Here is a 56,002-nt window from a genome sequence, read left to right on the forward strand (position 1 = left end):
ACAGCACTCGAACATGCCGGACGCGCTGCCGGCTGCGGGTCTGGCCAGGACACCTGCTCTGTCCAGCCTCTTCCCTTCTCTTCTTCAATAGTTAGATATCTCTTCTCTCTCTGGACAGCTTTCTTCGAGTAGGTCTACTCAAGAGCACTTCGCGATTTCTTTGAGGGCGCCTTCGAGCCTTCGAGGCACCGAAAGAAATCTCGCGATGCGCGTGTGGTGCTACCCGCTGGACGGCGTCCGCTGTCCAAAACGCACGCAACCTGCCGTCGTAACTGGGGAAACATGCTGGCGGACAGGGCTCGTGGTCAGCCGAGCCGCTGCCATCCCGTCCGGCATTCCGCGCTGTGTCCCAGGTCGTCGTTCGGGGCCGCGTTTGCCCCCCATGAACGACACCACCACCACCGACGATGCCCCCGTCCCGTTCCCCACGAAGGAGGAGCGCGACGCGCTCATCCTCGAGTTCCAGCGCCTCGCTGCGCGGCTCACGCGCGCGGGGCTGCTCTCGCGCGCGTCCTCGTCACGCCTGATGCGCTCGATGAGCCAGGAGCGCAGGAGTGCCGAGGACAAGCGGCACGCCTTCCCTGAGCTGGTGCTGGCCATCCTCTTGGCGATCGAGGACGGCACGCTGAAGGACGGAGCCGACTTCGCCCACGGCGACAACGGCTTCGTGGCGCTGCACCTCGAGTCGATCGCCAAGACGCTGCACCAGGCGAAGCGCCCGACGTGCCCCGCGCGCACGATGCGGAGCCTCTTCCACTTCGGCTGGGTGCACTTCCGAGAGGTCGTCCACGCCCGGTCGGAGCGCATGCGGTTCGGGCCCGAGGAGGACCGGCGCCGCACCGTCATCGTCCACGTCCCCTCTGCGCACAAGTTCGTCGGGAGTCATCCCGCGCCTGTCCCATCTCGCTGAGCGAGCCCGCGTTTCCCACCCACCGGCGCCCCGAACGCGCCGGCCAGGAACGCGATGGCACTCAAGGACCTCATCAGATCGGCACCGCCGCCGCCCACGCCGGCCGACGAGCGCCCGCCCGGCATCACCTGCGAGAAGTACACGCGGGGTGAGGGCAAGCGCTGCCTCCACTTCCAGCAGGGCGGCACGTGCGCGCTGCCGGACGAGTTCGTCTGCACGGAGTGGCAGAAGCACAACGGACCGAACAAGCGCGCTCTCCCCGTCGTCGCCGCCGAGCCGGTCGTCGTCGAGCCGCCGAAGCCTCCCTCGATCGCACGCGACCTGTTCGGCAACCCCGTCGCGCTCCCGGAGGAGCCGCCGAAGCCGAAGCCCGCCGCGTCGGCGATGACCGCTGCGTCCGCGAGGCCCGCGTCCGAGCCGACCATCGATGTCGACCAGCTCCGCGGCTTCACGACGGAGGACATCGAGAGCTTCAAGGCGCTCGGCGTCGAGGTGCAGCTGCACTCGGACACCTACGGCGAGCTGTGGCTGGTGCCCGCCTACACCGGCAAGCCCCGCAAGGAGATCACGCCCGAGCACGCCGCGACGGTGATGCGCGTGCTCTCGGTGTTCCCCGGCTCGCACGTCGTCGCGTTCGAGAAGACCCCCAACCATGAGCGCCCGGAGCGCCCGGAGAAGCGCTCATGACCACGGAACCGTTCCGCAACGCCCATCTCTCGTACTCGCGACTCAGTCGCTTCGAGCAGTGCCCGCTCAGCTACCGGCTGCACTACATCGAGAAGCGCCAGGCCGAGCCCGGCCTCCCGCTCCGCTTCGGCAAGCTGGTGCACGCCGTCCTCGAGCGGCTCATCAAGGAGGTGCTCGACGACGAGCGCACCGGCCCGCTCTCCGAGGAGCGCGCGCTCGAGGTCTACCGCGAGGCCTGGACCGCCGAGGGGCTCACCGGCGTCGACGTCTTCGAGGAGGGCCTGAAGATCCTCCGCGACTTCGTTCGCGAGCAGGGCGTCGTCGACCACCGCGACGTCCTCGCCATCGAGAAGGAGTTCCGGCTCCCGGTCGGGCCCTTCACGGTGCTCGGCTTCATCGATCGCGTCGACTGGGTCGACGACGAGACCGTCGAGGTCATCGACTACAAGACCAACCGCCAGCTCTTCATGCGCGACGAGGTCGACACCTCGCTGCAGCTGAGCCTCTACCACGTCGCCGCGCAGCGCCTCTGGCCGTGGGCGAAGAAGGTGAAGCTCACGTTCTGGATGCTGCGGCACGGCATCCGCCAGCAGACGACGCGCACCGCGGAGCAGCTCGCCGACGCGCTCGCCTACGTCGAGACGCTCGGGCGGCAGACCGAGACCGCGAAGGAGTACCCGGCTCGCCTCAACGCCAACTGCTCCTACTGCGACCACCGCCAGCACTGCCCGGCCTACGCCGACGCGCTCGCCGGCAAGCGCGAGTTCCTCTGCGAGGACCTCGCCGATCTCGAGGCCGTCGCTCGCGAGCGCGAGGAGGTCGCCCGGCTCGCGAAGGCGCTCTACGCGCGCAAGGAGGAGCTGGAGGACATCCTCAAGGCGCACCTCAAGGAGCAGGACCAGCTCGTCCTCGGCGGCGTCCGCTACCGGATGTACGCGACGACGAGCCTCGACTACCCGATCGAGCCGACGCTCACGCTGCTCGGCGACGCGACCGGGCTCACGCGCGACGAGCTGCTCGCGAAGCTCGGGGCCATCGACAAGAAGGCCCTCGACGCGCTCCTCAAGAGCCTCGGCAAGAAGCTCGACAAGCCGCGCGTCTCGCTGCTGAAGGCCGAGCTCGAAGCGCACGCCGACAAGACGCACTCGCCGCGCTTCTGGGCGAAGGAGGTGGCGTGATGCTGCCCGCGCTCAACCTCCCGGAGCGCGACGCTCCCGCGCTCGTTCTTCGCCGCGACGTCCTGCGCTCGGACGTGCCCGTGCCGCTCAAGGCGCTGGCCTTCGTCGACCTCGAGACCACGGGCCTCGATCCCTCCCGACACGACATCGTCGAGGTCGCGGTGCTGCGCGTGGATGCGCGCACCCTCGAGGTGCTCGCCGAGTACCACACGCTCGTCACCCCCGAGCGGCTCGACGACGCGCAGCCCGAGGCGCTCGCCATCTGCGGGTTCTCGAAGGCGGCGTGGACGAACGCGGCGCCCTTGCGGGAGGCGCTGCTCGCCGCCGCACCGCTGCTCGAAGGGGCGCTCGTCGCCGGCCACAACGTCGGCTTCGACTGGGCCTTCCTCGAGGCCGGCTACCGCCGAGCGGGGCTCGCGCTGCCACGCGTCGACTACCACCGCCTCGACACCGCGAGCCTCGCGTGGCCGCTCGTCGCCGGCGGCGAGCTGTCGTCGCTCTCCCTCGACTCGCTCGCGACCTACTTCGGGCTCGACCGCCCGAGACCGCATCGCGCGCTCGCCGATGCGAGGTGCGCGCTCGAGGTCGCACGCAGGCTCTCCGAGCGCATGCGACTCGGCGGTCGCCTCGCGGGCCTCGTCGGCGACGAGCGAGAGCTGTTCGATGCGCTGCTCTCGCGCCTCGAGCAGGGACGCAGGCAGTACGGCCCGTGGCGCGTCGACGACGGGCGCGACTACCCGAGCGAGGCCTACGCCGAGCTGCTCGACGGGCTGCACTACCTCGCCGCCGAGCTGGTGAGGCGCCGTCGCCTCGAACGCAGCCGGCTCCGGCGCGTCTACGTCTGCCACCCGTTCGCCGACGATCCGGCCGGCAACGTCGAGCGCGTCCGCGGCCTCAGCCGCCAGCTCGTCGCGCTCGGGGTGATGCCCGTCGCGCCGCACCTCTACCTGCCGCAGCTCCTCGACGAGGCGACGGAGCGAGAGCAGGCGCTGCGCTTCTGCCTCGAGCTGGTCGACACCTGCGACGAGGTTCGCGTGTTCGGCGGTCGCGTCACGGCCGGCATGAAGCGCGAGGTCGAGTACGCGAAGCGTCGCGGCATCCCGGTTCGCTTCGAGACGGAGGTGCTCGCATGAGCGGCGCACACTCCCGCAGGAAGGGCGCGGCGTTCGAGCGCGAGCTGGTGCACCGCTTCCGCGAGGTGATGCCCGACGCCGGCATCCGTCGCGGGCTCCAGTGCCGCTCGGGCGAGGAGGCCTCGGACGTCGAGGTCCCGTGCTTCTGGGTCGAGGCGAAGCACCACCACCGCACCAACGTGCGCGCGGCGATGAGGCAGGCGCTCGACGCCTGCCCGCCCGGGCGCTGGCCCATCGCCGTCTGCAAGGACGACCACGCGACGCCGCTCGTCACGATGCAGCTCGAGGACTTCCTCGAGCTCGTCCGCGAGTGGTGGGAACGGCGGGACCGATGAGCAGCGCCCTCCGCACCGTCATCGAGCGGCTGCGGCGAGACGCTCTCGCTGCGCCGCGCCGGGTCTTCGACGAGAGCCGGGCCCGACACGCTGCTCTCGCCGGCCATGCCGACGTCGCGTCCGTGCTGGCCGCGCTCGCCGACGATCGCGAGCACACCTACCCCGAGCGGGACGCGCTCACGCGGGCGCTGCTCTCCGAGCACCGGGCGAGCGGCGAGGCGCTCTGGGCCTCGGTGCTCCTCGTCGCGTACTACCCGATGCTGAGCAGGCTACGGCACCGGCTCGTCAGCGACGCCGTGCCCCGCGACGAGCTCGACCAGGTAGTGATCACCGCGTTCCTCGCCGCGCTCGGCGAGCTGCCCGTCGACGAGCACGCCGACCGGATCGCGATGCGGCTGCGGCAGCGGACCGAGCGCCAGGTGTTCGCGTTCCTCCGCAAGGAGCGCGAGCAGCAGCATCCGAGCGCCGACCCCGACGAGCTGGCGATGTTCGGCACCGAGTCCATCAACGCTCGGCGCCTCGAGACCACCGACGAGGAGCTGTTCGACCTCGCGCTCCTGCTCGAGCGGGCCGCGGAGGAAGGCATCCCGCAGAGCAGCCTCGAGGTGGTCGCGGCCACCGTGCTGCGACGAGAGCTGCTCCGCAGCTACGTCGACCGCGTCGCGCCCGACGACGACCTCGAGCGCGAGCGGATGTACCAGCGGCTGAAGCGGCAGCGGACCCGCGTGCTGCGGCGCCTCCGGACGATGCTCGGCCAGTCCCCGCTGCTGCTCGCCAGCGGCTTCTGAGGAACGAGATGGCGAAGCGCGAACCGGAGCAGCGAAAGGGAGGACGCCCGCGTCGCGAGGACGGGCCGAAGATGCCGTACCACGAGGTCGATCGCCTCCTGGTCGAGGGCGAGCTCGTCGCCGGTGCCGATGGCGCGGAGACGCGCGTCTGGCCCTCGCAGCGCGAGGTGGCCAAGAGGTTCAAGGTGGCGCCGAGCCTCGTCGCGGCGTTCGCGAAGCAGAGCCGCTGCGTCGAGCGGAAGGCCGCGTTCCAGGCGGGCACACCGATCGAGCCCATCACGCTCAAGGACCACGAGGCGGCACCCTCCGCAACGACGTCCGAGCCGACTGCCGCGGCGCCCGTCGCGAGCACGTCCACGCCGGAGCAGCCCGAGCCGAAGCGGAGACCGGGACGCCCGCGCAAGGCCGAGGCGCCGCTCATCTCCTACGAGGAGCTGGATCGGCTGCTCGTGTTCGGCGAGGTGAAGGTGCTGGAGAACGGCGCGACGACGACGGTGTACCCGCCGTACCGCCAGCTCGCCGAGCGCTACGGCGTCGCCCCGAGCGTGATCGCCAGCTACGCGAAGAGCCACAACTGCATGAAGCGCCGCGAGCAGACGGCGACGCGCGTCGCGGTCCGCACCGAGGAGAAGCTCATCGAGCTGCGCGCCGAGGCGATCGCGGTCGGCGAGGACCGGCTCGTCCAGATGATCGACGAGTTCCTCCTCAGCTTCGAGAAGGCGCTGAAGGAAGGCCGCGTCCGCTCCGACAACCCGACCGACGTGAACACGCTCGCGAGGCTCAAGGCGTTCATCCTCGGCGGCGCCGACTCGCGCTCCGAGGTGCGCACCATCCTGTCGCTCGAGAGCATCCAGGAGCGCTACGCGCGGATGCTCCGGGACCAGCGCGAAGCGACGCCCGAGATGGCCGGCGTCATCGACGTGACCAGCGTGCCCGCGAACGAAACTGAGCGGGCGAATCCGAACGCGTTTCCGAGCGCGTCGGGGCGCTCAGTTTCGCCCGATGCCCCCCCGCCGCCCCCCAGCGAGGACGCCGCCCGGGAACCGAACGTGTCCCGCGAGGTGCGCGAGGTGGTTCGCCTCGCCCGCGAGCTGGCCGAGCAGATGGACGCGGCCGAGGCCGACGACGAGGCGCTGCTCGAGGTCCGGCTCCTGCGCGCGGTCGAGCGCGTCGAGCCGCGCCTGCTCCCGCGTCAGGGCGCCGACGTTGGCCCACGGCGCGCGGACGCCGAGGAGGACGGACGATGAGCGCTCCCGATGCGGCGGCGCGCGTGCGGGCCAAAGGGCGCGCCCCACGCGGCGACGAGAGAGCCTCGAACAGTCGCGCCCACCAGGCTCACCTCGCGCCCGAAGAACACGCCTCCGATACGGCCCCCTCGGAATCTCGCGGACTTGGCGCGATCGAGGAGGCCGAGTGCTCGAGCACAGCGAGCTCACAGTCTCGCGGCCGCGCGCACGGCGACGAGGCCGCCGCGATCGAGCAGGCCGCGGCCGGCGCCGACAGGCTCGTCGACGGCGCCGAGCGAACCGCCGCTAAGAGAGAAAAGCGGCGGTTCGTCGCGGAGCCCCTGCGTGAAGTCGCGGGCTTGCGGGGCATGTTCGGCGGCTCGGGCGCCGTCCCCAATGGCCGCTTTCCCTGGCTCGTCGGCCTCGTGCTCGTCCTCGCGCCGGCGCCCGCCCACGCCCCCGGGCCGCGGGAGGCCGGCACCTGCCTACAACCTGCCGCAGGTAGGGGGGGAGGGTCCGTTTTTCGCACAGCCGCGCACGCCCGGCGCAGTGCCTGGGGCCGTTTTCGAGTGGGTCAATTCCAGGAAACTGAGCAGCCCTGGATTTGCGAATCGAACGCGCGCGACCGAACTGAGCACGGAGGCTCGTTCGGTTACGTCGTGCGAGTGCCCGCGAAACTGAGCACGGGCCCGCGAGCGGGCGCCTCGGGGACTCCGTCAGCAGATGAGCCCCTGGACCGAGCGGAGCAGCTCCTCGTCCGAGGGGTGCGTGTAGATGCTGGTCGTCAGCACCGACTTGTGGCGGGCGAAGCGCTGCGTGAGCCGGAGGTCGCGGCTGCCGCGGTAGAGGTTCGTGCAGGCCGTGTGACGGAGCGCGTGGAAGTTGAAGTGGCGCTCGAAGCCGGCGCGCTTCTGCCAGACGCCGAAGGCGTGGCGCAGCTGCCGAGCGGAGAGCCGGCGCCCGAGGCGGCTCGCGAACACGGGCGTCGTGGCGGCGAGGGCCTCCCCGGCGCGCTTGCGCCCGGCGAGGAGCTTGTCGAGCTTGGCGCGGACGACGTCGGGCAGCAGCACCTCCTGTGGCGCGGGCTCCTCGCTCGACCGCTTGAAGATCCGAAGCGCCAGCCGACGCTTGGCGTGCCCGCTGTCGTCGAAGACGTCGCCGACGTCGAGCGCGAGGATCTCGTGCTCGCGAAGTCCGGCCCCGAGGGCGAGGCTGTAGATGACGTGGTCACGGAACCCGTCGAGGCGCTGCCCCGTGAACTTGAGCAGCAGGCGTTGCTCGCTCTCGGTGAGCGTGCGCGCGGGGCGCGAGATCGTGTCGGCGTAGGCGGTCATGGCGGCTCTCCCTTCGGTGCTTCGGCGCGGTGGACGAGCCCATACAGGCTTCCGTCGGCGACGAAGGCAAGGTCACGCGCGACCTGCGCGCGGAGGGCGGCATGACGCTCGGGATCGTGAAGCGCACCGAGGAGGAGTTCGCCGACTGGATCGGCACCGAGTGGGGCTTCGCCGAGGGCCTGCTCTCGTACGACGACGAGCCCATCGCGCTCGAGCAGTACCAGCTGAACTTCCTGCAGAACCGCTCCCGGTTCCGCTGGGTCACGAAGAGCCGCCAGGTCGGCTTCTCGTTCCTCTTCGCGCTCGAAGCGCTCGCTCGCTGCCACCTGCGCGAGAAGCACACGGCGGTCTTCGTCAGCTACAACCTCGACGACGCCAAGGAGAAGATCCTCGTCGCGCGCCAGGTCCACGAGGAGCTGCCGCTCGCGTACCAGAAGCGGCTCATCGTCGACTCGAAGACGGAGCTGGCGTTCGAGTCGAACGGCACGAACAAGCGGCTCTCACGCATCCTCTCGCACCCGTCGAAGGCGCCTCGCGGCAAGAAGGGCGACGTCTACCTCGACGAGCTCGCCCACTACGTGAACGACCGCGAGGTCTACCGCGGCTCGACGGCGCTCATCCTGCGCTCGAACGGGCAGCTCACCGGCTGCAGCACTCCGCTCGGCCGGCGCGGCATCTTCTGGGAGATCGCGAACGAGGAGCTGCGCAAGTACCCGCACCACCTCCGGCAGCTGGTGCCGTGGTGGCTCTGCCGCTTCTTCTGCGTCAACGTGCGGGCTGCCGCGAACGACGCGCCGAACCTGCCCACCGAGGAGCGCGTCGCGAAGTTCGGCCGGCCCACGCTCATCGAGCAGTTCGACTCGCTGCCACTCGAGGACTTCCAGCAGGAGTTCGAGGGGCGCTTCGTCGACGAGACGTACAGCTTCTACCCCTACGAGCTGATCCTCCCGTGCACCAGCGACGACCTCGTCCTCTGCGACGAGCCGACCAGCGTGCGCGCACCGGAAGGACGCATCGTCGCTGGCTTCGACGTGGGCCGCACGCGCGACCGCTCGGAGCTGGCGGTCTTCGAGGAGATCGAGGGGCGCTTCACGTGCCGGATGCTCAAGAGCTTCGAGGGGACGCCGTTCGCGGAGCAGGAGGCCGAGCTGCGACGCCTCCTCGGCACGCTGCCCGTCGCCCGGCTCTCGATCGACCGCAGTGGCATCGGCATGAACCTCGCCGAGAACCTCGCGCGCGAGTTCCCCCAGGTCATCGGCGAGAACTTCACCAACGAGGCGAAGGAGCGCTGGGCGACCGACTTCAAGATCCTGCTCCAGCGGCGCGATGTGACGATGCCGCGCGACCGCGACCTCGTCGCGCAGATCCACGCCATCAAGCGCCGCGTGCTGCCCTCGGGGAAGGTCAGCTTCGACGCCTACCGGATAGGCACTTGTCCCCGCCGCCGAGGCCGCGGCGCTTTGCTTCCCCCGGAGGCGAGGCGCGCGGTCCAGCTGCTCGGTGCCCAGGTGGACTGCCTCCTCGCAGGCTGGCCAAGCGCCTCGCCTCCGCTGTTCTGCGGAGTCCACCATGCGGCGCACCCTCAAGATCTTCGTCATCCCAGCAGGCAAGCCCCCGGGCACGCCGCCCGAGCCCGGCCCCGAGGTCGAGCTCGAGGCGCGCACCGAGGACGGGCTGCTCGCCGCCGCGCATGACCACCTCGCGAAGCGTGGCCAGCGGGCGCGCGCCGTGTCGTTCACGCCGACTGGGCTCGTCGCCTACGCGGAGGCGGGCCGGTGACGAGCCCCGACGCGATCCACGAGGCCGATCGCAACCTCCAGACCATCCTAAAGGCCGTGGTGGTCGGCGCCCGGGTGCAGGACCCGGCGAGCCGTCCAGGCGGCGAAGAGGTGTCGACCGCCTTCGTCGCGGCCGGCGCGCTGCAGCCGCCCTACGACCCCGAGGCGCTCTGCCTCCTCGTCGAGCACTCGAACTCGCTCCGTCAGAACGTCGACTCGTACGCGACCAACATCGACGGCTTCGGCTACCGCTTCGAGCCGGCCATCGACTTCGACGCCGAGGACGCGCGGCAGAAGGTGTCCGACGCGCTGATGCTCGAACGCATCGCCGCGCGCGACGCCGGCACGCTGCCCGAGGGGACGCCGCTCACGCCGCCGGCAGAGGAGGTGGCCGCGCGCTTCACAGAGCTGCGCCAGGCCGCCCGGGTCGAGCGGGCGCGGCTCGACTCGTTCTTCGACTTCTGCTGCTTCGACCACTCCTTCGTCGATCTCCGGCGTCGCACGCGCCAGGACCTCGAGGTGACGGGCAACGCGTTCTGGGAGGTGCTGCGCGACGGCAAGGGCGACCTCGCGCGCTTCGTCTACGTGCCGTCGTACACGGTGCGGCTCCTGCCGCTCGATCGAGAGGCCGTCGAGGTCCGCGAGCGCGTCCGCGTCTCCACGATCAGCTTCGACACGGTCAGCGCCCGGCGCCGGCTCCGTCGCTACGTGCAGATCCAGGGCGCCGAGCGGGTGTACTTCAAGTCCTTCGGTGACCCGCGCGTCGTCTCCCGCTCCACGGGCCGCGTCTTCCCGGACATCGCCGCGCTCAAGGCGGCGCAGGCCGACGACGGGCCCGCGACCGAGCTGCTCCACTTCGCGATCCACTCGCCGCGCTCGCCCTATGGAGTGCCGCGCTGGGTGGGCACGCTCCTGTCGGTGCTGGGCTCGCGCCAGATGGAGGAGGTCAACTACCTCTACTTCGAGAACAAGAGCGTGCCGCCGCTCGCGCTGCTTGTCTCCGGCGGCCGGCTCTCGGACGCCTCGGTGCCACGCATCGAGCGGTTCATCGACGAGAACCTCAAGGGCAAGGCGAACTTCCACAAGATCCTGATCCTCGAGGCGGACGGCGGCGGCACCGGCGATGGGGGCCGCGCGAAGATCGAACTGCGCCCGCTGACGGACGCCCAGCAGCACGACGCGCTCTTTCAGCTCTACGACGAGCGGAACATCGACAAGGTCGGCAGCTCGTTCCGCCTCCCGCGCCTCTTGCGCGGCGAGAGCAAGGACTTCAACCGCGCGACGGCCGAGAGCGCGCTGCGCTTCGCCGAGGACCAGGTCTTTCAGCCCGAGCGCGACGAGTTCGACTTCCTGATGAACCGCAAGGTGCTCGCCGACATGGGCCTGCGCTTCTGGCGGTTCCGCTCGCAGACCCCGGTCACGCGCGACCCCGAGCGCATGACGGAGATGGTCGAGCGGCTCGTGCGCGTTGGTGTGCTCACGCCCGAGGAAGGGCGCCTGCTCGCCGGCGACATCTTCAACCGGGAGTTCCGCAAGATCGGCGACGACTGGACCAAGCGGCCGATCACGCTGACGCTCGCCGGCATCCAGACGGGCGTCGAGGACCTCAAGCCGAAGGCCTCGGGGCCCGACGCGCTGCTCCCGAGCGCGAAGCAGCTGCTCGCGCTCCGCGAAGACCTCCGCGCAGAGGAGGAGCGCCTCGCCCACGGTCGCCTCGACCTTGCGCGGCGGTACCTCGACGTCGAGCACGTGAAGGTTCCCCGCGAGGAGTTCGACGCCTGGTTCGGCGAGGCGCGCGATGCGACCTGAGCTGCAGCGGGCGTGGGTGCAGCAAGCGCAGCTCGACGCCGAGCGCGGCGTCATCGAGTGCCGCATGTGCCGGAGGCACGCCGCTCTCGACGAGACGACCACGCTCTGGCGGAACGGCCTCCTCGTCTTCGCGCTCTGCGACCGCTGCGCGTCGAGCCACGAGGTCGTGTTCTCGCCGAGCGAGGCCGGGGTCGAGGTGCGCGCTCGCCGACGAGGCCCGCTGGTGGTCGGAGGCGGGCTGTGAGGATCGTGCCCTCCACCAAGCGCCCATGCCGGCTCGAGCGCGGCGAGGTGCGGCGCGTGCCGCAGGACCGCGGCGGTCTGCTTGTCGGCTACCACGTGTGTTGTCCCCGCTGCGGCTTCGTCACCCCGGCGCTCAACGGTGACGCGGGGCTCGACATCGACGAGGAGCCGGACCCGGGCGACCTCACGTTCTCGCGGGCGGTGCGCTGCACCTTCTGCCGGGTGCTCCTGCACCTGAGCCACGGCGAGCTGCGGCTCGAGGAGGACGCCGATGTGCGGAACGTCCGCTACCGCTGACCGCCTCCTGGTCGTGCATGAGGCCCGGATCGCCGCCGACGAGCTGCTCGGCGACTACCTGCGGCTGCCGCTCGGGAAGGCGATCAACCTCGGAACACCGGGCGGGTTCGATCGCGCCGTCGCGCTCCTCGCCGCCCGCCTGCGGCGGGCCACCGGGCGCGCCGATGTGGACGCGGTTCGCGACGCGATGGCTGTCCTCGACATCGACTGGCCGCGCACGACCGCAGCCGAGAGGCGCCGGCTGGTCTCCGAGGCGATGGCAGCCGCGGGCCGGGCGACGGCCATCATCCCCGCGCGCATCCAGGTGCCGCTCGGCGACGCGGCCGAGTCGGTGGTGGCGGCGACTCGAACGCAGGCCCGGCGACAGCAAGGGCTCGCCATCGCCGCCGACTTCAACGCCCTCGACCGGCGCGTCGTGACCCACGTCGTCAGCTCTCAGGGGAACTTCGTGCGCGACGAGTACGGTCGCCGCGTCGAGGGACTCGGCGAGGAGGCTCGCAGGATCGTCGCGGCCGGGCTCGAGCAGGGTCTCGGACGGGACGACATCGCGGCCGACCTCGAGCGCGCGGCTCGGGCGGCGCTCGTCGAGCGGGCGCCGTTCTACTGGGAGGTGGTCGCGAGCTCGTTCATGGGCCAGGGGCGCTCGTTCGCCCAGATGAGCAGCTACGCCGAGGCCGGCATCCAGCGCTACGTCATCGAGGCGGTGCTGGACGAGCGCACGACGCACATCTGCCGCTACCTGCACGGCAAGAGCTTCGCCGTGGCCGACGCCCTCCAGCGCTTCGAGCGGGTCGAGCGGCTGGAGCAGCCTGAGGACATCAAGCGTGAGCTGCCGTGGGTGCGCGAGAGCCTCGACCCCGAGACCGGACGGACGCGGCTCTACGTCGACGGCGGCGCCGGCCGGACCCCGCTCGCCGAGGTGACCCGGTCGGCCTTCGGCACCCGCGATGATCGGGGCGACTTCCGGGCCCTGGCCTCCGATGGCGCCCTTCGCGAGGTCGGCATCGGCTTCCCGCCGTACCACGGCCTCTGTCGCACCACGACGCTCGCGGTCGTGTGAGCACGTGTCCCCGCTTCCTCCGGGCGGCTGCTTTGCCCCCAGCGGAGGTCGACGCATGCCCGAGACTGCGAAGCCGCGCGAGCCAGAGAGCCCCGCCCCGGACCAGGGGAACGGCAAGGCTCCGTCCGCGCCGTCGCGGGAGCAGAAGCGCGACGAGCCCGTGGTCTGGCCGCGGGACCTGAACGCACCCACCACGAAGGACCCGCTCTGGGGCTCCGACCCGGAGGCGCTGCGCGATGCGTGACCGGCGCGAGGCGGCCATCGCCTACGCCCGTCGCGTCCTCGCGGCGAGCCAGGGCGAGCCGGTCGAGAAGACCATCTGGGGCTCGCCCGCGGGCAAGAAGCGCATCGCGCAGCGGCTCGTGGCGATGCTCCCCGCCCACAAGACCTACGTCGAGCCCTTCGCCGGAAGCGCCGCGGTGCTGTTCGCGAAGGAGCCCTCCGACGTCGAGGTCATCAACGACGCTGACCCGGAGATCGCCGACGCCTACCGGCTCCTCAAGAAGCTCACGACCGCCGACCTCGAGCGGTTGAAGAAGCTGCCGTGGACCGGCGACGAGAAGACGTTCAAGGGGCTGCTCGATGTCGAGCCCGAGGGCGACGTCGAGCGCCTGCACCGCTTCCTGTACCTGACGCACTTCTCCTACGGGAAGATGCGCGGGCGCAGCTTCAGCCCGTCGGTCGTCGGAGTCGAAGCCAAGACCATCAAGCGCATCGAGCAGTTCGCGCCGCGCCTGAAGCGCGTGAAGGTGTACGGCGGCGACTACGAGAAGGTCGTCCGCAAGTACGACTCGAAGGACACGGTCTTCTTCCTCGATCCGCCGTACCCCGGCTACAACGTCGACGTCGGCGAGTCGGACTTCGACGAGGAGCGCTTCTTCAAGCTCCTCAAGTCGCTCAAGGGCAAGTTCCTCATCACCTACGGCATCCGCGGGAAGTTCCCCGCGATGGTGAAGGACTCCGGCTTCTGGACGAAGCGGATCCGGACCCCGCGCACCATCGCCGCCATGCGCGGCGTTGGCGGCTCGTCGGTGCTCACGCAGCTGCTCGTCGCGAACTACGAGCCTACGCTCAAGGGGCTCGACGAGAGCGTCGTCATCGAGGACTGGGACGGCGTCGTCGAGACCGACGCGGACGAGCTCGAGAAGGCCCAGCCCTTCGGCACCTTCGGCGGCTCGTTCCACTACGCGAAGCGCATCGTGCCGCTCATCCCGGCGCACAAGACCTACGTCGAGCCCTTCGCGGGCGCGGCGGCGGTGCTGCACGCGAAGGAGCCGAGCGAGAAGGAGGTGCTCGCGGACCTCGACGACGACGTCGTGTTCCTCCATCGGAGCATCAAGGCGATGACGCCCGAGCGCATCGAGGAGCTGCGGCGCCGCTTCGAGTGGACCGTCACCGAGGAGAGCTTCCTCAAGGCGCGCGACATGGCGCCGAAGGACGACGTCGCGCGCTTCTACAAGCTCGTCTTCGTCCGCACGCACGCCCGCGACTGCCGCCCCGACGGCACGCACCCGGCGCAGCAGCACCTCGGCTCCACAACGAACCCGGAGAAGTACCTGAAGGCCGCCGAGCGGCTGAAGGACGTCACGGTGCTTCGGCAGGACTACCGGAAGACGCTGAAGGCCTACGACTCGCCGGACACGTTCTTCTTCATCGACCCGCCGTACCCCGGCGAGTGGTTCGACAAGGACAAGGTCATCGACCTCGAGGAGTTCGTCGACGCGCTCGCCAAGGTGCGCGGCAAGTTCATCGCGGTCCTGAACCCGACGCCGGAGAACGTCGCCGCCTTCAAGCGGGTCGGCCACGTCTTCCGTCTCAAGGTCCGCGAGGCCTCGGGCCGGGGCGGCGCCAAGCAGGCGATGCGTCTGTTCGTCGCGAACTACCCCGTGCGCAAGGCCGAGGACTTCGAGCTCGTCGCCAAGTGCGAGCACCTGCCGCTCGACCCGAGCCTCGACGCGCTGGTCTTCGACAAGACGACCCAGCTCGTGAAGGGCCTCGATCCGAACGACGAGCGCTACGTGCTCGGCATCGTGCTCGAGCCCGAGGTCGTCGACGCGCAGGGCGACATCTACTCGACCGAGGAGATCCGCGCCGCCGCCCACCGCTTCATGGAGGAGTTCGGCGGGCTCGGGCTCATGCACCGGCTGCGGGTGAACGACCAGGTGAAGGTGCTCGAGAGCTACCTCGCGCCCACCGACTTCACGGTCGGCGAGCTGACCGTCCGCAAGGGCACCTGGATGCTCGCGGTGCGCGTGCTGTCCGACGAGCTGTGGGACCGCGTGAAGAGCGGCGACCTCACGGGCTTCTCGATCGGCGGCTCGGCGCGCCGGGTCCCCGAGCCCGCACCGGCGCCGGCACCGCCGCCCGCGACGCCTGACGCCCAGCCGCAGACGGAGGCCGCATGACGAACCGGATCAACAAGGCCGAGGGCGCCGACGGCGTGCACCGGCTCATCGACATGGTCGTCGAGGAGGTCTCCCTCGTCGACCGCGCCGCCAACAAGCACCGCTTTCTCATCGTGAAGAGGGATGACGCCATGGACGACAACACCCCGGCCGAGAAGGCCACCACGGACGGCGCCGATGCCTCGATGACGCCGTCCGCAGACGCAACGTGGACGGTGGCCGATGGTTCGCCGCTCGGGGCCGCGCTGGCTGCGCTCGAGAGCCTCACGGCCATCGTCGAGCTGCTCGGCTCCCTGGGCGCCGACAGCAACGACCTGCGCCTCGCGGCTCTCGCCGAGCAGCTGCGCGCCACCGCCGAGCAGATCCTGGAGCGAACCGGCTTCGCGGCTCCGAGCGACGCCGTCGACCCGAACGCGCCGGCCGACGTGCAGGCGCGCGCGAAGACCGAAGACTCCGCGAAGCCCGCGGGCACGAGCACGTTCGCGAGCGACGTCGCCGCAGCCAAGCAGGCGCTCTCGCGTCTCGCCGAGCTCGCCGGCAAGACCGCCCCAGCGAAGACGGAGAAGCGCGAGGCCCCCACCGCCACCGTACCCACCGAGCCCGGCGCGCCTGTCGCCGAGAGCCTCGCGAAGCTCGCCGACTCGTTCCGCGCGCTCTCGGACACCGTGAAGGAACAGCAGCAGCGCCTCGGCCGCGTGGAGAAGCAGTTCGGACTGCCGAACAGCGCCGCGCCCGCCGAGCACGTGTCGAAGGCCAGCGTCGAGGACGTGGGATGGCCGCTCGATCTCAACAAGCCGAAGGACCGGGAGAACGTCGACAAGGCGGTCTCCTTCCACGACCTCTGATTCCCCCGTCTCAAGGAGCCGCGACATGAGCTATCTCGACAACCGCACCATCCTGGAGAAGGCCGATCTCGCGCTCGCCGATCTGACGGCGGGAGGCGGCATTCTCAAGCCCGCGCAGGCGCAGAAGTTCATGCGCCTGCTCATCAAGCAGTCCGTCCTCATGCAGCTGGCGACCGTCGTTCCGATGGCGTCGCCGAAGCAGCAGATCTCGAAGATCAAGTTCGGCACCCGCATCCTGCGGCCCGGGCAGGAGGCGACCGCGCTCCCGGCCGGTCAGCGCGCCGCACCCGACCTCTCGCAGGTCGAGCTCGATGCCAAGCTGTTCAAGGCCGAGGTGCGCCTCTCCGACGAGGTGCTCGAGGACAGCATCGAGCGCGGCGAGCTGCGCCAGACGATCATGGAGATGATGGCGGACGCCATCGCCCGCGACATGGAGGAGGTCCTCGTCAGCGGCGACACCGTGTCTGCGGACCCGTTCCTCGCGACGATGGACGGCGTGCTCAAGCAGGCGACGAGCCACGTCGTCGACGCAGCAGGCAACCCGATCTCGAAGGACCTGCTGCGCGACCTCGTGAAGACGCTGCCGAGCGAGCACCTGCGCGACAAGAGCGCGATGCGCTATCTCACCAGCGTCGACGCGGACCTCGACTACCGCAACACGCTCGCGGAGCGCGCCACCGCCGTCGGCGACAAGTTCCTCGAGGGCGATGCGCCGGTCCTCTACTCCGGCGTGCCGGTGCAACCGATCCCGCTGTTCCCCGAGAACCTCGGCGTCGGCAGCGACCAGACCGTCATCCTGCTCTGCAACCCGAAGAACATCCACGTCGGCATCTGGCGCCAGATCCGCTTCGAGTCCGACCGCGACATCTCGGAGGGCACGCTGAAGATCGTCGCGACCCTGCGCTTCGACGTGAAGTTCGCCGAGGAGCCGGGCGTGGCCAAGGCCATCAACGTCCAGCTCTGAGCTGAGGAGAACCTATGGATACGCTACTCGTTCGCCTCAAGCCCTTCGACCCGCGGCGGGGCCACGTGCTCCGGCGCTACACCTACGCCGGCATCAAGTTCCAGGAGGAGCGCGGCTGGTACCGCGTGGAGAAGCCGGTGGCCGAGTACCTGCGCGCTGTGCGCGAGGTGCCGAGCGACCGCCACTCGCCGCCCGCCTTCGACGTGTGCACCGAGGCTGAGGCCAAGGTGCTCGAGTCAAGCGAGACCGAGGCCTCGAAGGTCAAGCGCAGCGCGACCGACGACCTCAAGGTGGTGGCCGCTCGTCCGGCAGGCGCCCTCACCACAGACGACCTCCCGAAGACCGCGGCGGCTCCGGCCGCCAAGGACGACGAGAAGGACGCTCGCCGCGGCAAGCGCGAGCGGGAGTGACGTGTACGCTTCGGTCGCCGACCTGCGCGCCGAGGGCGTGGCGGCGGCCGCGGCGAGCGATGCACGCCTCGAGCTGCTGCTCGACGAGGCGACGCGGCTCATCGACCGCGTGACGGGCTGGTTCTTCGAGCCACGCACCGTCACGTACCGGCTCGACGGTCGCGGGGCACCGTCCGTGGAGCCGCCGGTACCGCCCATCCGCGTGGATCGCCTCGCCCTCGGCGACAGCGAGCTGTCGCTGGCGTTCGAGGACCTCGTGGTCGTTGGCGCCCCGGTGCAGGCCGGCTTCGATGCGCCCCGCCTGACGCTGCGCCACTGCCGCGTGTTCCCCCGAGGCCGTGGCAACGTCGTCGTCGAGGGGCTCTGGGGGTTCACCGAGGACGACGGCACGCCCGAGGGCCGCACGCCGCTCGCGATCCGCCGCGCCTGTCTGCTGCTCGTCCTCCGAGGCCTCGCGCCGCTGGCGGACGACGCCTCGTTCGAGGCCCGCAGTCGCTGGCGCATCATCGAGGAGCGAACGCGCGACCAGAGCTACCGGCTCGACGCCGCGAAGCAGGCCGCTCGCCAGCTCACCGGCGACCCGGAGGTCGACGTGCTGCTCGCGCCCTACGTGAGGCCGTCGCCGCTCGGAGCGGCGTGATGCGCGGCCGCCTCATCTTCCCGTTCCTGGCCGAGCTGCACCGGCTCGACACCGCCTCGATGGCGACGGTCGATCCGGATGGCGCCGGCGCGCTCACGGGCGGCTACGACCCCGACTTCAAGGAGCCGGTCTTGGTCGACGCCGATGACGATGGCGTCGCGGAGCCCTTTCGTCGCGAGCACCCACCGGTCCGCGTCCCCTGCCAGGTGGAGCCGGAGGCTTTTGAAGCTCTGCGTATGGCGACCTCAGGAAACACGCCCAGGTCGAGCTTCGATCTGGTCTTTCACTTCAGGGACCTCGAGCGGCTCGGCCTCGTCGACGCCGCCTCGGGCGATGCCCTCATTCGCCCGAGCGACCGCCTTGGCGCGCTGTACGCGCTCGACGGAGCGCTCGTGCAGGCCGTGCGCACGCCGCCCGGTCTCTACGTGACCGAGGCGCGGTCCATCGGGTTCGGACTCCACCGGCGGCGCCCGAGCCGAAACCTCCTCCTCGTGTCCTTCCAGGACCGACCTGCCGCACGGAGCGTCGCATGAAGAGCTGTGCCATCGCCTCGGTCTTCGCCGCGTGCTTCTTCGCGCACTGCCGTCCGATCGACGACTGCGTGCTGGGCGCGACGCGGTGCTCGGGCAACGTCGCGGAGATCTGCGACGCGGACGGCTCGTACCACGAGCTCGCCGACTGCGACCTCGTGAGCGAGCAGAGCGGCGCACCGTTCGTGTGCGCGTTCGTCGATGAGACGACCGAGGACGGGCGCGTCACCGGCCACACCTGCGTGCCCGCGGCCGACGCCGCCGCCGCCGGCGGGAGCGACCGATGAAGGGCTTCCTCCAGTCACTGCCCGTCGTGGGCAAGGTGTTCGTCGACATCCAGCCCGAGGAGGTCTGGGCGTTCTGGCGCTTCATGCAGGACCACTACCGGACGACGGTCGTGAACAAGCGCGACGCGCTCGAGATGCAGCTCGTCGCGCAGGCGCTCGACGCCCTCGGCATCCAGAGCCGCGACCGCTTCCTTCGGAACTTCACGACGACCCTCGGGCGGCGCATCTACACGCCCTTCGAGGTCGGCTCGCCGCGAGGCGGCTGGGACCTCTGGAGTCAGGTCGTCATCTGCGTGCACGAGCACCAGCACGTCGTGCAGCACGACCGCGAGGGGCTCTCGTTCGAGGTCTCGTACCTCGCGGACCGCGCCGCGCGTGCCCGCTGGGAGGCCGAGGCCTACCGCTCGAACCTCGAGCTGCACTTCTGGCGCTACGGCACGACGCCGTCCGCGCGCCGCATCGCCGAGGTCCTCGGCGACTACGGCTGCCGACCGGAGGACGTGGACGTCGCGGCGAAGTCCCTCGCGCTCTCCGCGGTGTCCATCCGCAAGGGCGCGGTCATCAACGAGGCGACGCACGTCGCGCTCGGCTGGCTCGACGAGCACGTGCCGCGCCTGCGCGCGAAGGGAGTGGTCTGAGCCATGGCGGTGATGCGCACCGGTGACTGGGCTCGCGCGCGGCAGCTGCTTGCAGCTGGACCGCAGCGCCTGCGCTCGGCCATCGGCGTCGCCATTCGCCAGGAGGCGCAGGGGCTCCGGAACGAGATCGTCCAGGGGCTCACGAGCCAAGCGCCGGGCGGCGAGCCCATCAAGCCGCCGGCTCCGCTCACGCTCGCGGCGCGTCAGCTCGAGGGCTTCGGCGGCACGAAGGCGCTGCTCGTTCGCGGCGACCTCCGCAACTCCATCACCGTCATCGTCGAGGGCGACGAGGCCTTCATCGGCGTCCCGCGCTCGGCCCGTTCGAGTGGCGGCGAGAGCCTCGTCGATCTCGCACAGCTCCACGAGTACGGCGGCCCACCCGTCGTCATCCCCATCACGCCGAAGATGCGGCGCTTCCTGTTCGCGCTGCTGCGTCAGGCCGGCAAGGAGCCGACCGGAGGCAGCGGGCGCGGCGTGGTCGTCGTGCAGGTGCCTGCGCGACCCTTCCTGCGTCCGGCCTTCGAGAAGTTCCGCGAGGGCGCGAGCCGTCGGTTCCTCGAGCGGGTCGCGCAGCAGCTCGGCTTCGGAGGGCCCGTCTGATGGCCATCCCGACGCTCGCCTCGGTGACTCCCAGCGCCGGTCCCGCCAGCGGCGGCGACCTCGTGCGGCTCGTCGGCACCGGCTTCGCTCCGAAGGTGGCCGTCCGCTTCGGCGAGCGAGCCGCGACCATCGTTGCCGTCCGTGACGAGGCCGGCGTCAGCCTCGTGGACGTGCGCACGCCCGCCCACGAAGCGGGCGTCGTCGACGTCGAGCTGCAGAACCTCGACGCGAACGACGTGCCGCTCGCGGGCGAGTCCGTGCTGCTCGCCGGGGCCTACCGCTTCGCGCGCGCCACCGTCGCCCGGGAAGCAGACCTCACCCGCATCGTCCGCCAGCTGCTCCGCGAGCTGAAGCGGCAGGTGCTCGCCAACGTGAGCGCCACCGTCTCGGTCGACTACGACGACACCGTCATCGACGGGCTCAACGTCATCGCGATGGCGAAGGTGCCCTCGCTCGTGCTCTCCGGCCCGACGCTGCGTCCGAACCGCTTCTACTCGGCCAACGTTCCCCACGAAGACGTGGTCGCCGGCTCCTCGGGGCCCGAGCTGGTGCGCCGCAAGCCGCCGTACACGGTGGACCTGGTCTTCACGCTGACGGCCGCTTCGGAGCGCACCGCCGAGCTGTTCAACCTCATGGCCGCGGTGGCGACGTTCCTGAATCGGAACCGCTGGCTCGAGCTTCCCCGCGATCCGAACGATGCAGCCCGCGGCGTCGCGCGCTGGGAGCTGGACGCCGATGGCGAGTTCCGCACCCAGCTCGGGGGCAAGGACGACGTCCGCGCCTTCACCTGCGGCTTCGTCGTGCGCGGCTTCGACGTCGACGAGGGGCTACCGCTCGACCTCGGCAAGGCCGTCACCGACCCGCAGCTGCAGACGCAGCCGTTCGCAGGAGGTGCCCCGTGACCGTCTCGCTCACGAACACGAGCAACCGCTGCCAGGTCTTCGTCCTGGCCCACGAGACGTACTGCAAGGCGCTCGGCGAGTGCGCCTGCGACGTCGAGCAGGGGCGCGCTCCCCGGCGCACCCCGCGCTCGCTCACGCTCGCCACGGGCGTGACGAGCCCCGCGCTCGACGACGCCGTGCTCGCCGTTCCCGACGTGGTGCGCGCCGTCCGGCGCGGCGAGCTCGCCGTGAAGCGCCACGTCGCGGAGCCCACGCGGCCCGCGCCCTCCACGACTCCCACGCCGACCTCGGCTCCCGAGGCCAGCCGTCCCCCTGACGTCAGCAGGGCCAAGAAGAAGCGAGGTGCACCGTGAGCGGACAGCTCCTGTCGTCCAAGGTCGTCATCGTCGAGGAGGAGCCGAAGGTTCGCGGCATCCCCTCGGCTCCCACGTCCGTCGCGGGTGCGGTCGGGCTCACCGAGCGCGGGCCCATCGGGCAGGCCGTGCTCTGCTCGTCGTTCGACGAGTTCCAGACGAAGTTCGGCGGCTTCACGCCCGACTCGGACCTCGCGCTGGCCGCGATGGGCTTCTTCGAGAACGGCGGCAGCCAGCTCTGGGTGGTCCGCACGGCGCACTACACCGACGTCGCCACGCCCGCCTCGGTCACCGCCGTGCGCGCTGCCGGCTTCCTCGTGGCTGGTGGTGGCCCCACGCCGGGCGTGCTGCTCGGCGCCGCCGCGGGCCCCTTCGTGCTCGTCGACGGCGACCTGATCCGTCTCGCCGTGGATGGCGGCGCCGACGTGGATGCCGTCTTCAACGGCTCGGCGGCCGCCATGGCCGCAGGCGGCGCAGGCCCGTACGCGCTCGCCGACGGCATGACGCTGCTCCTCCGGGTCGACAACGGCCTCGAGCAGGCGGTCGCATTCTCGTCGGCGGACTTCGCCGACATCACCAACGCCACGGCGACCGAGGTCGCGGCGGCGATCAACGCCGTCATCGTCGGAGGGCGCGCCACGACGCCGGGCGGCATCGTCCGCCTCGCGAGCGACACCGAGGGCACCTCGAGCCGAGTGCAGGTCACGGGCGGCACCGCGAACGCCGTCCTGGCGTTCCCCGGCGCCGCGTCGGTGGGCGGCGGCAACGTCGCGAACCTCCGCGCCGTGGACGTCTTCGAGGTGAAGACCGTCGTCGAGGCTGCGATGCCGACCGTCGTGGTCGCGCCCGGCATCGGCGGCGTGCTCGACGTCCGCACCGTCGCCACCGGCCCGGGTGCGAGCGTGCAGGCGCGCGCCGCGACGGCTGCCGCGTTCGGGCTCGACACGACGCTTCACACGGGCGCGGCCTCCGGCACCGCCAACGCGGTGCGCGTCGAGGGCAAGGACCCCGGCGCGTACGCGAACCGGATCGACGCCGAGGTCCGAGCCGCGACCAACGGCTCGCCGACCGCGTTCGACCTCCTCGTCGTCGAGGACGGCGTCTACCGCGAGGCCTTCCCGAACGTCTCGATGAACCCCGACGACGCCCGCTACGTGGACCGCGTCGTGAACGACCCGCGCACGGGCTCGCTCTACGTGCGCGCGATCGACCAGCTCCTCGTCGGCATGCCGGTGCCGCCCCCGCAGACCGTCTCGCTGGCTGGCGGCGGTGACGGTCTCGTCGGGCTCGACGACAACGACTTCATCGGCTCCGACGTGGGCAAGACCGGGCTCCACGCGCTCGACCAGGTGCAGGAGCTGACGCTGCTGCTCGTGCCGGGTCGCGCCACGCCGGCCGTCCACAACGCGATGGTCCGCTACGCAGAGGTGGACCGCGACGGCGCCGTCTTCGCGGTGCTGGACCCTCCCGCGAACCAGAGCGCGACGGACATCGTGACGTACGTCGCGACGACGGCGTCGCTCGAGAACCTCTCGGAGTTCGCGGCCGTCTACTGGCCCCGCGTGAAGGTGCTCAACCCGGCCAAGAGCGTCTTCGGGTCGTCCGAGCAGCTCGTCGTCCCGCCCTCGGGCATCGTCGCCGGCGTCTACTCGCGCACCGACTCCGCGCGCCCTGGCGGCGTCTACGACCCGCCCGCGGGCATCGACGCCGGGCGCATGTTCGGCGTGCTCGGCTTCGAGACGGACGAGGTGCTCGAGGAGCGCAAGCGCGACCTCGTGTACCCGCACCGCATCAACCCGCTCACCACGGGGCCGGGGCTGCCGCGCTACATCGACGGCTCGCGCACGCTCAAGGGCGACGGCAACTTCCCGTACATCGCCGAGCGTCGAGGCGTGATCTTCATCGAGCGAAGTCTCAAGCAGGGCCTCGAGTTCGCGCGGCACAAGAACAACACCGAGGGGCTCCGCGCGCAGGTGCGGCGCACCATCACGGCGTTCCTCCTCGCGCAGATGAACAACGGGGCGTTCCGCTCGCGAGAGCCGGCGAAGGCCTTCTTCGTCGACGTCTCCGACCAGCTGAACACCCCCACCGTCATCTTCGCCGGCCAGCTCATCGCTCGGGTGGGCCTCGCCACGAACAAGCCGGCCGAGTTCATCATCCTCCGCATCAGCCAGGACACGCGGGCCCTCGAGGCCGAGCTGGCTGCGGCGGGCGTGTGACGAGGAGCTAACCCATGACCGTCATCGGCAACCCGCGCAGCTTCCACAAGAAGTTCAAGTTCATCGTCGAGATCGACGACGTCGGCCACGCTGGCTTCCAGAAGTGCAGCGAGCTGTCCGTCGAGGTCGCGAACGTCCAGTACTTCGAGGGCGGCTCGCTCATCCCGAACAAGAGCCCCGGCCGCCTCACGTTCTCCGACGTGACCCTCGAGCGCGGCGCCACCGAGGACCGCGACCTCTTCGACTGGTTCCAGGACGTCGCCATCACGTCGAGCGGGCTCGGGCTCACCGACGTGAACTACAAGCGCAACCTCGACGTCGTGCAGCAGGACCGCGACGGCGTGACCCTGCGCCGCTGGTCGCTCTCGCGCGCCTGGCCGATCAAGTTCGTGGCCGGCGAGTGGGACAACGAGAGCGACGAGAACGTCATCGAGCAGGTCACGCTCACGTACGACTTCTTCGAGCTGGTGCAGTGACCGGCAGCGGCCGCACCATGTAGCCCATGGGAAAGCCGAAGCGCATCGACGTGAGCCAACTGCCTGCGCTTCTGCCAGGAGATCGGTGGGAGCGGTTCCAGGGCTTGCAAGACGCGATGCCCAAGGAAATCCACGTTCCCGACGAGAAGCTCCACCACGCCACGATGTCGGGGAGCCTTGGCTCACCGCGCACCGAGACCAAATACGGCGTCACCGGCGAGGTCGTCGCGGGCGTCGATGTCTGGCGGCACGATCCGAGCGATGCGCCCTACATCTTCAACAAGGACCACTACTTCATCACGCGTGCCGGGACCGCACCGGACTTCGAGTACTGGCTCCACGGCCCGTTCAAGAAGAATGAGATGGACCACTGGGTGAAGGAAGTGCCGGATGAGTACGTGAACTGCGAGGTCCTCCTGTCGCGGCGCTCGTCCACATGATGCTGTCCCCGGCGCCCCTCTTCGGCGGCTTTGCCCCCGAGGAGGCAGCGCATGGCAGACGTCATCACGTGCCCTTCGGGGCTCTCGGGCCGCGTTCGCGGCATGAAGGTTCGCGAGGAGCGCGTCCTCGCTGACCGCAAGCTCGCCAAGAACGGCGGGCAGATCGACGAGCTGCTCGGCTCGTGCTGGGAGGAGACCCTCGACCCGGGGCCCTACGTCTTCGGCGAGGGCGGCAAGGTCGACTGGGGCAAGGTGCTCCAGGGCGACCGGTTCTTCGCCCTGCTCATGGTCCGCGCGATGACCTACGGGCCGGAGTACGCCTTCGGTGTCAGCTGCCGGAACGACGCCTGCCGCGCGCGCATCGACTGGGAGGTCGAGCTGACCAAGCTCCCGGTGCGCCCGCTCTCCGAGGAGAGCCGCGCCGCGTTCGTCGGCGGGAACCGCTTCGAGACGACGCTGCCCGACGCCGGCAAGCGCGTCCGCTTCCGGCTCCTCACGGGCGAGGACGAGCGGAAGCTCCCGGCGCTCCAGCGCTCCGCGCCCGACAAGCTCCTCTCCGCGGTGCTCGCGTACCGCGTGCTCGACATCGACGGCGTCGACGCGAAGGCGAAGCGCCAGTTCCTCGAGGACCTCACGCTCCGCGACGCGGACTTCCTGGTCGACGAGTTCGACCGGGTCGACTGCGGCGTGGACACGACCATCGAGATCGAGTGCCCCGAGTGCTTCGGCACGCAGGACGTCGACCTCCCTTTCGACAAGGGGTTCTTCCTGCCGGGCCGGGACAGGACTGCGAGGCGGAAAGCCCGGAGCACCTCTTCCCCGACGTGACCATGGAGAGCTGGCGCGAGGGCATCTTCCAGCTCTGCTGGCAGCAGCACGGAGGCTCCGGCCTCGCAGTGACGCTCGACGACGCCCTCGAGCTGCCGACGACGGATCGCGACTGGCTGATCGAGCGCATCGGTCAGCAGCGCGCCCGGGAGGCGAAGGAACTCGAGAAGGCCGCGAAGCGGAGGTGACCGATGGCGCTCAACAACCTCGGCCTCGGCTTCGTCTTCACCGCGCGTGACCTGGCCTCCGGGGCCATCTCGAACCTCGAGCGGAACTTCACGAGCCTCGACCGCCGCGTCGGGCTCGGCACCGAGAACATCCAGAGCGCCTTCCAGCAGCTCGGCGTCGGCCTCGCGGTCTTCACGGCCGGCGCCGCCACGGTGGGTGCGGCGTTCTCGCTCGCCAACGCCGCAGGCCGCTTCGAGCAGTCGATCGCCGCGGTCGCCGCCGTGTCCGGCGCCACCGCCGTGGAGCTGGAGCAGCTCCGCGGGGCGGCCATCGACGCGGGCATCGCCACGCAGTTCTCGCCCACCGAGGCGACGATGGGGCTCCGCGAGCTCGCGCAGGCAGGCTTCAACGCGCAGGAGTCGATGCAGCTCCTCATCCCCGTGCTCGACCTCGCCGCAGGCTCGCTCGGGGAGCTGTCGCCGCAGCAGGCGGCGGGGCTCGCCTCGCAGGCGATGAAGGCCTTTGGCATCTCGACGGACCAGGCCTCGATCTCGGTCGACCGCATGCTGCAGGCGGTCAACGTCTTCGCGCTCAACGCGAGCGAGCTGCCCATGGCGCTCGGCACCGCCTCGCGCGGAGCCCAGGCGCTGCACCAGTCGCTCTCCGAGACGCTCATCGCCCTCGGCCTCGTGAAGAACGTCATCCCCGGCGTCGAGCGTGCCTCGACGGCGACGGCGGTGGCGATGGAGCGCCTGGCGGACCCGCAGGTGCAGCAGCGGCTGCGTGGCATCGGCGTCGCCGTGGTCGACAGCCAGGGCGGCTTCCGCGCGTTCCTCGACGTGTTGGGCGACATGGCGCCGGCGCTCGATCGCATGAGCGAGTCGCAGCGCTCGGCCTTCCTGCTGCAGGCCTTCGGGCGCGAGGCGCTCGGAGGCGTGAACGCCATCCTCACGCAGGTCACGAGCGGCATTCGCACGAACACCGGCGAGACCGTGCGCGGCGCCCAGGCCATCGCGTACCTGCGCGACCAGTTCGAGAACGCTGGCGGCACGGCCGCGCGCTTCCGCGAGCAGATGCTCAACACGTTCGAGGGGCAGAAGCGGCTCCTCGCGGGGTCCCTCGAGACGCTCGCGATCGTCGCGGGCGAGCCCTTCGCGCAGGTCTTCCGTCCGCTCGTCACCATCGTCGTCGACGTCGTGAACGCCGTGCTCGGCGTCTTCCGCCAGCTGCCTGCGCCGGTGAAGCGCGCCTTCGCGGCGTTCGTCGTGGGAGCCGGCGCGGTCGTCGCGATGGTCGGCGCGGTCATCGCCGCCAAGGCCGGCATCGCGCTGCTCATCATCGGGCTCAAGGCGGCGGGCATCACGCTCGGCGGCCTGCTCGCGACCATCCTGCCTGCGGTGCTCATCTTCGGCGTGCTCGCGCTCGCGGTCGCCGGCTTCGTCGTCGCCTTCCGGAACAACGTCGGCGGCATCGCGGACTTCTTCCAAGGCGTGGGAGCGCGCATCTCGCTCGCCTTCCGCGGGCTCACGCAGCTGTTCGACCAGGGCGGCTTCTCGGGCGCCGTGCGCGACGAGCTGAACCGCGCCGAGAACCAGGGGCTCAAGGACTTCCTCATCAACGTGTTCCTCTGGGTGAACCGCATCCGGAACTTCTTCGCGGGCATCGCGACGGGGTTCTCCGCGGGCATCGAGGCCGCGCGCCCGACGATCGACGCGTTCCTCAACGCGCTCCGGCGCCTCGGGACGGCGCTCGGCTTCCTCTCGGAGCGGGACGACGCAGGGACTGCCTCGTCGCGGTTCCGCGAGTTCGGCCTCACCGGCGAGCGCGTCGGCCGCGTGCTCGCGACCGTGTTCGAGCTGATCGTCCAGGCGATGACGGCCGTGGTCGAGGTCGCCGAGGGCGTTGCGCAGGGCTGGGAGTGGATCAGCGCCGGCGGCTCGGTGCTCTGGAGCGCGCTCTCGCAGCTCGGCTCGAAGATCCAGGAGGTCATCAACTACATGTTCGGCAGCACCTCGGCGACGCAGCAGAACGGCAGCGCCTGGACCGCGCTCGGCAACGTCATCGCCTTCGTCATCGGCTGGATCATCAGCGCCATCGGCGTGCTCGTGTCGATCGTCTCGGCGGCCGTCGCCGTCATCAGCGCGGCCATCCAGATCGTGATGTCGGTCTTCTCGGGGCTCGCCGACGTCATCACCGGCGTCGTCTTCATCATCGGCGGCATCTTCACCGGCAGCTGGAGCGACATCTGGATGGGCATGAAGCTCGTGGCCTTCGGAGTCGTCGACGCCATCATCGGCGTGGTGCTCGAGCTGGCCGGTGCCATCGCGGGCGTGGTCGATGCGCTCACCGGACTCTTCGGCGAGGGCACCCACTGGCAGCAGGGCATCCGCGACTTCCGCGACTCGCTCCGCGCCGACATGGCCGAGGGCATGGGCGTGCAGGACCTGACGTTCACGCGCCCGACGCGACCGGGGACCGCCGCGCCCGGCGCACCGGCGAGCGACGCCATGTCGTCGATGCCCGCGGTCGCGGCGATGACGCCCGCCATCCCCGCGTCCTTCCCGATGACGCCTGCCGCGCCGCCCGCGTCGCCGCCCATCACCGTCAACCTCCAGGTCGACGGCACGACCCTCGCCACCGCGGTCCATCGAGCGGACCGCGACTCGGCCACCCGCTCGTTCTCGCCGGTCCCGGCGTACTGAGGAAGGAGGACGCGTGTCGCTCGATGCTGCTCTCGCCCGCGCTCCTCGCTGCCTGCTCGTGAACGTCACGAGCGGGGAGTCGCTCGAGTGCCTCTTCAACCCGACGCAGGTGACCGAGAAGCTGCAGGTGAACTGGAACCGCCTCGCGGTGCCCGGGCTCTCCCATCAGGTGCTGCAGTTCCAGAGCACGGCGAACCGGCAGCTCTCGGGCGTCGAGTTCTACCTCGACCGCTTCTTCGCCGCCGAGCAGCCGGGCGACCCGAACATCCTCGACTTCCGCGCCTTCCTGCGCGCGCTCACGGTGCCCCCCGAGGGCACCGAGGGCGTGGCCGCGACGGCGCCGCCCCGCGTCCTCTTCATCTGGCCGAGCGTCGTCACCGTCGAGTGCGTCGTCGCCAGCGTGGAGTTCCAGTACAAGCAGCTCGCCGTCGACGGGATGGTGCTCGTCTACACGGCGAGCGTCTCCTTCGAGGAGATCCTCGACACGCGCGTGACCAGCGAAGAGCTGCGCGAGGAGGTCGAGTGATGGCGCCCCGCACCGGCTCCCGGCACTCCTTCGCGCTCGGCGTGCGTGACGAGCTCGCGCAGCTGTTCCTCACGGAGCGCGAGCCCTACCGCTTTCGCGAGCACACGGACACGCGCGTCCACATCGTCGCGCAGGGCGACATGCTCTTCGACCTTGCGGGGCGCTACTTCGCGCCGCTCCCGCGGGCCTGCGGCTTCTGGTGGGTGCTCGCCGACTTTCAGCCCGATCCGATCGTCGACCCGACGCTCGAGCTGGAGGTCGGCCGCCGCCTCTTCGTGCCGAGCCTGCGCGTGCTCACCGACGTCATCCTGAGCGAGCAGCGCCGGAGGGTCGAAGCATGACCGACCTCGTCGACCGCAGCGGGCCCGGTGTCCGCATCACCGTGCTCTCGAACGAGCGGGCGCCGAGCGGCGAGCCGCTCAACCTCGACGGCCGCATCATCGGCTTCACCTACGAGGACGCCGAGCGCCAGGCCGACAAGGTCTCGCTCCAGCTCGACAACTTCGACCTCGCGCTCTTCGACCGCGAGGAGCTGATCGGCGGCGCCACGCTCGAGGTGTCCTGGGGCTACCCGGGCAACATGGCCCCGCCGCGCCGGGTGGTCGTGAAGAAGCTCAAGGGCTTCCAGACGCTGACCATCGAGGGCCAGGCCACCAGCGTGCTGATGAACCGCGAGGCCAAGACGCGCGCGTGGACGAACAAGTCGCGCAGCGACGTGGCCAAGGAGATCGCCGCAGAGCACGGCTACGAGGGCGAGTTCGCGGACGTCGAGGACTCGAGCGAGGTGCTCGACACCATCAACCAGACCGCCGAGACGGACGCACGCTTCCTCCGGCGCCTCGCTGCACGGGAAGGAGTTCGAGTACTTCGTCGACGACGGCGGGCTCCACTGGCGCTCGAGGAACCAGGCGAGCCACGTGCTCACCTGGTTCTCCGACCCAGGGCGAGGCGACATCATCTCGCTCAACGTCGAGTCCGATCTCTCGCGCCGGACAGGGCGCGTCGAGGTCCGCGGGCGCGACCCGCTGACGAAGGCGACGATCGAGTCGCGGGCGAGCAGCAGCACCGTCGAACGCGCCACGCTCAGCGACGTCCTCGAGGTCGTGGACCCCGAGACGGGCTCGTCGTCGCTGCAGGAGCGCAACGCGACGACGAGCGTCCACCCGACCTCGGCGCCGACGCCAGCCGCCGCGGAGCGAGAGTCGGCTGCGCGCTTCCGCCGCGCCGAGCGCGAGACGGTGAAGCTCTCGATGCAGGTCGTGGGCGATCCGACGCTGCGCGCGAAGGAGGTGCTCGAGGTGCGCGGCATCTCCGGACTGCTCTCGGGCAAGTACTACGTGACCGAGGCAAAGCACGTCATCTCGTCCTCCGGCTACGTCGTGGAGCTGAAGCTCACGCGCGACGGCACCGGGGCTCGGCGACAGGCCGGAGCCGCGGCGCAAGGCCAGCCCCAAGGTGGCTCGCCCAATCGCGCGACCCCTGCAGAGGGCGGCGCGATGACCGAGGTCGAGGTCATCGACCCGGCGAGCGGTGCGTCGCACGTCGAGTACCGGCGCGACGGGCGCGCCATCGGCGCCGAGGACCCAGAGGCCGGCATGAGCGTGCCGCGATGACGGAGAGCCACCGATGAGCACCTTCGACGACGACATCCACACGCACGACACCCGGCTCGTCGGGCTGTACGTCGGCTACGTGACGAAGCGCGACGACGAGGAGCAGCTCGGGCGCGTGCGCGTCTGCATCCCGGGCGTGCTGGAGCCGGAGAGCGCGTGGGCCTGGCCGCTCGGCACGGGCGGCGGCGGCTCGAAGGACCGTGGCCTCTTCGCCGTGCCCGAGGAGGGAGCCGAGGTCGCGGTGTTCTTCAACCAGGGGAACGTCGAGGCGCCGTACTACCTGGCCGCCCACTGGGGGAAGCCGAACGGCGAGAGCGAAGTGCCCGAGGAGGCGCAGAAGACGCCCCCGGACAACCGCGTCTTCGCGACGCAGACCTTCCGCATCGAGCTCGACGAGTCGCAGGACAGCCGGAAGCTCAAGCTCACCAACAAGAAGACCGGCGACCACCTCATCTTCGACGCCGAGGAGAACACGGTCACGCTCGAGGCGACCACGGCGCTCACGCTGCGCGCGGTCGGCGCCATCTCGCTCGAGGCCACGCAGGTCACGATCGCCGGGCGGGTGGTCCGCCCCATCGCCGAGCCCATCTGAGGAGGACGCCGTGGCGCTGCCCATCTGCCTCGAGATTCCGGAGATCCCCGATCCGCTGTCGATCACGCTGCCGGGCGGCGTGACGATGCAGCAGATCAACCTGATGCAGGCCATCCAGCCGGCGCTCACGCCGCTGATGCCGCTGTTCGACATCATCGACACCGTGGTGGCCGTCTTCAACTGCGTGAAGGCCATCCCGGACTCGCTCGGCCCGCCTCCCGACCCGACCGCGCTCGCGGCGTGCATCCCGGAGCTGGCCGAGAAGGTGGCGAAGCTCTTGCGGCTCATCCCGCAGCTGTCGCTGCCGTACACCATCATCGGCATCATCGACCTCGTCATCGACACGCTCCGGCAGGCGCGCAGCCAGCTCATGCACCTGCAGCAGCAGATGCAGCAGATCCTCGGCGCCATCGACCGCGCGACCGAGCTCGAGGACGCGGGGCTCATGGCCATCACGAGCTGCGCCCAGGCGAACGTGGCGCAGGAGGCGGCCAACGTCGGCAAGTCCCTCGCCAGCCTCGGCAAGCTCATCGGCATCCTGAACATCTTCCTCGGCATCGTGGGTGGGCCCGAGGTGCCGGACCTCTCGAACCTCGCCGGGCGTCCGCTCGACGACGTCATCCCGCCCATCGACGCGATCATCGAGGCCCTGCAGACCGTGCGCAGCGCGGTGCCGGTGCCGTGAGGAGACGACCATGAGCCAGCAGCCGCAGAACCTCCTCATCCCGTTCCGCCGCGACAAGAAGCGCGACTTCGCCGTCGGCAGCGGCGAGGCGCTGCTCGCGTCCAAGGTGCGCCAGGCGCTGCTCACCGAGGGCGCCACGGCGCGCTCCTCGGGCGAGCTGCCCTGGCGGACGAACTTCGGGGCGGGGCTCGCGCTCCTGCGCCACCAGCGCAACGACGCGGCCCTCAAGGAGCTGGCCCGCGTCTACGTGCGCGACGCCCTCAAGCGCTGGGTGCCCGGCGCCCAGCTCGTCAGCCTGAGCGTCGAGCAGGACGGCCCGGCCCTCACGCTCCGCGTGCGGGTGCGCGAGCGGGACGTGGCGGCGGCCGTGGCCGTGTCCTTCGAGCGCTGACCGTCTGGGGCCGGGTCCCCGAGAGCCGAGGCTCGACGGCTTTGCCTCGACGGAGGCTTACCGCCGTGGCCACGCTGCCCGAGTCCGTCGACTACACCGACAAGGATTTCGACGCCCTTCGGGCGCGGCTGATCGCGCTCGTGAAGAGCGTCTTCCCGGACTGGACGGACTTCGACGTCGCGAGCTTCGGGAACCTGCTGGTCGAGCTCTACGCCTTCGTCGGCGACGTGCTCACGTTCTACCAGGACAACCTCGCTCGCGAGTCGCGCCTCGTGACCGCCACGCAGCGCAAGAGCGTGATGGCCCTCGCGAAGATGCTCGGCTACCGGCTGCAGGGCGCGCAGGCCGCGACCGCCGACGTCCTCGTGCAGCTCGCGCGCCCTCCGGCCGCGAGCGTCACCATCCCGGCCGGCACCGTGCTGCGCACGCAGGAGGTCACCGAGCCGGTCCGCTTCCAGCTGCTCGCGCCCGCCGTCATCGCCCCGGGAGCCGACCCGCCGCGCGTCGTCGCCGTGGTCGAGAACTCGAAGACGTACACCCAGCTCTTCGACGCGCGCGGCCTCGCCGACCTCGAGTTGCACCTCGACTACGCCCCGTACCTCGACGGCTCCGCGCTCGTGACCACGCCGCAGGGCGCGTTCACGGAGGTCGACAGCTTCCTCGACTCGCGCGCCAACGACCGCCACTTCGTCGTGGCCGTTGACCAGAACGACCGCGCCACGCTGCGCTTCGGCAACGGCGTGAGCGGCATGCCTCCGAGCGGCACGGTCTCGGTCACCTACAAGACGGGCGGCGGCAGCGTCGGGAACGTCGACGCCGACCGCATCGTCGTCATCGAGGGCGCCTTCAAGGATGCGTACGGCAACCCGGTGCAGGTCTCCGTCCGCAACCCGCTGCCCGCCTCGGGCGGCGCGGATCGCCAGACGGTGGCCTCCGCGAAGCTGCTCGCCCCGGAGAGCCTGCGCGCGCTCACGCGCACGGTCGCGAGGGAGGACTTCGAGATCAACGCGCGCAGGCTCCCGAGCGTCGCGCGGGCGCTGATGCTCACCTCGAACGAGGACCCGACCATCGCGGAGAACACGGGCATCCTCTACGTCATCCCGCAGTCGACGGCGGGAGCGGCAGTACCGACGCCCGCGCTGAAGAACCTGGTGCTGCGGCAGGTCACCGAGGTCTACCCGTGCACGCTGACCTTCCAGGTGAGCGTGCAGGACCCGGTGTACCGAGTCGTCGATGTCGCTGCGCGCCTCTTCCTGCGCCAGGGCTTCGCCGGCAGCGACGTCCGTGACCGGGTGCGCGCGAACCTCGCGAGCTACTTCCGCGTCAGCGAGCAGGACGGCACGCCCAACCCGCTCGTCGACTTCGGCTTCAACATCAAGGACGCCGAGGGGAACGCGGTTGGCGAGATCGCCTGGTCGGATCTCTTCAACGTCATCCGCGACACGCCGGGCGTGCGCAAGATGGGCGACGCGCGCCTCGACCTGACGCTCAACGGGCTGCCCGCCGATGTGAAGCTGAACGTGCGCGAGTTCCCGGTGCTCGGAACCGTGACCCTTCGCAACGGCGACACGGGGGAGCTGCTCTGATGGCGCTCCTCAACCCGAGCTTCGAGGACGAGGGGGCGCTGCCCGGCGAGGCCGAGCACTGGACCCTCACCGCCCTGACCGGCCTCGAGGTGCTCGCCGGCTTCGGCGCAGCGCCCGAGGACGCCTGGGAGGACTTCGAGCGCTGGTTCGCGCTGCTCGCGTCGCTCGACGACGTGACCGTGGTGCTCGCGTTCTTCGACAGCGCGCTCAAGGGCTACGAGGAGTTCGACAGCGGCTGGGCCAACGCGGTCTACCTCTACGAGCTGCCGCCCGCGCAGCTCGTCACGTGCGCCTTCGGTGGCGGCGCCGTCGAGGACTGCGAGACGGGCTGGAGCAACGTGCCGTACCTGCGCGACTGGGCGTTGGTGACGGCCGCGACGGGCGTGTTCGACGGCGAGCCGCGCGAGGACTTCGAGGACCAGTGGCGCTCGAACCAGAGCTACGCGTGGACGTGGGCCGCGGTGACGGCGAGCACCGCGCTGTTCGACGGAGGCGTGCAGGCCGTCGAGGACTTCAACAACGCCTGGACGAACATGACCACCCTCTGAGGAGCGACCGATGGCCGAAGCAGACTGGACGTACCTGAACGACGGGCTCGACATCGCGACGGTGGATCGCGGCGTGACCGCGGGCATCGCTCGACCCCCGGGCGGCGGGAGCTTCCTCTACGCCTTCAACTCCCTCGCGGCCGTCGATGGCGCGGTAGCCCTGTTCGCGAACCTCGCGAGCTTCGCTCCGATGGCGAAGGGTGGCTCCATTCGCGGCGTCGTTCAGCGCGGCCCTGGCGGCGGACCCACGGGCTTCTCGCCGTTCCTGTTCCTCTGCTGCCAGGGCAACTCGGTCAACGACAGCGCGTACCTGCTCGGGCTCTCCGACGATGACCCGCACCGCATCGTGCTCCGCAAGGGCGCCGTCACGGTGGGGCTGCCGAACGCCGATGGCCCCGGCGTGCTGCTCAAGTCGGCGGCGAGCTTCGCGCAGGCGACCTGGGTGCATCTGCGGCTCGACGTCATCGTGAACACGAACGGCGACGTCGTGCTCAAGGTCTTCCAGAACGACCTCGCGGCGCACGCCCTCGGCACGCCGCCCGACTGGCAGCCCGTCTCCGGGATGGTCGAGTTCATCGACGACCACCTCGGCATCAACTCCGGCAGCCAGCCGCTCACCTCGGGGCGCGGCGGCTTCGGCTGCTCCGTGAAGGACGTGACGCGGCGCTCCTTCTTCGACCACGTCGAGCTGTTCCGGCAGGTGTGAGTGTTCACGAGCCGACTCCGGGCGAGGCCAGGGCCGCCTGCTCACCTCGAAGGCGACCGGAGGCGACTACGCCTTCGTGCTCGGCGAGGACGAGCCGGGGCGCTTCTTCGAGCTCGGTCTCGGCGACCACACGGAGGTGACGCAGTCGACGGACCTCACGGGCGTGAAGCTGGTGCGCGCGCTGCTTCGCCTTTGGGTGCCGGCGAGCACGCCCGCGTGGCTCGCATGGGAGGCGTCCCTCGTCGTCGACGGCACAGCGCGCGCACGCATGCGCGCGAAGACGGGCCGTGAACGATTCGTCACGGACCTCGCTGCCAACGTCTCGAAGCTGTCGGGCGTGCACACAGTAGGCGTGCGCCTCGAGCTGGTGACCGCATGAGGGCCCCGGCATGAGCACGCTCGAGCTTCCCGCGCTCTACGTCGACAGCGTCGCGCTCGTCGTGAGCACGCCGCGGCTGGTGGTCGTGAACCGCGACCCGAGCCCGGGCGAGACCGGCGTGCCCGTCGACGCGACGCTCGCCCTCGAGCTGATCGACACCGGCGCGGACGGCGTGAACCGGGCCAGCGTGCACATCTGGGTCGACGGGGTGCTGGCCTTCGACGGCGGCGCGCTGCCGGAGATCACCGCCGCCTTCGCCGGCCCGCTCGCCGGCGCCACGCAGACGGCGGACACGCTTCGCGTCGTGCTGCATCCGGTCGTCCCGATGGCGAGCCTCGCCACGGTCTCCGTGCGCGTGGCCGGGCAGACGGTGGGTGGCGCCGCCTCCGTCGACGAGGTGTACTCGTTCGTCGTCGAGGACCGCACGGCGCCGCGGGTCGTCGGAGCGCAGGCGCTCGCGCAGAAGACCGTTCGCGTCGCCTTCGACGAGCCCGTCCTGCTCCCCGGCGGCTCGAGCTTCGTCCTGACACCGAAGGGCGCGCCGGCTGTGCCGGTGGCCGTCGTCGCTTCGGCCATCGACGGCACCGTCGTGCTGCTCAGGCTCGACACCGAGATGACCCCGGACGTCGTGCACGAGGTCGTGGCGCTCGGCGTCACGGACCTGTTCGGCAACGTCGTCCTCGCGCCCTACGACCGCGCGACGTTCACCGGGTTCCGCCCTGCGCGACCGCAGACGCGTCGCTTCGACCTCTGGAGGATGCTCCCGAAGCACAACCGCCGCGACGATCAGACCGGGGACCTTTTCCGGTTCATCGCCTGCCTGCAGGAGGTGACGGACCTGCTGCTGGCCGACGTGGATCGCTGGCCCGACATCTTCGACCTCGAGCGCGCGCCTGAGAGTTCCTCGAGCTCATCCTCCGGGACCTCGGCAACCCGTTCCCGTTCGAGCTCGACACCATGGGGAAGCGCCGACTCGCGTCGGTGCTCGTCGAGATGTACCGGCAGAAGGGGACGGCGAAGGGCATCCAGAACGCGATCCGCTTCTTCCTCGGCATCGACATCTCGGCCATCTCGCCGTTCAACGCCGACACGCTCATCCTCGGCGAGTCCGAGCTGGGCATCGACTGGGTCCTCGGGCCCTCGGACCGCTTCGCCCGGTACGCCTTCAACGTCGAGGTCGCGCGCATCCTGGCCGATCGCGAGCGCCGGCAGCTCCGCGCCATCGTCGAGTACCTCAAGCCCGCGCACACCCACTTCGTCGACCTGGTCGAGCCGCTCCCGCCCATCCTGCCGAACCACTGGGAGCTGGGTCTCAGCGACCTGGGGGAGACCACGGACCTGCACTGAAGGCCTGTCCCCGAGAGCCGCGTCGGCCGGCTTTGCCTCACCGGAGGGCCCCGTGCGCTCCGAGGCAAGGACATGGCCGATCGCGTCGACTTCTACTTCCGCCAGCGCGTCACCGAGGCCGAGCTCGACCTCGCGTTCGCCTTGCTCGAGAAGGCCGACCGGGACCTCGCCGCGGACCTGAACATCTACGGCATCGTCGCGGGTGCCGTCCCGGCCCCGCACTCGCCGGTGCCCGACCTGACGGTGGACCTGACCGCGCCGGCGCGCGCGTACGACAACCTCGGCCAGCGCATGTTCTTCGGCACAGGCCAGACGGTGGACTGCGCCGTCGACCTCGTGGGCATCCCGACCGACGTTGCGACGGTCGGCAACGAGCGCTGGCTCGGCATCTTCCTCCGCTTCAAGCGGCTGCTCTCCGACCCCCGCACGGACGGCAACTCGCAGCAGGTGTTCTTCCGGCGTGACGAGTCGTTCGAGCTCGTGGTCCGTCAGGCGCCCGAGGGCGCCATCGGCGTCGCGCCCAAGGCGGCGCTGCAGGCCGACGAGCTGCTGCTCTGCGACGTGCGGCGACGCCCCGGGCAGACGCAGATCCTCGTCGCCGACCTCGACACCTCGCGACGGCAGGCCTTCATCTTCGCGCAGGGCTCCTCGGTCTCCGTCGTGACGGGGGCTTGGAGCATCCTCGCCCCGCTCGCGGCTACGGTGCAGGCCTCGCTCGACGAGGTGGACGCGGAGCTGCGCGACCACTTCACCGCGGCGGCACGCCGGCACGCCGCGACCGCCGTCGACTACGTTGCGCACGGCTTCGTCGGCGCCGCCAATGTGCAGGCGGCCATCGACGAGGTCGTCGACGACCTCACGACCGGCGCCGTGGGCTCGTCCGGTGCCACCCGCGTCGGCGTCGACGCGTCGGCCGGTGCTCCGAACGCGCTGGCCGCTGGCACCGTGAAGACGCAGCTCGCCGCGCTCCTCGGCTTCCTGAACACGCACGTGAGCGCCGCGGCCGGAGCGCACGCAGCCAGCGCCATCGCCGCGACGGCGCACAACAACATCGCGGGCATCAACGTGCAGTCGCAGCTGCAGGAGATCGTCACCGACCTCCTTGCGACGGGCGCCTCGGCTCCGGGCGCGGGCCTCGTGGGCGTCGACGCCATCGCCGGCGCGCCCACGGCCATCGGTGCGGGCACGCTGCGAGCGGCTCTCGTGACGCTGCTCGGCGGCCTCAACGGCCACGTGAACCAGGCCGCGGGCGCTCACGCGGCGTCGGCCATCTCCGTCGCCGACGCCGGCAACAACCTCAACGCTGTGAACGTCGAGACCTCGCTCGCCGAGATCCTGGACGCCGTCGAGGGCGACCACTTCCGCGGCAACGAGGCGAACCCCGGCCAGCACCGAACGATCCGGCAGCCCGCGCTCGGCGGATCGAAGGCGCTCATCCTCGACTCGAATGCGTCGGGCACCGCGCCTACGCACCTGCGCATCTACGCGGACAGCGACTCCGTCTGGTTCACGCTGAACGCCTCGTGGAACGGCGCCGGCTGGACGCGCGACAGCACGCTCTACAACTCGGCGGCCTTCCGCTTCGGCCGCAACTCGCTCGAGTTCCTCCACGACTTCAACAACGAGGCGACGTTCACGACGTGGGATCGCTCGTGGAATCTGCCCATGAGCAGCACCACGAACTCGGCGTTCGAGCTGACGGGCAGCGTCCAGGAGGTTGGCCGACTCGGCATGGAGTACTCGAATGCCGACACGGCGACGCGCACGCTCGCGGGCGGCGGCGCGACCAACTTCCGCAACCGCTTCCCGGCGTCACCGTCGTCGATCACGTTCTCGTCGCTCAGTCAGTCGAGCGGCTTCTCGGGGAACCCGTCGACGTTCACCGTCGATCGCGATGGGTTCGGCTACTTCAGCTACCAGACCATCCCCGCGCTCGGGACGGTCTGGTGGTTCGGCACGTACACGGCGGTCGCCTGAGGAGGCCTCGATGTCGATCCACGAGCTGAACGCCACCGAGGTCCTTCAACGCTGCGGCAAGTGCGCCGCCGAGAACCGCATCGTGCTCGACTCGCTCGAGGTCGGAGTCGCGCGCGACGACCAGGCCGACGCGGCCGTTGTGCCGCTCCCCGCGTGCCCCACGTGTCGCTCGACAGAGTTCCTGCTTCGGTCGCCGGATGCCGAGCCCGCACACCCAGCGCCGGGCAGCTTCGGACACCTCCATCGCATGCTCGTCGACGAGGTCCACGCCGAGCTGGTGAAGCGCAAGAAGGTCATCCCGCCGCTCAAGGACAAGCAAGGGCGAGTCGACGCGAAGCTCGCCAAGCCGGTCGCGGCCGAGGACGTCGCGCGCTGGTTCCCGCGGGGGCTGAAGATCGAAACGCGTCTCCCCGAGGCCGCCCGCGTGAAGGAGCCCGGGCAGTGAGCGGGCTCGTCGTTCGCGGCGTCGCGACCAGCGCGCCGGACAGCGTGCGCGTCCGGACCTTCCTCGAGGACGGCACCGCGCGCTTCGTATCGAAGGGCAAGCGAACGCGCGCGACCGAGCTCGTCATCCACGAGACCGTCACGCGCAGCGTCGATTCGACGATCGCCGTGCTGAAGAAGCGAGGGCTCAGCGTGCATCTCGTCCTCGGGCCGGACGGCGAACTGACCCAGCACGGCGACCTCGCGTCCGAGGTGCTCTGGCACGCCGGACCCGTGCACAACGGCCCGTCCTTCGGTGTCGAGGTCGTGAACCCGTACTACCCGCGGCTGCTCCGCAAGGGCCTCCCGTGGGAGCGGAGCATCAAGGCGCCGTGGGCACACGAGGGGCAGTATGTCCTGCCAACGCCTGCGCAGGCGGAAGCGGTCGCCGCCCTGGTGCGCTGGGCTACGAGTGCGCCGGCGCCGGGCCTCGAGGTCCCGCGCCGCTGGCCGGGGCTGCGTGCCGGGAACTTCCAGCTCGGGCCGCTCGCCGAGGCAAGCAAGGCGCTGCCCGGCGTGCTCGCGCACCACTACTTCGGACACGCCGACGGCGCGTGGCTGGTCCTCTACGCATGGCTGCGTCTCGAGGCCGGGCTCGCTCCGAACGTCGCGTTCGAGGAGGCGGTACGGCGCGCGACGGGCGTGCGGCGCGCCGCTGACGTTCGAGACCTGCTTCCCGCCACGCCCGTGGCCTGACGACGAGGAGAACGACATGAACGAGTTCAGCACCATCGCGACGTGGCTTCAGGCGACCGGCCCTTACGGGCTCGTGGCGGTCCTCGGCTGGGCCTTCTGGCGCATCAACGAGAAGAAGGACGCCGCGCTGCGCGAGCTGTTCGACAAGGTCGCGGAGATGGGCCGCGCGCGCAGACGGAGGCCGTCACCAAGGTCGAGGCCGCGCTCGTCGCGCTCAAGGACGCGATCGAGGACCTGCACGACAAGGCGGCGTGATGAACGCGCAGGCCTCGCCCGCGCGTCGCTTCGTCGACGAGGTCACGCTCCGGGCCGCCGCCGTCGAGGCGGCGCGCTTCGCCTGTAACGGAGCCGCAGGCCGCGTGCTCGGCGACCCAGTGTTCGAGCTCGTCACCGAGCGGCGCAACCGCTGGAAGGGCTACTCGGCCTGCGGCGATCTCGCGCACTACGTGCTCCGGGAGCTGGGCTTCCGTGATGAGCGCATCCTCAACCGCGACGACGACGGCGGCCGCGCGCCGTGGCAGAGCGGCACGAACCTCTCGCGGCTCGTCTTCGCGACCGGCGACGCGTTCGTCTGGGCGAAGCGCGACCTGCGACCGAGGCCCGGCGACATCCTGTACCTCGCACCGCCCGAGCATGTCTGCGTGCTCGAGCGACTCGACGAGCAGCACGGCCGCATGGCGACCTTCGACTACGGGCTCTGGGACAACACGGTGAACAAGCCCGCGGGACGCGCCCGCGAGACGAGCTTCGGCGTCGGTGCCACCGCGCTCCGGGTCGGAGCCCGCGTGCTGCGCGGGTGGCTCGATCTGGCGAGGCTCCCCGAACTTCTGGCGAGGTAACGCGCAGTTCCGCGAGCGAGGTCGATTCTCGCTTCTTCGCCTTGGATAGCCCGCAGAAGGAAGCCTGTATGTCCCTCGCGAACGGGGCGCATTCACGGACCACCCCGAAGCGGAGCACGACGATGAAGGTGAGCGAGCTGATCGAGCTGCTGCAGGACCAGGACCCCGACGCCGAGGTGATGATCATGAGCCAGGAGAACTGGCCCTTCGAGAACGCCGTCGCCGGCGTCGCGGTGCGCGAGGAGTTCGTCGACGACGACGAGGACTGCGACGACGACGAGCGCGAGGAGCCCCGGTACGAGAAGGGCACCGCGCCGAACGACGTCTTCCTCGTCGAGGGCCAGCAGCTTCGCTACGGCTCGAAGGCCGCGTGGCGAGTCGCCTCGCGCTGAGTGGAGCAGGGAGGTCGATTCTTCGCGGAACGACCTTGCTAGCCCCGCGAACGGAAGCCTGTATGTCCCGCATGAAGCGCGAGCGATCAGCCAGCGACAGCAAGGTCATCGAGGACATCGCGAAGCAGCATCTCGGGCTCTCGACGCTCGAGACGCGCCGCTCGGACAGCCTCGACTTCCACGACCTCGCGGTGTGGCAGCTGCGCGCAGCGCTCGAGGCCGCGTACCGGGCGGGACTCGCCGCCGCGAAGAAGGAGGAGCGATGAAGGTCATCGGCGCAACAACGACGTACGTCGGTAGCGAGATCCCGGGGCTCAACGGACAGCGCGTGCGCATCTTCGGCGTGATGCGCGGCGCCCTGCGCCCCGACGTGAACGTCGACGCGGACGACTACTTCCTCACGGACGACGAGGTCCTCGCACGACTCGGCGGCGTGACGAAACTCGATCGCCTCGACGTCGCCCACCTGCGCGCGGACGGGAGCGCGAGCTTCGTGCACTGCGACCCGCGCGCGATCGACCTCGAGTGCTTCGCCGACTTGAAGGACTGACGACGACCTGACCGACAGAGCGCTCCATCGCGGAGCGCAGCCCGACACGCGAGCCAGGGCGCGCGCGTGAAGGGTGACGTGTACCCGGCGCCCGACGAGGAGATGGACCATGAGCAACCGAAACAAGCGAACCAGGAACGAGCTCGAGCGACTGCGCCTGCCGGAGCTGCAGGCGCGCTTCCACGAGGTGGTGGGCGAGACGTCGCGGAGCCCGAACAGGAAGTTCCTCATCCGGCGCATCGAGGAGACGCTCGCCGCCCGAGCGGAGCAGCCGGCCGCGCCCGAGAGCCCGCCGCCCGCGGTCGACACGCCCGCCGAGGAGAGCGCCGCGTCGGACGCGAGCGCGGCCACGGCGACGCACGTGAGGGGGCGCTTCACGTCGATGAGCATCGAGGAGCTGCAGGCGAAGTACCTCGAGGCGGTCGGCCGCGCGACGGGCAGCGACGACCGCCGCTACCTCAGCTGGAAGATCCGCGAGGCCGAGAAGGGCCGCATCCCGGTCGGCCCGCGCAAGACGCGCGAGCGCAACGGCGAGCCCGTCGACGTGAAGATCCTCCCGCTGCGACTCGAGGCCGAGGTCGTCGAGCGCATGGACGAGGCGTGGCGCACGCGCGGCATCAAGAACCGCATGGAGTTCTTCCGCCGCGCGCTCGGCCACTACCTCTCGCACCTGGGCGCCGAGGAGGCCGCCGCGCTCTTCACGAATGCGGGCGCAGCCAGCGCGTGAAGGGCAGCGAGATCCGGGGGGCGTCGCGGTGGCCTGACGGCCGCGACGCCCCAAGTTCGCGGAAGGTCGCGCCTATTCCAAGTGCCTGAAAAGACCTCGGAAATCGACGTGTTCGGCCTTGCTAGGGGCGCGAACGGAAGCCTGTATGTCCTCACGCGACGGGCACTGGGCCCCGCGCGAAACGCGAGGACGACGACGATGAAGACGCTGCGATTCGGGATCGAGATCGAGACGGTGGGCCTGAGCCGCGAGAAGCTCGCCCGCGCCATCCACAGCGTGGTCGGGGGCACGGTCGCCGACGAGTACCGCAGCTGGCGCATCACCGACGCGCGCGGGCGCCGCTGGCAGGTGGTCCCGGACGGCTCGCTGAGCGGCGGCGAGAACAGCGGCGAGATCGTCTCGCCGGTCCTCGGCTACGACGACATCGACGAGCTGCAGAACGTCGTCCGGGCGGTGCGCACCGCGGGCGCGAAGGCCGACCCCTCGACGGGCATCCACATCCACATCGACGGCAGCCGCTTCGACGCCAAGAGCGTCACGAACCTGGTGAAGCTGGTGCACAAGCAGGAGCGCCTCCTCGAGCACGCGCTCGGGGTCAGCGAGACACGCCTGAGCCGCTACTGCCGCCCGATCGACGCGAGCTTCATCGAGCGCCTCGAAGCGCGGCGCCCGAAGACGATGCAGGAGGTGAGCGACGCCTGGTACGGGTACCGGAACACGAGCCCGCAGCGCTACGACCAGACGCGCTACCACGGGCTCAACCTCAACAGCCTCTTCTTCCGCGGCACGATCGAGCTGCGCTACTTCAACGGGACGCTGCACGCGGGCGAGGTGAAGGCCTACGTGCAGCTGGCGCTCGCGATGGCGGCGAAGGCCCTCGGCTCGAAGGCCGCGTCGAGCAAGCGCCGCGAGTTCAACCCCGCGACCGCCAAGTACGACTTCCGGGTGGTGCTCCTGCACCTCGGGCTCATCGGCGACGAGTTCAAGACCGCGCGCCTGCACCTCACCAAGAAGCTCGCGGGCTCGGCGGCCTGGAAGGGCGAGCGCCGCGACCGCCGCCCGGCCGCGAGCGCCCCGGCGAGCGAGGAGGTGGGCGATGCCCGAGCAGCAGCGTGAGGGCCGCGGGGCCGGCCACGACGCCGGCCCTGGACTCGGCCGCCAACGGAAGCGATGGATGACTACGGCGGGCCTCGGCCCGCGGCGAGATGAGAAGATGGGACAGGTGCTCTACTTCGCGTACGGCTCGAACCTCGACGACGAGCAGATGCGCTCGCGGTGCGCGAGCGCGCAGCCCGTGGCGCGCGCCGTGCTGCCCAACTACGCGCTCGCCTTCGGCGGCTTCAGCCACCGCTGGGACGGGGCGGTCGCGAGCGTCGTGCGGGCCCGCGGCGCCCGCGTCGAGGGGCTCCTCTACCGCCTCGACGACGCGGACCTCCGCGCGCTCGATCGCTTCGAGGGCCACCCGTTCGCCTACGAGCGCGTCGTGAAGCTGGTGCTCGACGAGCACGGGCAACGCCGCCGCGCGACGACGTACCTGCAGCCCGAGGACGGGTTCGAGCCCTGGGCGCCGCAGCCCGGCTACTTCCGCGTCCTGTGGCGCGCGTACGCCCGCCTGGGCTTCGACGTCGCGCCCCTGGCCACCGCAGCGGGGGTGGAGCCATGAACGCGCCCAAGGGCCAGCGTGGCGCGCCCACGCGCGTCTTCGTCTACGGGACGCTCCTCGCGGGCGAGCCGAACCACCGACTCCTCACGGGCGCCCGGCTCGTCGCGGAGGCGAGGACCAAGCCGGCGTTCGAGCTGCGCGACCTCGGCGCGTTCCCCGGGCTCGTGCGCGGTGGCGAGCACGCGGTGGCCGGCGAGGTGTATGAGGTCGACGCGGCGACGCTCGCCGCGCTCGACCGGCTCGAAGGGCACCCGCGCTTCTATCGGCGCACGCGCATCGCCCTCGAGGACGGCGCCGCCGTCGAGACCTACCTCCTCGCGCCCGAGCAGGTCGAAGGTCGCCCCGTCATCGACTCGGGCAGCTGGCGAGCGCGCCGGAAGGAGACCGCAGCATGAAGATCGTGATGAGAGACGGGCGCGTGTTCCAAGGCACCGCCCTGCAGATCGTGAAGGCGATGCAGGACATCGCGTTCGGGGTCGAGGACTTCACGGTGCCGAAGTACATCGAGTGGGTGATCGCCAACGCGCGCAAGTTCGAGGAGGTCGAGCTCGACGTGAAGGGCGAGACCGACGAGGAGCTGGCCGCGTCGCTCGTCGCCGAGATGCTCCGCACCGGGCTCACGCGGCGGATGTAGGCCATCGGCCTCCGTCGGCTCGGCGGCCCGAAGGGCGCGGAACCTCGCGGCTATTCCAACCGCTCGAAAAGACATCGGAAACCGACGTTCTTGGCCTTGCTAGGGGCGCGAACCGAAGCCTGTATGTCCCTCGCAACGGGCGACGAGCCGCCCTGCAGAACGCGAGGACGACGATGCGGACCACGAGCCAGAACACGCAGACGACGAAGACGGTGAGCCAGGGCGAGAGCCGCTACGGGACGGCCGAGCCGCAGATCGAGATCCGGCTCCCGAAGGGTACGAACCACCGCCTGGTGAGCGCCGCACTCCACAAGCTCGCCGCCGACGTCGAGTTGGCCGCGCCCGAGCGGGAGCGGTGGATCGTCCAGACCGAGAGCTTCTACGATGCCCGCGGCCGCGTGTACCTCGAGCTGGCCGACGCGACGCCCGCCGAGGCCGAGCGGGGGATGGCGCTCCTCAAGAAGCTGGTCGGTTGAGGGACGCGGCGCGGCCGGCGCGAATAGCCGCTTCTCCCACAAAGCGGCAATTCGACCTCAGCAGCAAGCCTTGCCGTTCCAGGCCTCCCGTCCTTCGCGCGCGACGAGGCCCGCGATGACGAGCGCGGCGACGGGATCGGCCCACCACCACCCGAGCAGGCCGTTGAGCCCCACGCCGACGAGCGCGGCGACGGACAACCACCAGCACGCGGTCGTCTGGAACGCGTCGGCTTCGAGGGCCTCGCTCCCAAGCTCGTGAGCAAGCTTCCGCTTGGCGCGCGCGAGCCAGAGCATCACCGCGATCGAGAGCGCGAGGAGCGCCACGCCCACCGGGCTGAACGTCGGCTTGTTGCCGGTCCAGAGGGTCTGTGCCGCGTCGAAAGTGATGTACGCGGCGAGGAGGAAGAGCGAGCCCGCGACGAGCCGGCGCGCGCGCTGCTCGATGGCCTCAAGGCGCTCACCGCTCATCCGGTGGTCGCGCTCGGCGCGTAGGCGCCAGATCATCACGAGCGCCGACGCGCACTCGACGAAGCTGTCGATGCCGAAGCCGAGGATGGCGACGCTACCCGCGATCAGCGCCGCGGTCACCGCAACGATGCCCTCGACGACGTTCCAGCCGACGGTCAAGTACTCGAGCCGCAGCGCACGGTTCACCGACTCCGGCCGGAGGTCAGGTTCCGATGCGGCGCAGGCCGTGTGGCATCCGCAGGACGTGGGCTGGGCGATGGTCTCCATGGTGCTCCGATCTGGCCGGAGTTGAGGTCGCACTCGACATCGGCCGGATTCGCAACTACTATAGCGGTTAGTAGATGAGAAGCCACCTCAGGAGCCAGCCGTGACGTTCCGCCTTCGCTCAGGGAAGAAGGGCCTCGAACTCCGTCTTCACGACCTCGAGGCGACCATCATGGACGTGGTTTGGGGCAAGCACCTCTCGTCTTTCGCGGTCGGCGATGTGCTCGCCATCCTCGAGAAGCAGCGGGACATCGCCTACACCACGGTGATGACGACCGTGACGCGGCTGTACGAGAAGGGGATCCTCGAGCGCGAGCGCGACGGAAAGCGCTACCTCTACTCTCCGAAGCTCACGCGCGAGGAGTTCATGGAGTCCACTGCGCGTGAGGTGCTGGACGAAGCGGTCGGTGGGCACCAAGCGATGGTGATGCTCGCAGAGAAGGTCTCGGAGGCCTCTGCTGGCGAGCTCGACGACCTCGAGGCGCTCATCCAGAAGCGACGAGAGGAGCTCGACGCGTGATCGAGGCGACCTTTCCGCTGCTCGGCACGGCGTTCGTCGTGCTCATCGTGCTCCCTGCGTTCGCGCTGCTCGCCAAGGCGGGCCTCGTGATGCTCGAGCGCGACGAGGTGGGAGGGCCGCTTCATGGACTCAACCTGCGCTACGTGCTCCTGACAGGCTCGAGCGTGCTCCCGCTCGCGTGGCTTCTTTCGGCGGGCCTCCACCAGGCCGAAACGGGCAAGTCCGCGCTGGCATGCCTGTTCGATCACGACACGGCTGAGCTGTGCTTCGAGCCGGGCTTCTTCGCGCTCGTACTCGCTGCCGCCGTTCTCGCCTCGTCGCTGGGTGTGATCCGGAACCATCGAGGTGCGCGCTCGTCGTCCTCGGACGCCGGCCGCGCGCTCCTGGTCCGCATCACGCGCATCGTCGCGAGCGACCCGGCGCTTGCGTGCCTCGTTGGCCGCGTCGTCGTCACCGATGACAAGGCCTTCGCTCTCGGCACACATGGCCTGCTTAGGCCGCGCGTGTTCATCGAGACGACCTTCGCCGCCCGGCTCTCCGACGACATGCTCTCGAGCGCGCTCGGGCACGAAGCCGAGCATGTTCGCGCGCTCGACCCGCTTCGCTACCTGCTCCTCCAGGTCGCGCTCGCCGTGAACCCGTTCGGGCGGTTTCTGCTGGAGCCGCACTCCGCTCGGTGGCAGGCCGCGCGCGAGGCCCACTGCGACCGTGAGGCGGTCATCCACGGGGCAGCCCCGCTCCCGCTCGCAGATGCGATCGTCAGAGCTGCGCGCCCGGCTTCTCGCGAGGTCGTTGCGCTCGGCGCGAGCGACACCGCGGTACTCAAGTTCCGGATCGGAATGCTGCTCGCCTTCGCCGAGCGCACGCCAGCGCGCTGCTGCCACCAGGGTCCCTCGGCCTTCCCGGTGGCGTTCGTTCTCCTGCTCATCGCGCTGCTCCTGCCGCACCAGACCGGCACCGCAGCGCTCGATGTGCTCCACACGGGCGCGGAGCACGCGCTCACCTACTTCTGGCGCTGAGGAACTCGATGACTCGATCGCACCGCACACGCTTGCCCTCAACTACTATCACGCCTAGTAACAGCGCAGTCGCCGTGGCGTTTTCGCTCCTCGTCGGCGCGTGCGCCCACGCAGCTCCGACGAGGAGCGCCGTCGACGCTCGCGAGGCGCCGCCGCCTCATCTTCGCGGACCTGCTGACGGTGGCGCCGATCCCGGTCACGCCGAGCAAAGCGATCCCCTGCCGGATCCCTCCGCTGGAAGCGAGGTGTCGCTCGGCGGCATCTTGGCGTTCGCCGATCAGCGGTCGCCCGTACTCACGGTCGCGCGAAGCACACGTTCGCGCGCCGAGGCGGCACGTGTGGCCGCGTCAATCCTCCTACCCACGAACCCCGAAGTGTCGGTCGCCGCAGGCCCGCGCTTCGGTCTCTCCGGCACAGGCGTCGATGTCGACGTTACGCTCATGCAGCAGATCCAGATCGCGGGTGAACGGGGCGCGCGTATCGACGCCGCGGCAGCCCTTCGGGACCTCACCGACGCCGAGATCGAACAGATCCGCTGGGCCGTGCACTGCGACGTTCACGCCGCCTTTCATCGAGCCCTCGTCGAGCAGGAGCGCGCACGGCTCGCCGAGCGCGTCGTGACCTTTCAGCAGGAGGTGCTGCGGGTGGTCGAGCGGCAGATCTCGGCGGGCGAGGCTGCGCCGCTGGCTCTCCGGCTTGCACAAGCCGAGGTAGCTCAAGCGCAGCAGGTCCTCGTAGCAGCGCAGCAGGCTCTTCTGGCGTCGCGCATTCGCCTCGGCCAGCTGTCCGGATGGCCCGTCGCTTCCCCACCAATGCCAGCTGGAGCCGTGGACAGCCCGCGAGACCCGCCGCCTCTCGAACGCCTCAGCGCGGTCGCTCGTGAGCGCCTCCCAAGTCTCCGCGCCGGTGCCGCCCGGATCCGAGAGGCTGAGGCGCGATCGACGCTCGCGGATCGTGAAGCTTGGCCGCGTCCCTCGCTCGGCGTGCAGTACCGCCGCGAGGGCAATCCAACGAGCGAGGGCGCCTACGACATCGTCATGGGCGTGGTCTCGATTCCCATCCCGAGTTTCCAGCTGAACCAGGGCGAGCGGGCACGGGCGCGCGCCGACGTGACCGTGGCTGAGGCCGAGCTCGACGCTTCACGTCGCCTGCTCGACGGGCAGATCGCGGAGGCCCGAAGCGAAGTCGTCGCCGCGGCGGCGCGCACGCGGGCGTACGGGACGGAGATCCTTCCGCGCTTCGAGGAGAACCTCACGCTGCTGCGCCGCTCCTTCGAGCTTGGCGAGATCGACATCCTCGCGCTCTCCACCGGGCGCGAACGCTTCCTGCGCATCCAGAGCGACGCACTCGGGGCGCAGCAGGACTACTTCGTCGCGTTGGCCGGACTCGAGCGGGTCGTCGGCGTCGACCTTTGGCGCGATGACCACCACGAGGAGAGCACCCCATGAACCGCACGCTTCTAGCTTCCTTCCTAATCGCCCTGCTGACCTCGGCCTGCAACAAGGGCGGCGGCAACGATGGGCACGCCGAGGAAGGCGGGCACGCCGAAGAGGCCGGCCATCGCGAAGGCGAGCATGAGAACGAGGTGCATCTCTCCGCCGAGGCGCTCGAGCGTGCCGGCATCCGTCTCGCCGCCGCGGAGCGCCGCGCGCTGACGGGTGGCGTCGCCATCCCGGCCGAAGTCCAGTTCGAGCCGAGCAGCACGGCACATGTCGGCCCGCTCGTCCCCGGACGCATCACGCGCGTCTTGGTCGCGCTCGGCGACGCCGTGCGACGCGGGCAGCTCCTCGGCGTGGTCGCATCGAGTGATGTGTCGACAGCGCGCGCTCGACTCGACCAGGCTCGCGCACGACTGACCGCAGCCGAGTCCACGCTCCGTCGTCAGCAGCAGCTCTCGACGGAGGGGATCGGCGCGCAGCGGTCGCTCATCGATGCGGAGGCTCAGGTCGGCGAGCTGCGCGCCGAGGTCGAAGGACTGCGGCGCCAGCTCTCCGTGTTCGGCTCCGGGAGCGCGGGTGAGCTCGCACTGACCGCCCCCATCGACGGTGTGGTGGTCGCGGTTCACGGAACACTCGGGGAGACCGCGACGCCCGACCAACCCGTGTTCATCGTAACTGACCCGACGAAGGTCTGGGTGCGGGGCAACGTGCCGGAGCTGGAGTTGGCGCGAGTGCAGGTGGGTTCGGCTGCTGTCGTTCGCCTTCACGCGTTTCCCGACGCCATGATGCCGGGCACCATCACGTACGTCGCGCCCGCGCTCGACGAGCGCACTCGCTCATTACCCGTACGCGTGACGCTGCAAGCACCCGACGCGCGCCTCCGCAGCGGGCTCTTCGGCAGCATCGAGTTGGTGGGCGGGAGCGCCGACGAGCGCGTGCTCGTCGTTCCGGCCGACGCCGTCGCGACCCTCGACGGGCAGACCGTCGTCTTCGTTCCCGCCGACGAACCGAACAGCTTTCGGCCTCAGCCCGTTGCGCTCGGGCGACGCGCAGGCGGCTTCTTCGAGGTCCGCTCGGGGCTCGATGAAGGTGCACGTCTGTGCGTCAGCGGCGCATTCACACTGAAGAGCGCCCTACGCAGCGGCGAGCTCTCCGAAGGCCACGAGCACTGAGGGACTCGCCATGAAGAAGCTTCTCGAACTTTGCCTAAAGTGGCGCCTCCTCGTCTTCGCCTTCGTCGTCATCGTCGCAGCGGTGGGCGTGCGTAGCGCGCAGCAACTGCCCATCGACGCGGTCCCCGACATCACCAACGTCCAGGTGCAGGTGCTGACGAACGTGCCGGCGCTCGGTCCGGTCGACGTCGAGCGCACCATCACGTTCCCGGTCGAGGCTTCGATGAGCGGTCTCCCCGGCGTCGAGGAGATTCGCAGCGTCTCGCGCTTCGGGCTCTCGGCGGTGACGATCGTCTTCGAGGAGGGAACGGACCTCCTCCGCGCGCGGCAGCTCATTTCCGAGCGCCTCGTTCAGGCGCGCGAGCGTCTTCCCGCTGGTGCGTCGCCGGAGCTCGGCCCCCTCAGCTCGGGCCTGGGAGAGATCTTTCAGTTCGAGGTGCGCGCAGACAACATGTGCCCCCCTGGACAGCCCGACACCGAGCAGTGCTACTCGCCGATGGAGCTGCGCTCCGTGCTCGACTGGTTCGTGGCCTACGAGCTGCGCTCCGTGCCCGGCGTCGTCGAGGTCAACTCGTTCGGTGGCGAGCTGAAGACGTACGAGGTCGAGGTCCTCCCGGACCGGCTGCGCGCGCTGAACGTCTCGCTCAACGACCTCTTCGAGGCGATCGAACGCAACAACGCCACGGCGGGTGGCGGCTACCTCGTTCGCTCCGGCGAGCAGCTCCTCGTGCGTGGCGAGGGTCGCATCCAGAGCCTCGACGAGATCGGCGACGTGCTGATCGAGACGCGCGAAGACGGCGTACCCGTGCGCGTGCGCGATGTCGCTCGTGTTCACCTGGCGCCGCTCATTCGTCAGGGCGCAGTCACGCGCGACGGTCGCGGCGAGGTGGTGACCGGCATCGTGATGATGCTGGTCGGAGCCAATGGCCGCGAGGTCGTCGAGAACGTGAAGGCAAAGATCACCCAGATCGCGCCTTCGCTGCCTCCTGGAGTGCGCATCGACGTCTTCTACGACCGTTCTGACCTCGTGAACCGGACCATCCACACGGTCGGGACGAACCTCGCGGAAGGCGCGCTGTTTGTCATCGCGGTGCTGTTCCTGTTGCTCGGCAGCATTCGTGGCGGACTTATCGTCGCGGCAGCCATCCCTTTCGCGATGCTGGTGGCGTTCACCGCCATGAAGGCTCTCGGGCTCTCGGGCAACCTTATGAGCCTCGGAGCCATCGACTTCGGCATCGTGGTCGACGGCTCCATCATCGTCGTGGAGAACGCCGTCGTGCACCTGGCTGCCGCAGCACGCGGGCAGAAACGCCCGATGACGTACAACGAGGCGGCGGACGTGGTCCTCAACTCCACGCTCGACGTGCGCAAGGCGGCGCTCTTCGGCGAGGCGATCATCGTCATCGTCTACATCCCGATCCTCACCCTCGCGGGCATCGAGGGGAAGATGTTCAAGCCGATGGCCATCACGGTGCTGTTCGCATTGCTCGGCGCCTTCGTCGCGTCGCTCACCTTCGTGCCGGTGCTGGTGGCCACGTTTCTTCGTCAGCACACCGAGGAGAAGGAGCCCTTCATCGTGCGCCTGCTCCACCGCGTGTATCCGCGTCTGCTGGCTCCGCTCATGAAGGCCCCGAAGAAGGTCATCGCAATATCGCTCGTCCTGCTGGTCGCGAGCGGCGTGGTGGCCTCGCGCATGGGGGCCGAGTTCGTCCCGCGTCTCGATGAGGGCGCCATCGCTATTCAGATTCTGAGGCTCCCCAGCGTTTCCCTCGAGGAGAGCGTGCAGGGTTCGACGCGTTTCGAGCGCGTCATCCGCGAGTTCCCGGAGGTCGTGACCGTAGTCTCGAAGACGGGGCGCGCCGAAATCGCGACCGACCCGATGGGCGTGGAGTTGTCGGACTGCATCGTCATCTTGAGACCGCAAGACGAGTGGACTACCGCTCACACGCGCGAGGAGCTGATTCAGCGAATGTCCGCGCGCTTCGCCGAGGCGCTGCCGGGACTCGGCTTCTCCTTCTCACAGCCGATCGAGCTGCGCATGGCCGAGCTGATCAGCGGCACGCGGTCCGACGTGGCGATCACGATCTACGGTGATGATCTCGCTACGCTCGAGCGACTCAGCCTTCAGGTTCAAGGTGTAGTCCGCGGCATCCCTGGGGCGTCCGACGTGCGTGGCGAGCAGCTCGCCGGGCTGCCGACTCTCGAGGTCACCGTCGACCGTGCCGCCGCCTCGCGCTACGGCATCTCGGTGAGGGACGCTCTCGATGCCATAGAGGCGCTCGGCGGAAGGAACGTCGGCGAAGTGTACGAAGGCGAGCGTCGCTTCCGCCTTCAGGTCCGCGTGCCCTCAGGCCTGCGAGACGACATCGACCAGGTGCGGAACCTGCCCGTGAGCGGCCAGAGCGGCCCCCTCGTGCCGTTGGGTCAGATCGCGAGCATCCAAGTCGTGGACTCGCCGGCGAGCGTGAGCCGCGAGGCCGTTCGTCGGCGCACGAACGTGGAGGCGAACGTTCGCGGTCGCGACCTCGCCTCGTTTGTTGGAGAGGCTCAGAGGCGGGTACGCGATCAAGTGCAGATGCCGCCCGGCTACGTCGTGCAATGGGGTGGACAGTTCGAGAACCTCAGCGCCGCGTCGGAGCGGCTCGCGGTGGCAGTTCCTATCGCGCTTGGGCTGATCTTCATTCTGCTTTACATGGCGTTCGGGCAGCTCAAGCCCGCATTGCTCATCTACCTCAACGTGCCCTTCGCTGCGGTGGGCGGCGTCTTCCTGCTGGCCCTGCGGGGCATGCCGTTCTCCATCAGCGCCGCGATCGGGTTCATCGCGCTCTTCGGCATCGCGGTATTGAACGGCGTCGTGCTCCTCACGACCATCAAGAAGCTACGAGAGCACGGAAAGTCGCCGCTCGAAGCTGCGCAAGAAGGCGCTGAGTCTCGATTGCGGGCCGTCGTGATGACGGCGACCGTCGCGGCGCTCGGCTTCATACCTATGGCGCTTTCCTCGAGTGCGGGCGCGGAGGTGCAGCGGCCGTTGGCTACCGTGGTCATCGGCGGCCTCGTCAGTGCGACGTTCCTGACTCTCTTCGTCCTTCCGACCGTGTATGCGTTCGTCTACCGCAAAGAGGAGCCGCAACCTCCGAGCGGCGCGGGCCCAGAGCCCGCTGTGGACGTCGACGCGGCCCAAGCAGAGGGGGCGGCGTGAAGAAGCACAAGCTCGATCTAGACATCGTGCTGCCGAGCGAAGGCGCCGCGTGTGATGCATGCGTCGGGCGGATGGTCGAGACGCTCGGTGCGACTCGTGGCATCACGAAGGTCCACGTCGATCAGGATGACCCGGCACACCCAAAGCTGTGCCTCCACTACGAACCCACGTCGGTACGGCTCGAGGAGATCGAGGCGCTGGTCAAGAGCACGGGAGCCGAGTTGAAGGCCCGCTATGAGCACCTGTCGGCTCCGGCTGTCGGCTTGCGTCACGAGCGCCAGGCTCGTCTCGTCGAGGGCCTGCTTGCCCGTCAGCCGGGGGTGCTGCGCGCATCGGTCGCGTTCGGCTCTCGTCGCCTCTACGTGGAGTTCGACCCGACGAAGACGAATCGCGAGGTGCTCCTCGCGGTCGCGGCCAAGGCGGGGATCGTCTCATACGTTGAGCCGGCATCTCCGGCGGCAGCCGCCGCAGAGCGTGACGAGCACGAGCATGAGCACGGCGGTCCGTTCGGCGAACGCTCCGAGCTCGTCTTCAGTCTCGCTTGTGGTGCGCTTACGGGCGTAGCCTGGGGCCTCGAGAAGGCGGGCATTGCCTCGGTCATCACGACGAGTCTCTTCGTGGCCGCGTACGTCCTCGGGGCCTGGTTCACGGCGAAGGAGGTCGCGGTCGCCCTCCGCGCGCGCAAGTTCGAGATCGACTTCCTCATGCTGCTCGCCGCGATCGGTGCGGCGATCCTGGGTGAATGGTTCGAGGGCGCGCTCCTTCTCTTTCTCTTCACGCTCGGTCACGGGCTCGAAGGCTACGCGATGCGCCGCGCCCGCAACGCCATCGGCGCTCTCGCGAAGCTCGTCCCGGAGACCGCATTGCGCGTCGACGACGACGGTCGCGAGGAAGAGGTGGCGGTAGCCGAGCTCGTGGTGGGCGACCGCATCCTGGTGAAGCCCAACACGCGGATCCCGGCGGACGGGTTCGTCAGCGCGGGTTCGAGCAGCGTGAATCAAGCGCCGATCACGGGAGAGAGCGTCCCCGTAGACAAGCGCCCCGTCGCTGACCCGGAGGCTGTTCTCGTCGCTCCGGAGGCGCTGAGCGCTGAACATCGCGTCTTCGCAGGCACCATCAACGGGGCGGCGGCTCTGACCGTCGTGGTCACGAAGACCGCAAGCGAAAGCACTCTCGCTCGGGTCGTGAAGCTCGTCGCCGAGGCCGAGACGCAGAAGTCGCCGACGCAGCAGTTCACGGATCGCTTCGAGCGCGCTTTCGTCCCCGTCATCCTCGTCGTCGTCGTTGGGCTGCTCTTCGCCTGGGTCGTGATCGACGAGCCGTTCGCGCGGAGCTTCTACCGCGCGATGGCCGTCCTGGTTGCCGCGAGCCCGTGTGCCCTCGCTATCGCGACGCCGAGCGCCGTCCTGTCGGGGGTCGCGCGGGCGGCTCGTGCCGGGGTGCTCGTGAAGGGCGGTGCGCACCTCGAATCGCTCGGCTTGGTCCGTGCGATCGCCTTCGACAAGACCGGGACGCTCACCGAAGGCAAGCCGCGTCTCACCGACGTCGTCGCCTTCGACGGTGCGTCGGAGGACGAGCTCCTCGCGGTCGCGGCGGCTGTCGAGAGGCAGTCCGATCATCCACTGGCGAGCGCAATCGTCGACGGCGTGGGCGCGCGTCGTCCTGGTCTCGCGACGATGGAAGCTGCGAGCGTTGAGGCGGTGATCGGCTACGGAGTTCGCGCGACCGTGGGCGGAGCCGAGGTGACGATCGGCAAGCCAGGCTTGTTCACGCGGGACGGGACGCTGCCGCAAAGCGTGACCGATGCCGTGAGCAAGCTGCAGGGCGACGGTCGTACGGTCATGGTCGTTCGATCGGGCGCCCGTTTCCTCGGCGTCCTCGGCGTGATGGACACTCCGCGCGAGAGCGCTCGCGCAGTGGTCGCCGAGCTGCACGCCCTCGGTATCGAGCAGACGATCATGCTGACCGGGGACAATCAGCGCGTGGCTGACGCCGTCGCCAAGCACGTCGGCATCCGCGTCGCGCGCGGAGACTTGCTACCAGAGGAGAAGGTCACCGCCATCGCCGACCTGGCGAGCTCGAAGAGTCGGGTCGCGATGGTTGGTGACGGCGTGAATGACGCGCCGGCCATGGCCAAGGCGACCGTCGGGATCGCGATGGGCGCGGGAGGCTCCGACGTCGCCCTCGAGACCGCCGACATCGCGCTCATGGCCGACGACCTCCGCGCGCTGCCCTTCGCCGTGGGGCTCAGCCGCGCCGCCCGTAGCATCATCCTGCAGAACCTCTGGGTCAGTCTCGGCATGGTGGCGTTCCTCATCCCTGCGACCATTTTCGGCTTCGCCGGGATGGGCGTCGCGGTCGCCTTGCATGAAGGCTCGACGTTGCTCGTCGTCGCCAACGCGCTCCGGCTGCTGGCGTACCAAGACAGGAGACGAGCGTGAGAGTCATGCTCACAACGAGGCTCGCAGCGCCTCCTGAGCGGGTCTGGGATGAGGTCCAGACCTCGCGCTTGCTCGAGCACGTAGCCGCGCCCTTGGTGAGGTTTCGCGCCACGAACCCGCCAGAGCTCCCCGCGGTCTGGTCGGACGCGACCTACGAGGTGCAAATGCTGGTGTTCGGCTGGCTGCCCGCCGGGCGTCAGCTCATCAGGGTCTCTCGATCGGCCAGCGGTACCGCGCGCGTGCTGCGTGATGACGGCACCGGACAGCTCGCGACGATGTGGGACCACACGATTCGCGTCGAGCCCGGCTTAGGCGGGGGAACGGAGTACACCGACATCGTCGAGGTGCGCGCCGGCGTCTTGACGCCGTTCGTCTGGATCTTCGCGGAAGTGTTCTACCGCCACCGACAGCGGCGTTGGCGCGCGCTCGTGAAGCGAGGATTCGACTATGGAAGCTGACGGGCGAAGCTACTGGGACAAGCACGC

The 56,002-nt window shown here is 70.0% G+C and carries 60 protein-coding genes and 4 pseudogenes; 61 read left to right on the forward strand and 3 right to left on the reverse strand.

Annotated elements, in window-relative coordinates; genetic code table 11:
* Positions 1-382 precede the first annotated feature (382 nt).
* The 7 genes from IPH07_24835 (at position 383) to IPH07_24865 (ending at position 6,278) form a co-directional block, all read left to right on the forward strand.
* Positions 383-910 carry a hypothetical protein gene (locus IPH07_24835; protein ID MBK6920651.1) on the forward strand — a complete coding sequence of 176 codons (528 nt, stop codon included), beginning with the start codon at positions 383-385 and terminating at the stop codon, positions 908-910.
* A 54-nt stretch (positions 911-964) separates the two neighbouring features.
* Positions 965-1,597: a hypothetical protein gene (locus IPH07_24840; GenBank protein MBK6920652.1), complete on the forward strand. Its 633-nt coding sequence runs from the start codon at positions 965-967 to the stop codon at positions 1,595-1,597.
* A complete protein-coding gene (locus tag IPH07_24845) occupies positions 1,594-2,775 on the forward strand; it encodes a PD-(D/E)XK nuclease family protein (GenBank protein ID MBK6920653.1) in 1,182 nt (393 codons plus the stop codon). Before IPH07_24840 ends, IPH07_24845 begins: the two co-directional genes overlap by 4 nt.
* Positions 2,775-3,908 carry a DUF4406 domain-containing protein gene (locus IPH07_24850; GenBank protein MBK6920654.1) on the forward strand — a complete coding sequence of 378 codons (1,134 nt, stop codon included), beginning with the start codon at positions 2,775-2,777 and terminating at the stop codon, positions 3,906-3,908. The genes IPH07_24845 and IPH07_24850 overlap by 1 nt, the downstream gene beginning before the upstream one ends.
* The gene (locus IPH07_24855; protein ID MBK6920655.1) at positions 3,905-4,243 is read left to right on the forward strand and encodes a hypothetical protein; all 339 of its coding nucleotides are present in this window, start codon (positions 3,905-3,907) and stop codon (positions 4,241-4,243) included. Before IPH07_24850 ends, IPH07_24855 begins: the two co-directional genes overlap by 4 nt.
* Positions 4,240-5,031 (forward strand): hypothetical protein, encoded by a 792-nt coding sequence (locus IPH07_24860; protein ID MBK6920656.1) that lies wholly within the window; start codon positions 4,240-4,242, stop codon positions 5,029-5,031. The genes IPH07_24855 and IPH07_24860 overlap by 4 nt, the downstream gene beginning before the upstream one ends.
* 449 nt (positions 5,032-5,480) lie before the next feature.
* On the forward strand, positions 5,481-6,278 hold the full coding sequence (locus tag IPH07_24865; GenBank protein MBK6920657.1) for a hypothetical protein: 798 nt from the start codon (positions 5,481-5,483) through the stop codon (positions 6,276-6,278).
* Between the two features lie 185 nt (positions 6,279-6,463).
* Here IPH07_24865 and IPH07_24870 read toward each other — a convergent pair whose 3' ends face one another.
* Together IPH07_24870 and IPH07_24875 are read right to left on the reverse strand one after the other, a co-directional pair.
* A complete protein-coding gene (locus tag IPH07_24870; protein ID MBK6920658.1) occupies positions 6,464-6,712 on the reverse strand; it encodes a hypothetical protein in 249 nt (82 codons plus the stop codon).
* Positions 6,713-6,973: 261 nt separating this feature from the next.
* A complete protein-coding gene (locus IPH07_24875; protein ID MBK6920659.1) occupies positions 6,974-7,591 on the reverse strand; it encodes a tyrosine-type recombinase/integrase in 618 nt (205 codons plus the stop codon).
* Between the two features lie 101 nt (positions 7,592-7,692).
* Between IPH07_24875 and IPH07_24880 the strand changes: the two are divergent.
* From IPH07_24880 to IPH07_25110, 47 genes and pseudogenes are all read left to right on the forward strand, one after another.
* A pseudogene (locus IPH07_24880) lies at positions 7,693-9,015 on the forward strand (hypothetical protein).
* Positions 9,016-9,366: 351 nt separating this feature from the next.
* Entirely contained in the window at positions 9,367-11,178 is a 1,812-nt protein-coding gene (locus IPH07_24885; GenBank protein ID MBK6920660.1) for a phage portal protein, read from the forward strand.
* Complete coding sequence (locus IPH07_24890; protein ID MBK6920661.1) at positions 11,168-11,422, forward strand: hypothetical protein; 255 nt, start codon at positions 11,168-11,170, stop codon at positions 11,420-11,422. Before IPH07_24885 ends, IPH07_24890 begins: the two co-directional genes overlap by 11 nt.
* Positions 11,423-11,427: 5 nt before the next feature.
* Positions 11,428-11,718 carry a hypothetical protein gene (locus IPH07_24895; protein MBK6920662.1) on the forward strand — a complete coding sequence of 97 codons (291 nt, stop codon included), beginning with the start codon at positions 11,428-11,430 and terminating at the stop codon, positions 11,716-11,718.
* Positions 11,693-12,778, forward strand: a complete 1,086-nt coding sequence (locus IPH07_24900) for a head morphogenesis protein (protein ID MBK6920663.1) — start codon at positions 11,693-11,695, stop codon at positions 12,776-12,778. Before IPH07_24895 ends, IPH07_24900 begins: the two co-directional genes overlap by 26 nt.
* Before the next feature lie 55 nt (positions 12,779-12,833).
* The gene (locus tag IPH07_24905; GenBank protein ID MBK6920664.1) at positions 12,834-13,022 is read left to right on the forward strand and encodes a hypothetical protein; all 189 of its coding nucleotides are present in this window, start codon (positions 12,834-12,836) and stop codon (positions 13,020-13,022) included.
* Complete coding sequence (locus tag IPH07_24910) at positions 13,015-15,183, forward strand: DNA adenine methylase (GenBank protein MBK6920665.1); 2,169 nt, start codon at positions 13,015-13,017, stop codon at positions 15,181-15,183. Before IPH07_24905 ends, IPH07_24910 begins: the two co-directional genes overlap by 8 nt.
* Positions 15,180-16,028 (forward strand): hypothetical protein, encoded by an 849-nt coding sequence (locus IPH07_24915; protein ID MBK6920666.1) that lies wholly within the window; start codon positions 15,180-15,182, stop codon positions 16,026-16,028. Before IPH07_24910 ends, IPH07_24915 begins: the two co-directional genes overlap by 4 nt.
* A 25-nt stretch (positions 16,029-16,053) precedes the next feature.
* Positions 16,054-16,912, forward strand: a pseudogene (locus tag IPH07_24920) (phage major capsid protein).
* A gap of 94 nt (positions 16,913-17,006) precedes the next feature.
* Positions 17,007-17,402 (forward strand): hypothetical protein, encoded by a 396-nt coding sequence (locus IPH07_24925; GenBank protein MBK6920667.1) that lies wholly within the window; start codon positions 17,007-17,009, stop codon positions 17,400-17,402.
* Between the two features lies 1 nt (position 17,403).
* The gene (locus IPH07_24930; protein MBK6920668.1) at positions 17,404-18,042 is read left to right on the forward strand and encodes a hypothetical protein; all 639 of its coding nucleotides are present in this window, start codon (positions 17,404-17,406) and stop codon (positions 18,040-18,042) included.
* Positions 18,042-18,575 carry a hypothetical protein gene (locus IPH07_24935; protein ID MBK6920669.1) on the forward strand — a complete coding sequence of 178 codons (534 nt, stop codon included), beginning with the start codon at positions 18,042-18,044 and terminating at the stop codon, positions 18,573-18,575. Before IPH07_24930 ends, IPH07_24935 begins: the two co-directional genes overlap by 1 nt.
* Positions 18,576-18,646: 71 nt before the next feature.
* The gene (locus IPH07_24940; protein ID MBK6920670.1) at positions 18,647-18,859 is read left to right on the forward strand and encodes a hypothetical protein; all 213 of its coding nucleotides are present in this window, start codon (positions 18,647-18,649) and stop codon (positions 18,857-18,859) included.
* Entirely contained in the window at positions 18,856-19,497 is a 642-nt protein-coding gene (locus IPH07_24945) for a hypothetical protein (protein MBK6920671.1), read from the forward strand. Before IPH07_24940 ends, IPH07_24945 begins: the two co-directional genes overlap by 4 nt.
* 3 nt (positions 19,498-19,500) lie before the next feature.
* Entirely contained in the window at positions 19,501-20,097 is a 597-nt protein-coding gene (locus IPH07_24950) for a hypothetical protein (GenBank protein ID MBK6920672.1), read from the forward strand.
* Entirely contained in the window at positions 20,097-20,999 is a 903-nt protein-coding gene (locus IPH07_24955; protein ID MBK6920673.1) for an IPT/TIG domain-containing protein, read from the forward strand. The genes IPH07_24950 and IPH07_24955 overlap by 1 nt, the downstream gene beginning before the upstream one ends.
* Positions 20,996-21,352, forward strand: a complete 357-nt coding sequence (locus IPH07_24960; protein ID MBK6920674.1) for a hypothetical protein — start codon at positions 20,996-20,998, stop codon at positions 21,350-21,352. The genes IPH07_24955 and IPH07_24960 overlap by 4 nt, the downstream gene beginning before the upstream one ends.
* A complete protein-coding gene (locus IPH07_24965) occupies positions 21,349-23,571 on the forward strand; it encodes a phage tail protein (protein ID MBK6920675.1) in 2,223 nt (740 codons plus the stop codon). The genes IPH07_24960 and IPH07_24965 overlap by 4 nt, the downstream gene beginning before the upstream one ends.
* 14 nt (positions 23,572-23,585) lie before the next feature.
* A complete protein-coding gene (locus IPH07_24970) occupies positions 23,586-24,047 on the forward strand; it encodes a phage tail protein (GenBank protein ID MBK6920676.1) in 462 nt (153 codons plus the stop codon).
* 26 nt (positions 24,048-24,073) lie between these two features.
* Positions 24,074-24,487, forward strand: a complete 414-nt coding sequence (locus tag IPH07_24975) for a hypothetical protein (GenBank protein MBK6920677.1) — start codon at positions 24,074-24,076, stop codon at positions 24,485-24,487.
* Positions 24,488-24,538: 51 nt separating this feature from the next.
* Positions 24,539-25,315 (forward strand): hypothetical protein, encoded by a 777-nt coding sequence (locus IPH07_24980; GenBank protein MBK6920678.1) that lies wholly within the window; start codon positions 24,539-24,541, stop codon positions 25,313-25,315.
* Positions 25,312-25,503: a hypothetical protein gene (locus tag IPH07_24985; GenBank protein MBK6920679.1), complete on the forward strand. Its 192-nt coding sequence runs from the start codon at positions 25,312-25,314 to the stop codon at positions 25,501-25,503. The genes IPH07_24980 and IPH07_24985 overlap by 4 nt, the downstream gene beginning before the upstream one ends.
* A 3-nt stretch (positions 25,504-25,506) precedes the next feature.
* Complete coding sequence (locus tag IPH07_24990; protein MBK6920680.1) at positions 25,507-28,185, forward strand: phage tail tape measure protein; 2,679 nt, start codon at positions 25,507-25,509, stop codon at positions 28,183-28,185.
* A gap of 13 nt (positions 28,186-28,198) precedes the next feature.
* Entirely contained in the window at positions 28,199-28,711 is a 513-nt protein-coding gene (locus IPH07_24995) for a peptidoglycan-binding protein (protein MBK6920681.1), read from the forward strand.
* Positions 28,711-29,052, forward strand: coding sequence for a hypothetical protein (locus IPH07_25000; GenBank protein MBK6920682.1), 342 nt, complete (start codon positions 28,711-28,713; stop codon positions 29,050-29,052). Before IPH07_24995 ends, IPH07_25000 begins: the two co-directional genes overlap by 1 nt.
* Positions 29,049-30,324 (forward strand): annotated as a pseudogene (locus IPH07_25005) (phage late control D family protein). Before IPH07_25000 ends, IPH07_25005 begins: the two are co-directional and overlap by 4 nt.
* Before the next feature lie 13 nt (positions 30,325-30,337).
* A complete protein-coding gene (locus IPH07_25010) occupies positions 30,338-30,916 on the forward strand; it encodes a hypothetical protein (protein ID MBK6920683.1) in 579 nt (192 codons plus the stop codon).
* 10 nt (positions 30,917-30,926) lie between these two features.
* Positions 30,927-31,601: a hypothetical protein gene (locus tag IPH07_25015; GenBank protein ID MBK6920684.1), complete on the forward strand. Its 675-nt coding sequence runs from the start codon at positions 30,927-30,929 to the stop codon at positions 31,599-31,601.
* Positions 31,602-31,611: 10 nt separating this feature from the next.
* Complete coding sequence (locus IPH07_25020; protein ID MBK6920685.1) at positions 31,612-31,992, forward strand: hypothetical protein; 381 nt, start codon at positions 31,612-31,614, stop codon at positions 31,990-31,992.
* 65 nt (positions 31,993-32,057) lie between these two features.
* The gene (locus IPH07_25025; protein ID MBK6920686.1) at positions 32,058-33,578 is read left to right on the forward strand and encodes a baseplate J/gp47 family protein; all 1,521 of its coding nucleotides are present in this window, start codon (positions 32,058-32,060) and stop codon (positions 33,576-33,578) included.
* A complete protein-coding gene (locus tag IPH07_25030) occupies positions 33,578-34,126 on the forward strand; it encodes a hypothetical protein (GenBank protein MBK6920687.1) in 549 nt (182 codons plus the stop codon). Before IPH07_25025 ends, IPH07_25030 begins: the two co-directional genes overlap by 1 nt.
* 10 nt (positions 34,127-34,136) lie before the next feature.
* The gene (locus IPH07_25035; GenBank protein MBK6920688.1) at positions 34,137-34,832 is read left to right on the forward strand and encodes a hypothetical protein; all 696 of its coding nucleotides are present in this window, start codon (positions 34,137-34,139) and stop codon (positions 34,830-34,832) included.
* Between the two features lie 37 nt (positions 34,833-34,869).
* Positions 34,870-35,211, forward strand: coding sequence for a hypothetical protein (locus IPH07_25040; protein MBK6920689.1), 342 nt, complete (start codon positions 34,870-34,872; stop codon positions 35,209-35,211).
* A 10-nt stretch (positions 35,212-35,221) separates the two neighbouring features.
* A pseudogene (locus IPH07_25045) lies at positions 35,222-36,558 on the forward strand (phage tail protein).
* Between the two features lie 72 nt (positions 36,559-36,630).
* Positions 36,631-38,535 carry a hypothetical protein gene (locus IPH07_25050; GenBank protein ID MBK6920690.1) on the forward strand — a complete coding sequence of 635 codons (1,905 nt, stop codon included), beginning with the start codon at positions 36,631-36,633 and terminating at the stop codon, positions 38,533-38,535.
* A 10-nt stretch (positions 38,536-38,545) separates the two neighbouring features.
* Positions 38,546-38,980 (forward strand): hypothetical protein, encoded by a 435-nt coding sequence (locus IPH07_25055; protein MBK6920691.1) that lies wholly within the window; start codon positions 38,546-38,548, stop codon positions 38,978-38,980.
* A gap of 44 nt (positions 38,981-39,024) precedes the next feature.
* Positions 39,025-39,714, forward strand: coding sequence for an N-acetylmuramoyl-L-alanine amidase (locus IPH07_25060; protein MBK6920692.1), 690 nt, complete (start codon positions 39,025-39,027; stop codon positions 39,712-39,714).
* 254 nt (positions 39,715-39,968) lie between these two features.
* Complete coding sequence (locus tag IPH07_25065) at positions 39,969-40,553, forward strand: hypothetical protein (protein MBK6920693.1); 585 nt, start codon at positions 39,969-39,971, stop codon at positions 40,551-40,553.
* 122 nt (positions 40,554-40,675) lie between these two features.
* The gene (locus tag IPH07_25070) at positions 40,676-40,945 is read left to right on the forward strand and encodes a hypothetical protein (protein MBK6920694.1); all 270 of its coding nucleotides are present in this window, start codon (positions 40,676-40,678) and stop codon (positions 40,943-40,945) included.
* A 71-nt stretch (positions 40,946-41,016) separates the two neighbouring features.
* On the forward strand, positions 41,017-41,211 hold the full coding sequence (locus IPH07_25075; protein MBK6920695.1) for a hypothetical protein: 195 nt from the start codon (positions 41,017-41,019) through the stop codon (positions 41,209-41,211).
* Positions 41,208-41,495, forward strand: a complete 288-nt coding sequence (locus IPH07_25080) for a hypothetical protein (GenBank protein MBK6920696.1) — start codon at positions 41,208-41,210, stop codon at positions 41,493-41,495. The genes IPH07_25075 and IPH07_25080 overlap by 4 nt, the downstream gene beginning before the upstream one ends.
* A 109-nt stretch (positions 41,496-41,604) precedes the next feature.
* Complete coding sequence (locus IPH07_25085) at positions 41,605-42,222, forward strand: hypothetical protein (protein ID MBK6920697.1); 618 nt, start codon at positions 41,605-41,607, stop codon at positions 42,220-42,222.
* A 198-nt stretch (positions 42,223-42,420) separates the two neighbouring features.
* Entirely contained in the window at positions 42,421-43,338 is a 918-nt protein-coding gene (locus IPH07_25090) for an amidoligase family protein (GenBank protein ID MBK6920698.1), read from the forward strand.
* 106 nt (positions 43,339-43,444) lie between these two features.
* On the forward strand, positions 43,445-43,885 hold the full coding sequence (locus tag IPH07_25095; protein ID MBK6920699.1) for a gamma-glutamylcyclotransferase: 441 nt from the start codon (positions 43,445-43,447) through the stop codon (positions 43,883-43,885).
* Positions 43,882-44,280, forward strand: coding sequence for a gamma-glutamylcyclotransferase (locus tag IPH07_25100; GenBank protein ID MBK6920700.1), 399 nt, complete (start codon positions 43,882-43,884; stop codon positions 44,278-44,280). The genes IPH07_25095 and IPH07_25100 overlap by 4 nt, the downstream gene beginning before the upstream one ends.
* Positions 44,281-44,288: 8 nt before the next feature.
* Complete coding sequence (locus tag IPH07_25105) at positions 44,289-44,519, forward strand: hypothetical protein (protein ID MBK6920701.1); 231 nt, start codon at positions 44,289-44,291, stop codon at positions 44,517-44,519.
* Positions 44,520-44,692: 173 nt separating this feature from the next.
* The gene (locus tag IPH07_25110; protein ID MBK6920702.1) at positions 44,693-44,995 is read left to right on the forward strand and encodes a hypothetical protein; all 303 of its coding nucleotides are present in this window, start codon (positions 44,693-44,695) and stop codon (positions 44,993-44,995) included.
* A gap of 57 nt (positions 44,996-45,052) precedes the next feature.
* On the opposite strand, the gene IPH07_25115 is transcribed toward IPH07_25110, so the two are convergent.
* A complete protein-coding gene (locus IPH07_25115; protein ID MBK6920703.1) occupies positions 45,053-45,730 on the reverse strand; it encodes a cation transporter in 678 nt (225 codons plus the stop codon).
* 169 nt (positions 45,731-45,899) lie between these two features.
* Here IPH07_25115 and IPH07_25120 point away from each other — a divergent pair, with 169 nt between their 5' ends.
* The 7 genes from IPH07_25120 (at position 45,900) to IPH07_25150 (ending at position 55,975) form a co-directional block, all read left to right on the forward strand.
* Positions 45,900-46,247 carry a BlaI/MecI/CopY family transcriptional regulator gene (locus tag IPH07_25120; protein MBK6920704.1) on the forward strand — a complete coding sequence of 116 codons (348 nt, stop codon included), beginning with the start codon at positions 45,900-45,902 and terminating at the stop codon, positions 46,245-46,247.
* Positions 46,244-47,266: a hypothetical protein gene (locus IPH07_25125; GenBank protein ID MBK6920705.1), complete on the forward strand. Its 1,023-nt coding sequence runs from the start codon at positions 46,244-46,246 to the stop codon at positions 47,264-47,266. The genes IPH07_25120 and IPH07_25125 overlap by 4 nt, the downstream gene beginning before the upstream one ends.
* A 245-nt stretch (positions 47,267-47,511) precedes the next feature.
* Entirely contained in the window at positions 47,512-48,714 is a 1,203-nt protein-coding gene (locus IPH07_25130) for a TolC family protein (protein ID MBK6920706.1), read from the forward strand.
* Positions 48,711-49,877 (forward strand): efflux RND transporter periplasmic adaptor subunit, encoded by a 1,167-nt coding sequence (locus IPH07_25135; protein ID MBK6920707.1) that lies wholly within the window; start codon positions 48,711-48,713, stop codon positions 49,875-49,877. The genes IPH07_25130 and IPH07_25135 overlap by 4 nt, the downstream gene beginning before the upstream one ends.
* A 10-nt stretch (positions 49,878-49,887) precedes the next feature.
* A complete protein-coding gene (locus tag IPH07_25140) occupies positions 49,888-53,076 on the forward strand; it encodes an efflux RND transporter permease subunit (protein ID MBK6920708.1) in 3,189 nt (1,062 codons plus the stop codon).
* 71 nt (positions 53,077-53,147) lie between these two features.
* Positions 53,148-55,517 (forward strand): heavy metal translocating P-type ATPase, encoded by a 2,370-nt coding sequence (locus IPH07_25145; GenBank protein ID MBK6920709.1) that lies wholly within the window; start codon positions 53,148-53,150, stop codon positions 55,515-55,517.
* A 5-nt stretch (positions 55,518-55,522) separates the two neighbouring features.
* Positions 55,523-55,975, forward strand: coding sequence for a hypothetical protein (locus tag IPH07_25150; protein ID MBK6920710.1), 453 nt, complete (start codon positions 55,523-55,525; stop codon positions 55,973-55,975).
* Positions 55,976-56,002: the final 27 nt, after the last annotated feature.

It is taken from the genome of Deltaproteobacteria bacterium, assembly GCA_016709225.1.
Lineage (GTDB): Bacteria > Myxococcota_A > Polyangia > Nannocystales > Nannocystaceae > Xiheibacterium > Xiheibacterium phototrophicum.

Bases quoted from the DNA above. Each gene is read 5' to 3' on its own strand.
- IPH07_25150 (MBK6920710.1), top strand. From the start codon at position 55,523: ATGCTCACAACGAGGCTCGCAGCGCCTCCTGAGCGGGTCTGGGATGAG.
- IPH07_25035 (MBK6920688.1), top strand. From the start codon at position 34,137: ATGGCCGAAGCAGACTGGACGTACCTGAACGACGGGCTCGACATCGCG.
- IPH07_24855 (MBK6920655.1), top strand. From the start codon at position 3,905: ATGAGCGGCGCACACTCCCGCAGGAAGGGCGCGGCGTTCGAGCGCGAG.
- IPH07_25085 (MBK6920697.1), top strand. From the start codon at position 41,605: ATGAGCAACCGAAACAAGCGAACCAGGAACGAGCTCGAGCGACTGCGC.
- IPH07_25050 (MBK6920690.1), top strand. From the start codon at position 36,631: ATGGCCGATCGCGTCGACTTCTACTTCCGCCAGCGCGTCACCGAGGCC.
- IPH07_24935 (MBK6920669.1), top strand. From the start codon at position 18,042: ATGCGCGGCCGCCTCATCTTCCCGTTCCTGGCCGAGCTGCACCGGCTC.
- IPH07_25030 (MBK6920687.1), top strand. From the start codon at position 33,578: ATGGCGCTCCTCAACCCGAGCTTCGAGGACGAGGGGGCGCTGCCCGGC.
- IPH07_25115 (MBK6920703.1), bottom strand. From the start codon at position 45,730: ATGGAGACCATCGCCCAGCCCACGTCCTGCGGATGCCACACGGCCTGC.
- IPH07_24955 (MBK6920673.1), top strand. From the start codon at position 20,097: ATGGCCATCCCGACGCTCGCCTCGGTGACTCCCAGCGCCGGTCCCGCC.
- IPH07_24910 (MBK6920665.1), top strand. From the start codon at position 13,015: ATGCGTGACCGGCGCGAGGCGGCCATCGCCTACGCCCGTCGCGTCCTC.
- IPH07_25140 (MBK6920708.1), top strand. From the start codon at position 49,888: ATGAAGAAGCTTCTCGAACTTTGCCTAAAGTGGCGCCTCCTCGTCTTC.
- IPH07_25100 (MBK6920700.1), top strand. From the start codon at position 43,882: ATGAACGCGCCCAAGGGCCAGCGTGGCGCGCCCACGCGCGTCTTCGTC.
- IPH07_24890 (MBK6920661.1), top strand. From the start codon at position 11,168: ATGCGACCTGAGCTGCAGCGGGCGTGGGTGCAGCAAGCGCAGCTCGAC.
- IPH07_24845 (MBK6920653.1), top strand. From the start codon at position 1,594: ATGACCACGGAACCGTTCCGCAACGCCCATCTCTCGTACTCGCGACTC.
- IPH07_25020 (MBK6920685.1), top strand. From the start codon at position 31,612: ATGAGCCAGCAGCCGCAGAACCTCCTCATCCCGTTCCGCCGCGACAAG.
- IPH07_25010 (MBK6920683.1), top strand. From the start codon at position 30,338: ATGAGCACCTTCGACGACGACATCCACACGCACGACACCCGGCTCGTC.
- IPH07_24925 (MBK6920667.1), top strand. From the start codon at position 17,007: ATGGATACGCTACTCGTTCGCCTCAAGCCCTTCGACCCGCGGCGGGGC.
- IPH07_25055 (MBK6920691.1), top strand. From the start codon at position 38,546: ATGTCGATCCACGAGCTGAACGCCACCGAGGTCCTTCAACGCTGCGGC.
- IPH07_25000 (MBK6920682.1), top strand. From the start codon at position 28,711: ATGGCGCCCCGCACCGGCTCCCGGCACTCCTTCGCGCTCGGCGTGCGT.
- IPH07_24900 (MBK6920663.1), top strand. From the start codon at position 11,693: ATGTGCGGAACGTCCGCTACCGCTGACCGCCTCCTGGTCGTGCATGAG.
- IPH07_24840 (MBK6920652.1), top strand. From the start codon at position 965: ATGGCACTCAAGGACCTCATCAGATCGGCACCGCCGCCGCCCACGCCG.
- IPH07_25145 (MBK6920709.1), top strand. From the start codon at position 53,148: ATGGTCGAGACGCTCGGTGCGACTCGTGGCATCACGAAGGTCCACGTC.
- IPH07_25105 (MBK6920701.1), top strand. From the start codon at position 44,289: ATGAGAGACGGGCGCGTGTTCCAAGGCACCGCCCTGCAGATCGTGAAG.
- IPH07_24875 (MBK6920659.1), bottom strand. From the start codon at position 7,591: ATGACCGCCTACGCCGACACGATCTCGCGCCCCGCGCGCACGCTCACC.
- IPH07_24860 (MBK6920656.1), top strand. From the start codon at position 4,240: ATGAGCAGCGCCCTCCGCACCGTCATCGAGCGGCTGCGGCGAGACGCT.
- IPH07_24915 (MBK6920666.1), top strand. From the start codon at position 15,180: ATGACGAACCGGATCAACAAGGCCGAGGGCGCCGACGGCGTGCACCGG.
- IPH07_25070 (MBK6920694.1), top strand. From the start codon at position 40,676: ATGAAGGTGAGCGAGCTGATCGAGCTGCTGCAGGACCAGGACCCCGAC.
- IPH07_24970 (MBK6920676.1), top strand. From the start codon at position 23,586: ATGACCGTCATCGGCAACCCGCGCAGCTTCCACAAGAAGTTCAAGTTC.
- IPH07_25065 (MBK6920693.1), top strand. From the start codon at position 39,969: ATGAACGCGCAGGCCTCGCCCGCGCGTCGCTTCGTCGACGAGGTCACG.
- IPH07_24835 (MBK6920651.1), top strand. From the start codon at position 383: ATGAACGACACCACCACCACCGACGATGCCCCCGTCCCGTTCCCCACG.
- IPH07_24950 (MBK6920672.1), top strand. From the start codon at position 19,501: ATGGCGGTGATGCGCACCGGTGACTGGGCTCGCGCGCGGCAGCTGCTT.
- IPH07_24905 (MBK6920664.1), top strand. From the start codon at position 12,834: ATGCCCGAGACTGCGAAGCCGCGCGAGCCAGAGAGCCCCGCCCCGGAC.
- IPH07_25090 (MBK6920698.1), top strand. From the start codon at position 42,421: ATGAAGACGCTGCGATTCGGGATCGAGATCGAGACGGTGGGCCTGAGC.
- IPH07_25075 (MBK6920695.1), top strand. From the start codon at position 41,017: ATGAAGCGCGAGCGATCAGCCAGCGACAGCAAGGTCATCGAGGACATC.
- IPH07_24980 (MBK6920678.1), top strand. From the start codon at position 24,539: ATGGCAGACGTCATCACGTGCCCTTCGGGGCTCTCGGGCCGCGTTCGC.
- IPH07_24990 (MBK6920680.1), top strand. From the start codon at position 25,507: ATGGCGCTCAACAACCTCGGCCTCGGCTTCGTCTTCACCGCGCGTGAC.
- IPH07_24975 (MBK6920677.1), top strand. From the start codon at position 24,074: ATGGGAAAGCCGAAGCGCATCGACGTGAGCCAACTGCCTGCGCTTCTG.
- IPH07_25120 (MBK6920704.1), top strand. From the start codon at position 45,900: ATGGACGTGGTTTGGGGCAAGCACCTCTCGTCTTTCGCGGTCGGCGAT.
- IPH07_25110 (MBK6920702.1), top strand. From the start codon at position 44,693: ATGCGGACCACGAGCCAGAACACGCAGACGACGAAGACGGTGAGCCAG.
- IPH07_24945 (MBK6920671.1), top strand. From the start codon at position 18,856: ATGAAGGGCTTCCTCCAGTCACTGCCCGTCGTGGGCAAGGTGTTCGTC.
- IPH07_24850 (MBK6920654.1), top strand. From the start codon at position 2,775: ATGCTGCCCGCGCTCAACCTCCCGGAGCGCGACGCTCCCGCGCTCGTT.
- IPH07_25135 (MBK6920707.1), top strand. From the start codon at position 48,711: ATGAACCGCACGCTTCTAGCTTCCTTCCTAATCGCCCTGCTGACCTCG.
- IPH07_25080 (MBK6920696.1), top strand. From the start codon at position 41,208: ATGAAGGTCATCGGCGCAACAACGACGTACGTCGGTAGCGAGATCCCG.